Here is a 52,943-nt window from a genome sequence, read left to right as displayed (position 1 = left end):
GATATGTGTTTTTTAGGAATCCTTTTGGGACATTTTCTCTTGCGCTTTCTTAAGACATTATCACTTTTGGAGCAGAATTTGTAGTTAAAAATCTTTGGTCATGTTGACATTTCCTTGATGTTTGTTATAATATACTTAACAAGACAACCGGAAGGTGCCGTGACCACCTGCCCCGGTGAAAAATTAAAAAGCTATTAAAAAATAGTCGTTCTATTCCTCGACCAAAGGCGAACGGCTATTTTTTATGTGTATAACTCAGAATGGCTACAATGAGCAGCGCAGCGGTTAAGATAACCATGAATTCTTCGTATGTACTCATAAAAACCACCCCTTTCCGCAAGACTCGGATAACAGGCGGTGCAGCACGTTCACCAGTGTTAAAAGTACTTAAGAACTTCGGAAAATTCGTCCTTCAAAACATCATCTTTGGTTAATTCTTTGCCATCAGTATATTTAGATAATAAGACTAATTCAGAAATCCTTTTCAGTGCTTCTGCTTTTCCAAACTCGTTAAGCAAATTAAAATTGTTTACAAGTTGGATATCTTTAGAATCAAGAACTTTTTTTGCAAAACCGTCAAAACCTGCTTCGTCAAAATCAAGATCCGTAGTGTTGCCAATTTTTTTGTAATCTTCGTCAGAAAGGAAGAATGCTGACACAGGAACATTTAAAACGTCGGACAGTTTTTCAATCATCGAAATATTTGGTTCACGTTGTCCCGTTTCATATCGACTTACGGTTATAGGTGAAACGCATAAAGCGGTAGCAAGGTCATATTGCGTCATGCTATTAGCGATTCTGAAATCTTTTATTTTATTACCAATATTTTTTTTCATCTTGTCACCTCTTGCAATAAAATTAGTATACCACAAAATAACCAAAAAGGCAGTTTTTTTAAAAAAATACTTGACGAATAACCAAAATGGTAGTAATATCAAAAATAAATAACCGATACGGTTAAATAATGAAACCAAGGGAGGATAAATAAATGAAGTTAGACCACGATAAGTTAGACCTCTTGCGTGCAAGAAATGTTTTAACGATTTCACAGCTGGCAAAGGTTGCAAAAGTTTCCGCCGCAACAATTGTGCGCGGGGGAAACCCGGGAATCGTCACCGTTGGCAAAATCGCTAAAGCCCTGGGCGTAGACGTGGAAGAAATCATTGTAAAGGAGGAATAAAAAACATGCAGGAATTAAAGAAACTGCGGACAATTGAACAAGCGTATGCAATCCTAAAAGAAATGGATCCGGATACGGCTATTTCAAAATGGTTTATCAGGGAGGCTATTCTAAACGGTGAAATCCCGTTTGTACAAGTTCACAGCAAAAGACTGATAGACCTTAACGACTTAATCAACTACATTAACAAAAGTATGTGCACAATGGCAGAAAGGCAGGCGAGATAATGAAGTATTATGAATTTGTAAATTTATTTAACCGTGTATCGCATGAAGGCTGGAACCAATTTGATATTGTAATGTTTTTAGTCGGCTACAAAGATAGCGTTGACTAAAAAGATATCGATAACATTCAAAAATATACCAACTAGGATAAATCCGTAAACAGTTTACGGATTTATACAAAAAAGGATTTGAAGAGGGTGAAAAAACGTCCTCTTTTACCCCTTGATTATAGGCTTAAGTTTACGACATAGAAAAAATGGAAAGGAGGAAGTAAGGACAAAATGGCGAGAATTGAAAGGTGGAAAGAAGTTACAATAGCAGGGGAAGAAATTATAGTTAGAACTTGCCAAAAGGACAGGGAGACTAGAAGACGGGCGAAGAAAAACCGCCCATCAAAAGAATCTGTTATCAAAAGCAATAAGAGGCAGCTAACCCGAAGAATTCACGCCATAATAGAAGAAAATTTCAAAGTAGGAGATTTATACATAACATTTACATATAAGCCAGAAGAGAGACCGGAAGAACGAGAGAGCGCAAAAAGCGATGTTGAGAAGTTTATAAGGAAGCTGCGGGCGGCATATCGTGCAGACGGTCAGGAGCTAAAAGCAATATGGGCAATAGAAGACGAACGCTTGTTTCATACTCATATGGTATTAAATAAACCCGGTAAAGAAGGGGAAAAGGCACTGAACACATGGAGCATTAAAGGCAATTTTTGGCGTGATGAAATTCACATCAGAGAGCACGCAAACGAGAAAGGGGAAATCCATCAGGATTTTTATTACCTGGCGCACTATCTCGTAAAAGAGAAAACAAAGCACTATGACAAGGTGAGTGACTTCCAAGAAAAAGCATACAGCAGGACGCGAAATTTAAGAGAACCGGAGGTTAGAAAATATCCTTTAAAACATGAAGAGTTGCAAATAGCTACCCCGGAAGGATACAGGCTTATAGACGGCAGTATAGAAGAATATACTGACCCATTGAATGGAGATATCTACAGAACATACCGTTTGCGCTGCATAAACGGAAGACCCTATAAAAGATGGGCAAGGGGGAAAAAGGCGAGGAAATCGGAGATATACCACTTAGAAAAGAACTTTATAGAAGAACAAATGGAATTCTTTAGGGAACTGTAGGAGGTGAAGGAGTGAAAAAAGAATGGTTGATATTAAGATATAGAGAAGCGGCGACAGAATCCATAAAGAAACAGCTTGAAGAGGCGAGTAATAAAGCGGTAGCAACTTTAGAATGTGGGGCAGAGTTTTTGCAGTATTTCAGAGGAGTAAATAAAAGGGAAGAGGTAGAACAAGAACTATTACGCTGCAAAAGGATTATAGCGCTTGAAAGCTGGCTGACTGAAACACCTGCCGTACATGATTGTCCACATAATTTGTGGTGGTGGAAATGGAAACCGTCAAGAATAAGGTTGAACGTGATAGTAAGAGAAAACGCGGACCATGAAGAGGCATGCGAAAATTTCGGATTATTAACAGGAATGCACTATAATTTTCCAACAGTAAGAGCAATAACAAAAAACGACGTTTTGAGGGCGCAAAAGTTTTTGATGGATATTTTCCCCTACCACGTTGGAGAAACGGCATTGAAGAGGGAAACAGACGAACACAAGAAGCTTGTAAGGATTGTGAATAGTGAAGTACAAGAACAGTTATCAATATTCAAATCCGACACGCTGTCGGATTTGTGAAAAAAGAAAGGTGATTTTAGGAATGACTAGGCTAGATATATTGTGGGAGATTTATGTTAGGAACCTTGCTTCGGGGCAACTCTCTGCAGAGTGTGACGAAGCAAGAAAGAAGCTTATTAATGCGCTTGAATGCGTGCGAGATTTTAGCGATTATAACCGCATAGACGTAGCAATTGAAGAGGTGATATGTATAAGCGGGTTTGATTGTTTTGTAGAAGGATATGAGTTAGCGTTATCTTTGTGTCAGACCAAGCAAGAAAGGGGAATAGCAAAATGAGTAGCAGAGTAGAAAACGCCTTGGAAGAGTATAGAGTAAAATATTTTAACAGGATTGGCAAATTTAACTTGTCGATGGAGGACTGCCTTGAGTTGAGGAGTCGCAACGACGAATTTGATATTTTGAACGATTCTTTCGAAGTGGGATTTGTCATTGGTATAAGATACGCCAATAAAATGCGAAAAGCCCTTAAATAAGGCGGTAAAGCGCATATAAAAGGACTCTTCAAAGGCTTGCAAGGGCAAACCCAAAAACACAATTAAAGTTTACCCTTGCAGGCGGAAAAAGTCAATCAGAAAGGAGTTTCGGAAATGGAAAAAATCAAAATCAGCTATGAAAACTTTGAAAGAATCCGCCCAGTTGTGGAAGCAATCAAAGAGGCAGCACCGGGAAAGGTGAAAGAAAAGCGAATCAAAAGCAATCTTGAAAACGGGCAGAAATACGACCGAATTTATATCGAAATCACTTGAAAAGGCTGTAAAGCTGCGGTATACTATTATCAGACAAATAAAGATATAGTACCGCAACCGCTTGGTTCCTGAGCGGGTGTAAGCTGAAATCAGCGTGGGAATAGCTTGAAAGAGTTATTCCCACGTTTTTATTTGTCCTAAAATTTCTTTTTTCCAATCCACCCGCCGAGACCCTGGCGGTATATCAAGTAGGGGTCTAAAATTAGCCCACCCGGGCAGAAAACGGAGGAATTAGACTGTGAGCGAAGAAAAGACATTTACACAGGAAGAGGTAAACCAGATTGTGCAGGAAAGGTTGCAGCGAGAAAAAAACAAGCAGCCGGAACTAGAACAGAGGGAAAAAAAACTTGCAAAAAGGGAAAAGGCATTTAATGCAAAAGAGTTATTACAAAAACACAATTTGCCCGAAGAATTCCAGAGCTTTTTAGAGGCGTCCGAAGATATGAATGCGGCAGTTATGCAGATTACACAGGGTATTAACGCCTGCAAGGCAAGCACGAAGCCTGTATATGAGCCGCGAGGCGGAGAACCGCACGACAAATCGGAGGATATTCGGAGAAGTTTCGGGCTTTACGATTAGGAGTGATAAATAAATGGCTATTCAATTAGCAACAGATTTTAAACCTTATGTAGATGAGGTTATGACAAAAGCGTCAACAATTGACCTTGTTGCCGGTGCAGAATTCAATTTTACCGGTGCAAATACTATCAAGCTTTATAAAGTAGGCACTGCACCAATGCAGGACTACGGAAGAAATCAAATAAAAGAAGGCAATTGGTCACACTATGGAGCGGTAACCACGTTAGATGCAACGACCGAAGAAATGACACTGAAAAAAGACCGTTCCTTTACCTTTGAAATTGACAAATTGGACGAAGACGAAACCAAGGGAAACCTTGAGGCAGCCTCTGCACTCAATAGGCAACTACGGGAAAAGGTTTTACCGGAAATTGAAGTACATTCTTATGGTGAAATTATAAAGCGTGCAGGGCTTAGAAATAGTGAGACAGCCGAGTTGACCGAAGAAAACATTTATGCAGCCATCACAGCGGCGAGCGTTGTTCTTGATGAGGCGGAAGTACCTGAAGAGGGGAGATATATTCTTGTAACGCCTGAGGTGCTGCGCCTGATGAAACTAAACAATGCTCTTGCAGTCAATGAAGATATTGGCAAAGAGCTACGCCAAAAAGGCGCAGTTGCTGCGCTGGACGGTGCGGCAATCATCAAAGTACTTTCAAAGCGTATGCCGGAAGGTTTCAAATTCCTTTACGGTCACCCGATGGCGGCGGCTGCACCTGTAAAGCTGGCAGACTATAAAATCCACAAAGACCCACCGGGGCTTTCTGGATCACTGGTAGAGGGCAGAATAAATTATGATGCTTTCGTCCTGGATAATAAAGTAAATGCGCTTTACTTGTACAGTACAAAGGCGGCTGAATCAGGAACGCAGAAATAAAGAGCAGGTGAGCCTATGAGCGAAACCGCAAAAAGAGGACGCAAACGCATTGAAATTGACCAAGAAAATTTTGAAAGCCTTTGTGCCTTGCAATGCACACTTGCTGAAATTTCGGGGTTCTTTGGGTGTTCAGCTGATACCGTTGAAAGATGGTGTAAACGTACCTACAAAATGAATTTTGCGGACATATTCGCACAAAAGAGAGCACCGGGGCAAATATCCCTTAGACGTTCCCAATTCAAACTTGCGGAAAAGAATGCTTCAATGGGGATATGGCTAGGCAAACAGTACTTAGGACAGGCGGACAGTGTAACAGAGCGCGAACAAATCACGGAAGATGACGGTTTCTTAGACGCGCTGAAAGGTACAGCCGCAACCGAATGGGAAGACTATACGCCCCCAAAAGCCCCTTCGCGCGCTATCAGCTCTGCTGAACAGTTAAAAAAGGCAAAGGAAGAACAACAGCTGCGGCAGCAGATACGGCAAGAGATACTTCAAGAACTGCAACCGGAACCGGAACCGGACCCAGAGCAGGAGAAACTAGATGAAATTTACAACAAATACGGAGCTATAGCAAAGGCGGTGAAAAATGATGTTGGATAAAAGTTTACTTGAGCAATACCCGGATTTGGTGAAAGAAATCAAGAACCAGACCGGAAGACTTGAAAAACTGCGAGACTTGCAGGAAACAAACCACGACCCGGAAACGGCTGCCTCTATCGCAGATCTTACGGTACTGCTGATAAAGAATACTGCTAGTTCAATTGAACTAGCAAGAAAAATTGAAGCGGAAGTATCTGCGGTAGATGATGCGAAAATTCGCGAGATTTTGCGTATGCGCTACCTGGTCGGTATGACATGGCGAGAGATTGGAGAAATATTCGACATGGAACCGGATAGCGTTAGGAAAGCGGTTAGAAAATATTATAGTTAGAATCCGTTATGATTGACGGTTTCTATATACTAGAATTTCATAGTTGGAGCATGTAGCCGCTGAATTTGGCGGCTATTTGCTTATACAGCGAGGTGAAAGTTATGACGAATGAAGAACTTGCTTTGAAGGTGAAATCGGGCGATACAGCCTATTTATTGCCTTTATGGGAGGGCGTGCAAAGGCTTGTTGAGATTAAGGCGAGAAGCTACAACCAGCCGGATTATTATGACGACATGATACAGGAAGCATATTTACAGCTGCAGCCGGCGGCAGAACGCTACAAACCTTCTGCGGGGAAGTCGTTCATCGGGTACTATATCAAGTATTATGTGCCTAATGCCTTTAAAATTGCCCTGTACGGCGGGAGAAGTGAATCAAGGGTAAACAGTCCTGATAATCATTTGATTAGCTTATATAGACCCGTTGGAGACGATACCGAGGCATGTTTAATTGATGAACTTATCGACCTTGAGGGCGAAACAGCACACCGGCACATAGAAGATGCGGACTTTTGGCAAGATGTCGGTAGACTGCTACGCAAAGGCATAAAGCAGATACCAAGCGACCAGCAACGGGAAGCAGTAAACTTTCACTATTTGCATGATACAACCTTTACCAATGCCGCCCATCTGCACGGCATACACGTGAACCAGTGGCGAAGCCAATACCAAAATGGACTGCGAAAGCTCCGCAAGTTCCTCTTGGGATTGCCGAAAGAAGAGCAGGAGAAAAGCGGCTTAAACGACTATTTGGAAAGTCATAGGAACTATGCCGGAGGTATGGGAGCATGGAAGAATAGTGGTTTCACTTCCAACACGGAGGCAATCGCCCTGAAGCGTATCCAGCTTGAGGAAGAAATACGACAATTTGAAGATATTGTTACCATGCTTAAAATGTGAGATACTACATTTAAATCTATAATAGACTGTATCGTATGTTAAAATCAGTTGAAAAATAAACGTTATCAGCTGATTTTTTTAATACAAAAATTAATATAATTTTAATACAAAAGTTTTGAATGAGTGGCAAACGGTGAATAAGTATACAAAAAATGAATAAAGCGGCAGAATTTATTAAAACATCATAAACGTTGAAATATCAACGGATAAGAAAAGAACCGCAAGCTGTATGCGGTTCTCAAAATGTATTGGTACTTCCAAGGGGAGTCGAACCCCTGATTCAGCCGTGAGAGGGCTGCGTCTTGACCACTTGACCATGGAAGCATATTTAAAAATTATCAATGAGCAGTTGAAATCTCACGCTATTTATTATATACTTAAAAATGATTGTTGTCTAGTAGAATTTTTTATTTTTATAAATTTTAAATAGAAGGAGAAAGCTATAATGAGAAAATTTAAGAGTACAAGAGGGAGCAAGCAGGAACTGACAGGGGCACAGGCGATTATTCAGGGACTTTCTGAAGATAAGGGTCTTTACGTTCCGACTGAGATTCCGGCGATTCCGTTTAATATAGAAGATATGATGGGAAAAACCTATCAGGAGATTGCTCTCGCAGTAATCGGTGCTTTCTTCGATGACTATACTGAGGAAGAGATGCAGTACTGCATCAACGGCGCTTATGATGAAAAATTTGAAGCTGCGGATATTGCACCGATTGTCAGAGCAGGCGGCGCATATTTTCTGGAACTGTATCATGGAAGAACAGCAGCTTTTAAGGATATGGCTCTGTCTATTCTGCCATATTTGCTGACCACTGCCATCAAGAAAGAAAATGAAGATAAGAAGATTTGCATTCTGACTGCAACCTCTGGAGATACCGGAAAAGCTGCCTTGGAGGGTTTTGCAGATGTGCCGGGAACAGAAATCATCGTATTTTTCCCGAATCAGGGCGTCAGTCAGGTGCAGGAGCGTCAGATGATTACTCAGGAGGGTGCAAACACCCATGTCTTTGCTATCAACGGAAACTTTGATGATGCGCAGACTGGCGTAAAGAAAATATTTAATGACAACGCATTTGCCGAAAAACTGGCAGCCTCTGGGTGTAAGCTTTCTTCGGCTAATTCCATCAATATCGGCAGATTGGTGCCACAGGTTGCGTACTACGTCTACAGCTACATAAAGCTGGTGGAAAGCGGTGCGATTAAAAATGGCGAAAAGATGAACATCGTGGTGCCGACCGGAAACTTTGGGAACATTTTGGCAGGTTACTATGCAAAGCAGATGGGCATTCCTGTGGGCAAGTTTATCTGTGCTTCCAACGAAAACAAAGTTTTGACAGACTTTATCAATACAGGTATATATGATATCAAGAGAGACTTTTATCTGACTAATTCACCGTCCATGGACATTTTGATTTCCAGCAATCTGGAACGGCTGCTGTATCATTTATCCGGCGGAAATGGAGAGGAAATCAAGGCACTGATGGCGCAGTTAGACACCGAAAAGGTTTACAAAGTCAGCGATAAAATCAAAGCAGGCCTTGCTGATTTTTATGGCGGCTATGCGGATGTTGCACAAACCAACGAGACTATTAGCCAGATGTATGCGGAGCATGGCTATCTTATGGATACCCACACTGCAGTGGCGTATAAGGTTTATGAAGATTATCGCAAGGAGACAGGGGATACCACACCGACCGTCATTGCATCCACGGCTAGCGCTTATAAGTTTGCTGAAAGCGTTGCAAAATCAATCGGCCTTGGAGAGGAAGAAAATGGATTCCGCTATGTGGAAGCGTTGGCAGCAAAGACCGGCGTGCGCGTGCCGAAGGGCTTAAAAGATTTAGATAAGAAAGAAGTCAGACATACCGGCGTAATTAATATCGAAGAAATGATGAACGTGGTAGAAGAGTCTGTAAAATAATAAGTTGAATCAGTTAAACAAAAGGCTTCAGCATTTTCGCTGAAGCCTTTTTAGAAGGATTTTATTTTACTGCATTGAATCCGTCTTGGAGGTCTGCAATAATATCATCAATATGTTCTGTGCCGATGGACAGACGAATGGTGTTCGGCTTGATACCTTGCTCTGCCAATTCTTCTTCATTAAGCTGGCTGTGGGTCGTTGTAGCCGGATGAATCACCAGACTTTTAACGTCAGCTACGTTAGCAAGCAGAGAGAAAATCTGCAGATTGTCGATAAACTTGTGTGCTTCGGCAATGCCGCCTTTGATTTCAAAAGTGAAGATGGAAGCACCGCCGTTTGGGAAGAACTTCTGGTATAAGTCGTGATCCGGATGATTAGGCAGAGACGGATGGTTTACCTTTTCTACCTGAGGGTGCTTTGTAAGAAATTCCACAACTTTTTTTGTATTCTCTGCATGACGGTCAAGTCGCAAGGATAAAGTCTCTACACCCTGCAGGAGCAAAAATGCAGCAAATGGAGAGATGGTCGCTCCGGTGTCACGAAGCAGGATTGCGCGGACATAGGTGACAAAGGCCGCCGGACCTGCAGCTTCCACAAAGGAAACTCCGTGGTAGCTAGGATTTGGAGCGGCGATTGGGTCGAATTTTCCGGAGGCTGCCCAGTCAAACTTGCCGGCGTCTACAATAATGCCACCCAAAGTTGTACCATGACCGCCAAGAAATTTAGTTGCAGAATGGACGACGATGTCAGCGCCATGTTCAATGGGACGAATCAGATAAGGCGTGCCAAAAGTGTTGTCTACGATGAGAGGCAGCCCATGCTTATGAGCAAGTTGTGCTAGCGCGTCAATGTCAGGAATATCACTGTTTGGATTTCCTAAGGTTTCGATGTAAATTCCACGGGTATTTTCGTTGATAGCACCCTCGACCTCAGACAGATTGTGAATATCCACAAAGCTTGCAGTAATGCCAAAGCCAGGTAGGGTATGAGCCAGCAGGTTGTAACTGCCGCCGTAAATGGTTTTCTGTGAAACAAAGTGACCGCCATTTTGCCCTAACGCCTGCAGGGTATAGGTAATTGCAGCTGCGCCGGAAGCCAGCGCCAGTGCGGCTGTGCCGCCTTCTAAAGCGGCAACGCGCTGCTCCAGTACGTCCTGGGTGGAATTGGTAAGACGACCATAAATATTGCCTGCGTCAGCAAGTCCAAAGCGTGCTGCAGCGTGTGCAGAATCATGAAATACATAAGAAGTTGTAGCGTAAATTGGAACTGCACGAGCGTCAGTTGCTGGGTCTGGAGTTTCTTGTCCTACGTGGAGCTGGAGTGTTTCAAATTTATAGTTTGCCATGATTATTTTCCTTTCTGTTTATATGATTTTACATTTATAATATAGATTTACTGCTTAGCATCAGTGATGCGGATTAGTCACATTCGTCCGAATCGGAAATTCTCTCTGACAAGTTCCTGAAAATAGTGTTTCATTGTCTTAATTCCTTTCTTACAAAAATCAAACAGCCCGGAAGATTCGATTTGTCTTCCGGGCTGATACGTAACTGAACCTTGTGTATCGTTTAAGCGATAACGCGACGTACTTTTGAAGGAGAGACCCAACCGAATTCTGCTGCACTTAAAGACATGCACAGGGAGAACATCCACATGTACATAGTTGTCATCATATTTATCATTACAAAAGCAGAATTGTAATTTTTCATGATAGGGACTCCTTTCTTTCAATTTCCTGTCTGTGAAGTTAATATGAGTATAAATGTTTTTTCCTACTTTGTCAATGGGTAAATAGGAAAAATATGAAAATATGTGTAAACAGGGTCAATGTGGGCAGAATGCGTTTCAATGATTTTTTGGCGGGGGACAACTCTTGCAGGACACGACAGGACAGACCCTGGTGCGGTCAGCGGAAAATTCGTGGAAGCAGATATGGCTGCGCCGCTTTTTTTGTGTGTAATACACTGCCTGACAGGCAATATCAAAGATATTTGCTGTAGCACGATGAAATAAAGATAGGTAGAGAATTATGCGCAGAGTAAAGGTTTTGTTTTGCATCAAAAACCTGCTGCAAAAAAATGTTTTAAAAACATAGCAGAAACTACTTGCAATCTTCCTCAACTTGTGGTAAATTATAATGGTGCTTGGAGGATTGACCGAGTGGCTAAGGAGCCGCATTGGAAATGCGGTAAGGTGTAACAGCCCCGTGGGTTCGAGTCCCATGTCCTCCGCCAGAAATAAAAATGACACTCTGATGGGTGTCATTTTTATTTTTTGACTTAGCATCTAATGGGGCGAGAATCCACGCGTGGGTGAGAGTGTCCCATCCCCATTTTGCGCAGGACTTCGCCCGCAATGCAAAATGGGAGAGCGAAAGGAGCCTGCGATCCTCTGCTGTTCAATATTCGCAGGCTCCTGTAGGAGCTTTGTACGAAGTACAAAGCGTTGTCCTCCGCCAGAAAATCATTAAAAAACCAACGGTTTTGCCCGTTGGTTTTTTCTATACCTACATTCCACCTACATTTTTCGGAAAATAATAGGAGATGTGCAAAGAAGAACTTAGACAACCTCGACTGTCCAGTCTTCCGGAATAAGCTGCAAGATAAAGCCCTTGACTGTATCTACAGCTTTTTTCTTTGCTTCGGTAAGGAGCCCCTTGGCAGTGGCTTTTTTCTCCATCTCAGCTTTCTGGTCTTTGTTAAAGCTGTTGTAGTCGGTGACCTTTAGCGGGTTGAAAATGCTGGTGGTTTCGTCGAAAACCTCCAGACTGTCTTCCTCAATCTGATGGGACAGAATTTCAGCCTCAGGGAGAGTAATCGAAATCTTTTGCCCGGAAACTGAAATCTCAGCATTGGAAAGATTGACACCGGCTTTAATCTCTCCATCGTAGGTAATGATAAATCCTTTGGTGGTGAAAGGAAGTTTAATTCCGTAAAAATCTTTACTATTTTCAAATTCAGCCATATTGGTGTATGAGTAAGTAATCGTGGCGAGCTCACTAATTTCCGTCAGTTTATTCTCCAGCACTACTGCATCAATTTCGGAAACACCGGCAGATTTGCCAACCGAGCGTCCGAAAAAGAAACAGATGAGGCAGACTGCTGCAAGAAACAAAGCAATTACGCCGATTTGTTTAGCTTTCTTCATAATGTTCCCCTTTTCGACAAAATATATTGTTAAGCTTATTTTATCATCTGCCGGCAAAAATGCAATAGATTTACCACGGAATACAAAAATCTTCGTACTGCTTTTGTTGCAATAGATAAGACAAAGTTTTATAATAGATAATATCTAGTGATAGATTGGGTTTTAATTGAGAGTTTTACCAAAACACTGATACAGGAGGTGACCGTTTCCATGAAAGTCATCGTAATCGGTGGCGGTCCGGCTGGCTATGAGGCGGCAATGGGGCTTAGACGCCGAGGAATTGAAACAGTTTTAATAGAAAAGAACTCTATCGGAGGTACTTGTGTCAACAGCGGCTGTATTCCGACCAGAGTTTATTTGCAGGTGATAAAATCGGCAGAGACTCTAATTCGAAGCGGTTTTGCGAAAACGGAGCTAACCCCGAAGGATCTGCGTAAGTTAGCTACTGGGAAGATTCAGCAGCTTGTGTACGGCATGACATATATGCTGCAGAAGCAGAAGGTTCAGCTGTTAGAAGCGGAGGTTAGCCAGATAGAGGCCGGCAAGGTGTCACTGGCAGATGGAACCTGTCTGATGTGTGATGAAATTATTGTTGCCACTGGCTCAGAGCCAATCAGTGCAGAAAACTTTACCGCAGAGCAGCAGTTTACCGCAGAACAGCTTTTTACGCTGGAAAATCTGCCAAAACGACTTGATATAATTGGAGGCGGCGTCCTTGGGGTGGAACTTGCGGTGATTTTACAGTCCTTGGGCGTTCAGATTACTCTGCACGAGCATATGCCGCGAATTCTGCCGGGATGGGATAAGGACATCAGTGATGCCATGGCCTCCTACCTGAGAAGCCTGGGTGTACAGCTTGAGACCAACAGCGTATCCGGTGTTTTTGAGAATATGGTATTTTGCTGCGGAAGAAAGCCGAAGCTTCCGTTGATTAAAGGACAGACGGCAGGAATTCACTTGATTGGAGACTGCAAAGGCGTACATTTTACAGCGGATATGGCAGCAGAGGATGGCCGACAAGTTGGTGCGGCGGTGACCGGGGAAAGAACCGAACGCATAAAACCAAACATCGTTACTGCCCAGTGTATCTTTACGCCCCTTGAGGCAGCGGCAGCAGGCAGTATTTGCAAAGAAGGCATGGTAGAAAGTTATCTTTCGACAGATATGATGGCAGGCGGCGTGATTTTCGGCACGCAGGGCGCATTTGCAAAGGCAGTCATGGAAAAAGAAACCCACATCTTAAAAGGTTTTCATGTGGTTTCTCATTTGGCTTCAGAAATCATTCAAATCGGACAGGCAGCGATTGCTGCTGAGATGACTGCAGAGCAGTTTTTGGAGCAGGTATTTCCGCACCCTACGGAGGGAGAACTATTAAAGGAAGCCGTGCGAGGTCTGTTATGAATTTAATCATCGAAAGAAGTCATAACCCCAGTCATAATTTGGCAAGGGAAGAGATGCTTTTTAATCATGTGGAGGAAGATACCGTTTATCTTTGGCGCAACAACCCCTCAGTTATCATCGGTCGACATCAGAACACGCTGGCAGAAGTTGATGAGGCAGCTGCGGCACGTGAGCATATCGGAATAGTGCGGAGATTGACAGGAGGCGGCGCAGTCTTTCACGATTTGGGAAATATCAATTTTTCCTTCATTTTCCCAGATGGGGTCTTTGAGGAGAAGGCAGCGCAGGGATTGCAGATGATGATAAGCTATCTGCAGAGCTGCGGCGCACCATGTTTTGCAAACGGCAGAAACGACATCTGTATGACGGATTCCTCAGGAAATGTAGTGAAAATCAGCGGTACAGCCATGACACAGAGAGAAGAACGTGGGATTTTTCATGGTTGCATTCTCTTTGATTGTAATCTTGCTGCTATGGAAAAAGTCCTGACGCCAAAGAAGGAAAAATTAGTGTCGAAAGGCGTTACCTCTGTACGCAGCAGAGTTTCCAATCTGCGTGGACTGGTGCCTGCGCTTAGACATATCAGTGCAGATATTTTCTTTGAAGACTGGGGAAAGGAACTATCAAAAAGTTGTCAACTCATTGGGAAAATGAGCCCAGATGAAGAAGAGGAAATCGCGACTCTCATCGAGCGCAGATATGGAAACAGACAATGGAATTTCGGCAGGAATCCGATATGTACCATGGAGGCAAGCTGCAGATTTCCTGTAGGTACAGTGACCTTTCATGGAAATATCAAGGGTAGCGAAATCAAAAGTTGTTCTTTTAGCGGAGATTATTTGGGGCTGGAAGATTTTGGGGAAATCTCTGCGAGACTGCAGGGCGTTGAATTTTCTTACAGCGCCATAGAAAAAGCCCTGCAGGGGATAAAGCTTGAGGCATATTTTGGAACATCCAATAAAGAAGATATATTGAATTTTTTAGCAGGAAGGAGTGAGTAATCATGGCATTTATAATGAAAGATGAAGTTTTTGCAGATATGAGAGCAGTCTGTAAGAGCATGTATGAAGAGGGAAAAAATCTCAAAGCGGAAGAAGCGCTGATGAAGCTGATGAACATGGAAGGCATGCCTATGCACTGTCCGTATCACCACTTTATCATGCCGGCGGCGCTGCTGAGCATTGCGGCGATTCAGGAGGGAAAATCCTGGGAGGAACTGGATAGCTGGCTTGCTATAACAGAAGAACGGGCAAAGACCGTGCCTCCTGGATTTTGTGGAAACTGCGGCACTTGCGGCGCAGCAGTAGGCATTGGCATTTTTATCAGTGTATATACCGGAGCGTCGCCTCTTTCTGTGGAAAACTGGCAGTGGGCAAACGAGGGAACTGGTAAGAGTCTGATTGCGATTTCCAAATATCCGGGACCTAGGTGCTGCAAGAGGACTTCCTTTTTGGCGGCGCAGGAGGGTGTGCCGTATATCAACGAAAAATGTGGGTTACATATGGAGATTTCAGATGACATCAAATGCAGATACCATGGGAAAAATGCCCAGTGCCTGGAAGAGAAATGTCCGTTCTATGAAGAAGATGAGAAGGAGGCGTAAGAGATGGCAAAGGAAATTATCGTGCCGGAAAGTCTGCTGCCAAAGCCGCAGCCTTACAGGAATTGTGAGTGCATGAAGCAGCCCATTGATTTAACAGCAAAAAAAGGAACCATCACATGGCTGGTGGAAGTGGGGGAAGCTGTTAAGGAAGGGCAGACCGTCTGTGAGGGTGAAGTGGACAAGAAAATCGTAGAGATCAAGGCGCCGGTCAGCGGGATCCTCAAAGAAATTCTCATCGAAGATGAACACGTTTTTAAGGCAGGAGATGTAGTAGGATATATTGAAAACAAATAAATCTTTCAAGTAAGCAAAAAAGTTTTCTTATTTTGGCGAAATCGCCTTTTAAGAAAACTTTTTTTTCTGTCGTGGATAATTGTGCAAGTATGCAAATACGCAGCGAAGCATGATGTTTTACTCGATGGATTTTAGTGATTCAGTCATGCTGATTTTCTCCAGCTTATAGTACATGGCGAGACTGACTATTGTGGCAAAGGCAAATGTAAGAATCACGGCAAGTACGTAGCTGAGCGGTGTGATTCGCACGTCGAAGCAAATTAAATCCACTTGGATTTGGCTCATGACAAAAGCATGGAGTACTTTCCCCAGAATAAGTCCTACGAGGGCACTGATTCCTGTCAGGAAAAAGTTTTCGCGGAACACATAGGCAGAGGTTTCACCAGGATAAAAGCCCAGCACTTTGATGGTAGCGATTTCCCGAATTCGCTCTGTAATGTTAATGTTGGTTAAGTTGTAAAGCACGATAAACGCCAGTGCGCCAGCGCTGAGGATAACCAACAGAATAACGTAGTCCAGACTTTCCATCATGTTTTCTACGCGGATTCTGAAATCGTGGTTGATAGAAACTGCAGCTACATAGGAATCATTTAGGACGCTGGCGGAAGAACTGTAGATATGCGCGGTGTTATCGCCCGTATCTGCATTTGAGCCGTCTGCAGCAGAATCAGAAGCGGCATAAACCAGCGCAGCTTTTATTTCCGGAAGACCGCCCCAGTCATTTTCTACAGCTTTCGGTGAAATATAGATGTAGTTTTGCACGTAATTTTCGCAGACGGCGCTGACGGTAAGATGAACTTCCTTTCCATCTTTGTTTCGCAGAATAAAATCGCTGCCTGGCGAAAGATTATAGGTGTTAGCCAGCTTTCTGCAGATAACCGCTTCCTTTTGGCTCGGGTAGGAAATTGGATTACCGGCGTTATCATGAAGCCTTATGAAATCACCAAAGTCAGAACTGTCTGCTGCAATCAAGTTGACCGATTTTATAGCGTCCTCTGTCACTAGGTCGGCACTGCTTAGGTGGAGATAAATCAGCTTGTCTATAGAAGAAGCATTTTTTTCAGAAAAGCGCTGTTGGCGAGTTTCTGTCATTTCCTTATTAAATGTGATGCTGTAATCGTATACCTGAATTTCGTCGTACTGATAGTCAGCGAAGTTTCGCACAGAATCGCTGACGCCGAGACCTGTCAGAAGCAGGGCAGTACAGCCGCTGATACCCAGTACCATCATGAAAAAACGCTTTTTGTAGCGGAAAATATTTCTAAACGATACCTTATAGAGAAAGCTCAGCTTATTCCAGAGGAAAGGAATTCTCTCCAGAAGAATTCTCTTTCCATTTTTCGGGGCTTTGGGGCGAATCAGCTGGGCAGGCACTTCTCTGAACTCTGCATAGCAGGAGAACAGGGTAGTCCCCATGGAACACAGCAGAGAAACTGCAAGAGCAGAGGCTGCCAGCGGTTTATCGACGATATAGACAAGGTCTGCGCTGAAATCGTACATCATGCCGTAGGCGTGCCAGATGATAATCGGGAAGATGTAACAGCAGGAGAAGAAGCCGATGATACAGCCAATTAAAGCGGCGCTTCCCGAATAGAACATATATTTTCCGATGACCGCGCCGTTACTGTAGCCTAAAGCTTTCATAACGCCAATCTGGGTTCGCTGTTCATCAATCATCCTTGTCATGGTAGTCATACACACAAGGGCTGCTACCAGAAAGAAGAAAATCGGAAAGATTTTTGCGATTCCATCGATAATACCGGAGTCATTTTCGAAACAGGCGTAGCCGATGTTGGTATTTCTGTCCAGCACATATGTGTCAGGTGTTTCGATGTCTTCGATTTCTTTTTCGGCATCGGCAAGTTCTATTCGTGCATCTTTAAATTCCGCATCTGCTTTTGCAAACTTTTCATCTGCTTCCGCTTTGCCTTTATAGTAGGCGGTGAAGCCGTCTTCGATTTCTTTTTCGGACTTGGAAAGCTTCTTTCTGCCTTCGCTTATTTGCGTAAAACCTGTTTTAATTTCTTTTAGATTCTTTTGCAGTTCTTTTTCGGCAGCAGAAAGCTGCGCTTCGGTCTGTGCAGCCTGTTCCGGTGGCAGATAAGCTTTATTTGCTTCAAATTCTTCTCGTTTTTTTGCGGTTTCAGCAAGCCCTTGTTCTACCTTAGCCTGATTATCTTTGAGGCGTTTTTCCTGTTTGTTTAAGTTCTCTTTGTTTTTGGCAATTTCGGCTCTGCCGTCTGTCAACTTCTGATAGGTACTGGCAAGTTCTCGCTGGGCATCAGCTTTTTCGTTCTGATATTTCTTGTAGTTTTTGTCATATTCTTTCTGAGCTTCTGTAAGCTCTTTGCGTGCCTCTGTCACGATAGCGTCATAGCGGCGGTCTGCTTGTATGTCAACCTGTGTCTGTACGGCATCCTCCGTTCTTGAGATGAGATCTTTGTATGCACTGGTGTAAATGGGAAAGTTTTCAACAAGGGACAGGTAAATTTCAGTGTAATAGTCCGTATCAAAACCTCCGTCTCCGAGGTAGGCAAAACCGGAAACGGATCCATTTCCAAGAGCGGTGGAGCCCCTTTCAAAATTCAGGTAAATGGGGGAAACACAGGTTCCCACAACGGTATAGGTGTCATGGGTCAGCATGTCCAGTGTGTCATCTTCGTTATCCTTGGACAAATGGATTACAGAGCCTATGGGATCTTCATCGAGGAGGTTGTAGTCGATAATGCATTCATTTGCAGCTTTTGGCATGCGACCGCTTTTTAGAGTTAAGGTATTGATATTCTCAGGCAGGGAATGCAGTTTCAGCACTTGGTCGGTTTTTACATTATCAGTATGATAAAGCACGTCACAGCTGATAGAGCCCTCGGCGTTTTTTACGTCTTTAAGGGCTGCCATAGCAGTGACATCCTCTTCTTCGAAACCCAGTGAGTTCATGACCTGATAGTCGAAAAAATTGTTTGCATCAAGATAGTTTCCTGCTGTGGCAATCATGGCTTGCCGGGTGACCTTTAGTCCGGAAAAAAAGCCTACGCCCAGAGCGACGATGGCGAGAATGGCAAGATAGCGACCAAGACTTGATTTGATTTCTCTAAATGTAGATTTCTTTAGCATGGGCGACCTCTCTTACCATTCGATATCTTCAACAGGAACAATATGTTGATTCTTTTCTTCAGAAAAAACGGTGCCGTTTTTGATATGAATAATCCTGTCAGCCATGGCAGTTAGCGCGGAGTTGTGCGTGATAATAACGACGGTCATGCCATTTTTTCTGCTGGTATCCTGTAGCAGTTTTAAAATAGCTTTGCCGGTGTTATAGTCAAGAGCTCCCGTGGGCTCATCGCAGAGGAGCAGCTTTGGATTTTTTGCAAGGGCGCGAGCGATGGCGACACGCTGCTGTTCACCACCGGAAAGCTGGGCAGGGAAGTTGTTCATTCTGTGACCGAGTCCCACTTCCGCCATAACGGTGCGGGCATCCAGCGGATTTTTACAAATCTGGGTTGCCAGCGAGACATTTTCGAGGGCGGTCAGATTCTGTACCAGATTGTAGAACTGGAACACAAATCCTATGTCATGGCGGCGATAGGCAGTCAGCTGTTTCTTGTCGAACTTTGAAATATCGGTACCATCTAAGATGACGGAGCCCCCGCTCAAGGTGTCCATACCGCCTAAAATATTCAAAAGGGTGGTCTTTCCTGCACCGGAAGCGCCAACGATGACGCAGATTTCACCTTTTTCTATTTCAAAGGTAGCGTCCTTCAGTGCTTCGATGGAAACCTCTCCCATATGATATACTTTTTTTACCTGATTGAATGCTACAAATGCGCACATAAAAAAGCCCTCCCCAGCAATTAAAATACTTAAAAATATTTTAACATAATTCCCGGGAAGGGTCAAAGAAGATTGGAAGAATTTCCTAAAGTTTCAGTTTTTTTATGGTCATGTCTCCGCTGGTGGAAGAAAATTCAAAGGAAGCTTTGCCGCTGCCGATGATGAATTCGTCTTCATCCTTAAAATTGATGTCAAATTCACTGTGGAAATTGCCGCTGATGGTGTCAAAGTCACAATCCAGACTAGGCTTTTTTGGAAGATACACAACACAGTCACCGCTGATTGTGTACATTTCAAAGGAAGAAGGACAATGCGATAGCTTTAAATCCATGGAGCCGGAGGTAGAATCAAAGGTGATGTCATCAGCCAGCAGGAGATTCCCCGTTAAGTTTCCGGAAATGGTATCAATAGACAGCGCCTGCGCCGCGATATTTTCCAGATAGATGTCGGAAGATATTGCGTCAACGTCCAGTTCCTGCAAACTTTCCGCTATATTTTTGGGAACTTTTATCTCCAACGCTTTAATTGGGAGATTATCATCATTATCGGAGAAGGAAAAACCGATATAGTAGTTGGATTTGCAGTATTCGACTTGAAGAACGCCGTGCTTAATCCGGTAGCGAAGGCAGTATTCATCGTCTAACTCTTTGTTTGAGGATTCGGTTAAAATGATGTCATCGCCGTCGTAAGGGATGACGGAAATATCGCCGTCAATCCAGTCGATACTGATGGAACGAATGGAAGATGCGGAGATGTGATATGTATTGTCATTTTCAAAAGTATTATCGTAGTGAACTTTTTTATAACCTACAAAACGCCAGAGGTCGCTCTCCATAATATTTGTTAGAGAACCGCCGCAGATTAGACCGATAATGGACAGAATGAGACCGAAAGAAATCAGACCTGCAGAGGCAAGTAGGATAATTTTTGTACTGTGTTTCATCTATTACACCTCCTGTTTGATGAACAGACTCTTTATCTGCCCATAGATATAGCGTGAGAATTGAGTAAGGTAGACTGCGGCAGCCTTTGCGGCAAGAATGCCCAGAAGGCACAGACCAACAAAGATAAAGCTGAAGCCGATGGTGAGCAGCACATAACCGATACCACTGCTTGTTAGCGTAAATGCTTTAAATAGCAGTATAATCCCAGCAAATCCAATGGATATGACTACTGCGAAGATAGCAATGATGACTGCTGCGATGACGATAAAGATAGAGCCGATGACTGCAATGAACGCAAATAGCAGGGGCACCCAGAGAGGAGAACCGATGACAGCCAGGATAATGGCGGTTGTTGTCCATCCTTTCTTTGGTGTAGCTTTTGCTTTTACTAGATGAGACAGGGAAGCTTCCCTAAGAATTTGCTGTGCAAGCAGATTTACATCGCCAAAACTGGCAACTGCAGCCTCTTCACTGACACCGTCTTCGACCATATCGTCGATGAGCTCAGCATAATAATCAAGTCGTTTCTGTGTCTCCTGTGGCGGAAGTTGGGTCAGCCTGATTCGCAGCTGGTGCAGAAAGATTTCTTTATTCATGTTCTAATCCCTCCTTGATGTATCGATAAATAATTTCAATTTCTTCCCAGCCGGTAAGGAATTCTCTGATCTGGGTTTTGCCGGTTTCTGTCAGTTTGTACATTTTGCGAAGACGACTGTTGTGCTCTACGGTGTAGACCATCAGGCAGTCAGATGCTTCCAGTCTCCTCAAAATGGGATATAAAGTGGATTCTGACAGTTTGATATAGTCGGATAAATCCTTGATGATTTTGTATCCGTAGGAATCGCCTCGGCTGAGTACTGACAGTACGCAGACGTCGAGGAGTCCCTTTTTCATCTGTGGGTTAATCATGGATTATACCCCCTTTCGTGTAATACTATACAATGCGTAGTACTATCTGTCAAGAGGTATAATCGGATTTAAGAAAATTGTAAGAGATTTATGAGAAAGATATGCGATGACATTACAGTGGATTGATGATATACTGGAAGAAATTTATAAGAGAAAGGTAACTGAAAATGAAGCAAATTGAAGAACAATTATTTGCATTGCAAGATTTGAAATATAGGGATTTTCACGCAAGGCTCATGCCGGGTTATGAGAAGGAGAACATCATCGGCGTACGTACTCCGGCTCTCAGAAAGCTGGCAAAGGAACTTGCAAAGAAGATGGCAGCAGATCAGAAGATTGCCGCATTCCTGACAGAATTACCGCATAAATATTATGAAGAAAACAATCTTCACGCATTTCTCATCGAACAGATTGCAAAGGATTTTGATACAGCGCTTTCCATGACAGAGGAATTTTTGCCTTATATCGATAACTGGGCGACCTGCGACAGCTTTACGCCGAAGGCATTTAAGAAGGATTTAAACAGGCTTTATAACAAGACTTTGGAATGGATGAAAAGTGCGGATACTTATACGGTACGATATGGGATTGTAACTCAGCTGCAGCTATTTCTGGATGATGAATTCAGACCGGAAATGCTGGAAATTTTAGCACAGATACACAGAGACGACTATTATATCAACATGGCAATTGCTTGGTATTACAGCTTTGCTCTGATTAAGCAGTATGACAGCACTGTCGGGCTTTTTGAAGTACAGACGCTGGACAAATGGATTCATAACAAATCACTGCAAAAAGCGATTGAAAGCTATAGAATTGACAAGGAGACGAAAGACTACCTGCGCAGTCTGAAACGAAAATGAATGAAATAAAAGTGAAGAGACGAAGAAAACGTCACGGCTGCCTGCACTTTATTCTGTACTGCCTGATTCTGGCAGGAATCTGGTACTATGGCACTTTTACGCTTACAACGACGGAAGTGACCATCGAGAGTGAAAAAATACAAGATGAAGTGACCATCGTACAGATTACGGATTTGCATGGGTGGAAATTCGGTGAAGACAACAAGTGGCTGATAGAGGCTATTGAGGCGGCGGAGCCGAACTTTATCGTATCCACGGGAGATATGTTTTCTGCAGGCGACAGTCGGGGAGCGGAGGTGGCAGAACAGCTGCTTTCTGATCTTGCAAAGGAGTATCCAGTTTATGCAGTAAATGGAGAACATGACAATGATTCAGAGTTCGAGGAGAGACTTTCTAAGGCAGGAGTAGAGGTGATCCGATATGAAAGTCGTGATATTGAGATAGGGAAAACCAGCCTGCGCCTTTATGGAATTGATAATGTCTACTATTCCGACGCCTTCGACTTGCATAATGAATTCACACTGGATGAGAGCCGATACAATATTCTGGCGGCCCATATCAGCAATTCTAAAGCCTTTTCTGATTTTGGCGTGGATTTAGCGATGTGCGGAGATACTCACGGCGGACAGGTACGGCTGCCTTTTGTCGGCGGGCTGAACAACAGAGGAACATGGTTTCCGGAACTTGCCGGCGGCGAACCTTTTTATACCAAGGGTCTTTACGAAATGGACGCTATGAAGCTCTTTATTTGCGGAGGCCTCGGCAGCAGTCCGGTGCCGGTGCGGTTTCTTAACCGGCCGGAAATTGCGGTAATCCATTTAACGCCGGGGGACTGAGATTCATATTAAAATAACAACCCTATCCTTCCTCGGAGCAAAGCTTCAGGTGGGTACGGCAAATGAACAAAATGTATCATTGGTACCTTTAGGCGATTTTTGCAAAAAAGGTACTAAACCCTCAGAATAATTTTTCCTATTATATGGAAATCAAGGAATAAACTTTCGTATAATGGAATATTTGCATGAAAATATTCCGTTGAAAAACAGAAAGGTACAATAAATTTTGGTCCATTTGCTCAAAACCTTTTAGTTAGCATGAAATAACTCCTAATTTTTGATACCTTTTTTGCAAAAAAACGGAATAGGTACGAAAATTCAATGGAAAATAAAAACCTGCCGGGCAAATGAAAAAGCCGGACAGGTTTTTTTAATACTAATTTCCTAATGTTAATTCTTCAAGCTCTGTAGCGGTGCAGGGATTCTGCCGCCGCGGTGAATCATCTTGGCAGGGGATTGGCTACGCAGAGGCATAACCGGTCCGTAGCCCAACAGTCCGCCGAAGTCAAGTTCGTCGCCTTCAGAAAGTCCAATGGCAGGAATGACTCTGACCGCAGTTGTTTTGGAGTTGACCATACCGATGGCTGCTTCATCTGCAATGATTGCGGAAATGACTTCGCTGGCAGTGTCTCCTGGAATTACGATCATGTCAAGACCTACAGAGCAGACAGCAGTCATAGCTTCCAGTTTTTCGATGGAAAGTACGCCGTTTCTGGCAGCTGCGATCATGCCTGCGTCTTCGCTGACTGGAATGAAAGCGCCGGAAAGCCCGCCGACACTGGAAGATGCCATAACGCCGCCTTTTTTAACCGCGTCGTTGAGCATAGCAAGGGCAGCTGTTGTGCCGTGAGCGCCGCACTGCTCCAGTCCGATTTCTTCTAAAATGTGGGCAACAGAATCGCCAACAGCAGGAGTCGGCGCCAGAGAAAGGTCTACAATTCCAAATGGAACACCGAGCATTTCAGCTGCTTCCATACCGACAAGCTGACCCATACGAGTAATCTTAAATGCTGTTTTCTTGATGGCTTCGGCGATTACGTTAAGCGGTGCATCATCCGGCATCTTTGATAAGACGGAACGCACAACGCCTGGACCTGAAACACCGACGCTGAGTACGCAGTCGGCTTCTCCTACGCCGTGGAAAGCGCCTGCCATAAACGGATTATCTTCAACGGCATTGCAAAATACTACCAGCTTGGCAGCACCGATGCACTGTCTATCTTTCGTCAGTTCAGATGCCTGTCGTACTTTTTCGCCCATGAGTCTAACTGCGTCCATGTTGATTCCGGCTTTAGTAGAACCTACGTTGACGGAAGAACAAACCAGTTCGGTCTCTGCAAGAGCGCGAGGAATTGCCTCAATCAGCTCTCTGTCGCCAGCGCTGAAGCCTTTCTGTACCAGAGCGGAAAAGCCGCCGATAAAGTTCACGCCTACCTCGTGGGCAACTTTGTCCAGGGTTTTTGCGTATTTTACGGGATCGCCGCCGGAAACGCCAACCAACATGGAGATTGGAGTAACAGAAATTCGTTTGTTTACGATAGGAATACCGTATTTTTTTTCAATGGATTCGCCAGTCTTGACCAGATCTTTGGCAAGGCGGAGAATTTTGTTGTAAACCTTTTCGCAGGACTTATCGATATCGCTGTCAGCGCAGTCGATTAAGGAAATGCCCATGGTGATGGTTCTGATATCTAAGTTTTCTTCCTGAATCATGGTAATGGTTTCCATGATATCGCTCATATTCAGCATATTCTTATATCCCTCCTTCCATTAAATTCTGTGCATGGAGTTAAAGATATTCTCGTGCATGACATGAACCTGCATAGCAGGGACTGCTTCAGCGATAGACTTCTGCAGCTCATCGATTGAAAGGGAAGTTTCGGTAATGTCAATAATCATAACCATACAGAAAAAACTGTCCAGTACGGACTGGGTTACCTCGATTACGTTTGCGTTAGCATTTGCACAGGCAGTGGAAACCTTGGCGAGGATTCCTACCATGTCTTTTCCTATGACTGTAACTACAGCTTTTGATGTTTCTTTCATTTATTTATCTCCTTTAATATTAATTTCAAATTGATGGTCGCAAAGTGCGTCATTGACCTTATATAAAATTCGCAGGTTCGGGTATTTCTCTCGGAAATACGCCTTGTTGCAGCCGCAGTGTCCTACCATATTTGAGAAGTTTTTACCGTTTGCGTAAAAGTCTACCTTCACAGTCTCACTTTGCGGAAGCATTGTCTCCAATAAAAGCGCTTCCAGCGCCTCTTTTGCCAGTTCGCTTAAGACCAGCTGGCGGAAAGCGGGGTGATAAGTTTCGCTGTTGATATCGCCGTCTTCGTTTATGATATCTGTGCTTTTCAGCCCGACGCGAATGATGTTGATACCGGCGTTTGTGAGGATTTTGTACATTTCTTTGGTGCGAAGCACCGCCTCTTCCTGTGTCAGCGGTATGTATTGACCGCAAAGATACTGGTCGTAAAGGGCGGTATCCCGTATCACCACCGTCGGATAAAGCCGTGCAATGGAGGGACTGATTTTAACAGTCTCTTTTGCCGAAAAAATACAGCGGTCGAGGGAATCTCCCGGAAGCCCGATCATCAGCTGGATCCCCAGTTCAAAACCGTAGTCCTTGATCAGCTGAGCGCTTTTGTATACGATGGCGCTGTCGTGCCCTCTTCCAGAAAGTTTTAGAACTTCGTCATCAAAGGACTGAACACCCAGTTCAATGACATCTGCGCCGTAGGCTTTCAGATTGTCTAAAATATGTTCGTTGATGTAGTCCGGTCTTGTGGACAGGTGGATTTTGTGAATTCTACCCGCATCCTTGTAGCGTTTGGCGACAGCGAGATAGGCAGACTGTTCCTCTATTGGAATCCCCGTAAAACTGCCGCCGAAGAAAGCGATTTCAATCGTTTCTGTGCCAGCAGGTTCCAGTGTTGAGAGCCAGGTTTCGATAGTGCTTACAACATCTTCCTCTGTCGGCGCATGCTGCCTTGCTGTAATCTTTTTCTGATTGCAGAAAATACAGTCGTTGGGACAGCCTTTATGAGGGATGAAGATGGGGATAATGGCATGCTTTTTCACTTTCTTTCACCTCCATTACATGAAGTCCTAGCCTGGTTTCTGCCTGAAGTCGATGGCAGGTCAAACGCCAGAAAATCCAAAATCTTTGATTTTGTGATTTCTACGGTGCGCATCCTTCCGCATTTTTTGATATCTCCGGAATATACTGCAAGGTTTGCAAATTGTATTTGCTCTCTTGTTTGTTTTTGTGTATTGACAAATTCCTATTATTTAAGGTTTTTTGTCAATAAATGAAGCATATTCTTGATTGGAAACCCGATATTTTACACAAATATTGACAGGATTGACAAAAATCAAGAAATTTGTCAATTTTGTCATGGTTTTTTGTTGAAAACATTGACTAAATTGACAAAATAATGGAAATCTGTCAATTTTGTCAAAGTAATGCATTAAAATGATGAAAAAATTGATTCTTTTCTTTGCATTTGTTGACAAAAATACAAAAAACCAAGAAATTTGTCAACGTCTGAACCCAGAGCGGCGGCATAGCCAGGAACCCAGCCTTGCGTAGCGAAAGCCAGTCCGTCTCAGCGCAATCTCAGCGCAAAGCAGCCCGCATGCTCATAAAATCGACCCGATATCGGTCAGCTTAAACTGCGGAAACCATTTGCAGGCAAGTCCACGCTTTTCGATAAAATCCAAGATGGAAGAAAAATCCGGGTGCCCGAACAAATCGCCGTGGAAGATGATTTCTTTGCCGACTCTTCCACTAGCGCCTCCAATGAAGCCGGTATCGTAGCCGTCAAGGCGAACAAATCCAGGGGCAACCCGAAGTACGGAAATATCCGGATACTGGCTGCAAGCCTTGATAATTCCCTCATCGTAGGTGATAATAGAGGTTTCATCCACGATAACCGTGCTGCATTTGGTGTAGCCCTGATGAACATCGATAAGAACCATGCCCATTTCCTTGGCTGCGAGAAGCAGTTTTTCGTTGGTCAGGGAAAGGTTGTGAATAAAATATTTGCCGGTGCAGGCAGCATTAAAACTTACATCAGCAGGATAATCTTTGCCTAGGTCTTCTGCAGCAGCGAAAAAAATAGGCGAATTGGTTTCAACGCCCATTTTACACAGAAAAGTGTCGGGATGACTGGAAATTGCCTTATCGACAATGCCATCTGATGTTACAAATTCCAAACTGTAACCCAGTGTTTCTAAGTATTCTTTTAGTCTGACATTTGCGTCTTTTGAAATATATATCTTATTCATGAAACTATTCTAACATGAAAAAAGAAAGAAAAAAAGAGGAGATTGTTTTTTCTTTGCATAACCTCTTGACTTTATGCCTGAAAATGTGTTTACATGAAAGTAACGCTTTAGAGGAAAGGAGATATCAAATGGAAAAAAATAACACTTTAATGACATCGGGCACAATCTGGAAGGAAATCCTCCTTTTTTCAATTCCGCTGATTTTAGGGAATCTGTTTCAGCAGCTTTATAATATTGTGGACTCTGTAATTGTAGGCAACATCGTAGGAAGTCAGGCGCTGGCAGCAGTAGGTGCAAGCGGCGCTATCATTCAGCTTCTTATCGGATTTTGTATTGGTGCTTCGGCAGGTGCGGGAGTAATGACCTCTCAGGCTTATGGTGCGCAGAATAAAGATGGTGTGTTTAAGGCAATTCATACTACCTTGGCAATTGCCATCTGCGCAGGCATTATTTTGTCAGTCGTAGGATTTCTGACTACACCATGGATTCTTCGCTGGATGAATACGCCGGAAGAGGTGTTTGCAGATGCAAAGGCATACCTGCAGATTTTCTTTGCGGGGCATTTTTTTGCAGTCATTTATAACATGCTGGCGGGTATTTTAAATGCCGTAGGAAACTCCAGACGTGCACTGATTTACCTGATTATTGCGGCGGTATCTAATACTATTTTGGATATTATCTTTGTTGCAGTACTTAAAATGGGGGTAGTGGGGGCGGCTATTGCGACAGATATTGCGCAGGCTATTTCCTGTTTCTTTATTCTGCGGTTTTTGCGGCGCACCAATGAAATGTATAAACTGCACTTCAAAGCGATTCGCTTTTACGACAATTTACTGGCAAAGATTGTAAAAATTGGTCTGCCAACAGGTGTACAAAACATTGTAATTTCACTGTCCAATGTCATCGTACAGTCCAGTGTCAACAGTTTTGGTGCTACAGTTATGGCGTCTTATGCAGCATTTAACAGAGTAGACGGCTTTATTCTGCTGCCGGTTTTAAGTATCAGCATGGCAGCAACGACCTTCTGCGGACAGAACTTCGGTGCGCAGAAGGTTGACCGAATCAAGCATGGTATGAAAACGTCCATCGGCATGGGTACTGCTTATGCATTGGTTGCAGGTGCTGTGATGCTGGTCTTTGGTCCATACATTATTCGGATTTTCACTGGCGAGCAGGCGGTTATCGAGACAGGCATTTATATGATGAAGTATATGTATCCATTCTACTGGGTTTTAGCGATTCTGCAGATTGCCATCGGCGCAATTCGCGGTGTCGGAAGAACTTTTGAGGGTATGGTCATTTCCATCTTCTCGTTGTGCGTTTGCAGGGTAATTTGGATTAAAGCCAGTCTCAGCTTTGCGCATCAGCTGAATTTGCTGATTCTAGGATATCCAATTACATGGATGATTGGTGCTGTTATGATGCTGATTTATATTAAAAAGGGCAGATGGCTCAGATATGAAGAAATGGGTCTTGAAAACCCGCAGAAGGGATGAAATCATTATGGTAAATATAGGAAATCACTGGGACGAAATATTAGCAGGAGAATTTGAAAAAGAATATTATCAAAAGCTGCGGCAGTTTCTAATTGCGGAGTACAGGAGCAAAACTATTTATCCGGATATGCATGACATCTTCAATGCGCTAAAGTATACAGACTATGATGATGTCAAGGTGGTGATTTTGGGTCAGGACCCTTATCATGGTCCGGGGCAGGCTCACGGCATGTCCTTTTCCGTACGGCCGGGTATCAAACAGCCGCCTTCACTTGTGAACATTTTTAAGGAGTTAAAGGATGATTTGGGGCTCAATCCGCCGGATCACGGTTACCTTGTTAAATGGGCAGAGCAGGGGGTGCTTCTGCTTAATACGTGCCTTACCGTACGTGAACATCAGCCTAATTCCCATAAAGGAAAGGGCTGGGAAATATTTACCGATCAGGTTATCAGGCTTCTCAACCAGAGAGAAAAACCTATGGTGTTCATTCTCTGGGGCGGTAATGCAAAGTCAAAACAAAGCCTGATCACAAATTCGAATCATCTGATTCTGACAGGAGCTCATCCCAGTCCGCTGTCTGCATACAATGGCTTTTACGGCGGACAGTATTTCTCAAAGGCTAACGCTTTTTTGGAAGACAGCGGGCAGAGTGCTATCGACTGGGATTTGAAGGAATAAACCAGGCCATCTTTATAGTCAAAAAGGTTGCGATAAAGCAACCTTTTTCTGTTGAAAATCGTTTTTTCTAATGCACTGAAAAGAAAAAATATTAGACTTATGCATAGAAAGCAGGAGTCTGTAGTCCTTGGCGACTTTATGGACTCTTGTTTTTCATTTGTTATAGAATTTTTTATTTCACAATCTTTCTTTTTCTTTCTTTTACGGTTGAATTTTTTGTTTTTTTGGTTATAATAAAAAGAAAGAAGTTATTGTAGGAGGGAAACTGAGATGAAGCGGATTGAAAATATAGACGTGGAATGGAAAGAAGTTTTCACAGGTGATATCAAGAAAGAAGTCATTGCCTTTGCCAATGCAGAAGGAGGCAGCATTTATATTGGAATCAGAAATGACGGAAGTGTAAGAGGGGTAGATGATTCGGATGCGGTGATGTTACAGGTTTCCAGTGCTCTTTCTGATGGGATTATGCCGGATGTCATGCCTTTTGTACAAATTAGAACCGTTGAAATAGAAGGAAAAGCAGTTGTTGAGATTGAAGTGCAGGTGGGAACTAGGAGACCGTATTATTTAAAGAGCAAGGGATTGCGACCTTCGGGGGTTTATATCAGGCAGGGCAGCGCCTGTTTGCCCGTTAGTGATGAGGGTATCAGACAGCTGATACTGGACGGCAGCGGTAAATCTTATGAGGACAGCCGCAGTATGGAGCAGAATCTTACATTTTCTGTGTTAGAGGCTGAGATGCAGCAAAAAGAAATCGAGTTTGGCATATCCCAGATGAGAAATCTGCATTTGATTGGAGAGGACGGTCTTTACACCAACTTAGCGCAGCTCTTGTCGGATCAGTGTGAACACAGTATTAAAGTCGCAATTTTTCAGGGTAAGGAGAAGGAAGTTTTTCTTAGCAGGAAAGAATTTTCTGGTTCGCTTTTGAAGCAGTTGCGCAGTGTGTATGAACTGATTGATTTGAGTAATAAGACAAAGGCCACTTTTTCTGGATTAAACAGAATTGATCGGCGTGATTATCCAGAAGGTGCAGTCAGAGAGGCTTTGATCAACTGCATTGTACATCGGGATTATGCTTTCAGTGCAAGCACGCTGGTCAATATTTATGAGGATCGTGTAGAATTTATCTCTTTAGGTGGTCTGGTGCAGGGGTTATCCCTTGAAGCGATTCTTATAGGGGTTTCTCAATCAAGAAATCCTAATTTGGCTTCAATTTTTTATAGGATGGGCCTGATTGAAAGTTATGGTACAGGCATCAGCAAGATTATGCGGATGTATAGGGAAGAGCCGAAACAGCCAAAGATTGAGACAGCACAGGGCGCGTTTCGAGTAACACTTCCGAACCGCAATTCTGATGAGGATACAGTTTATGAAAAGAACCAAATCGGTGATGAAGCGCAGGAACTTGCTTTAGGGGGTATTAAGATGCCGGAAATCAGATACGTTTATGCATCTTCAGAAGGTGCGCCTATCCCTTATACCACAGAAGAGGAACGTATTTTACGCCATGTGAGAGCAAAGGGCTTTATTACCCGAAAAGAAACAGAGTCTCTTTTACAAATAAAAACTACAAAAGCTTACCAGCTATTGAGAAGACTTTGCGAGAAGGGGCTTCTGCGTGAGCATGGAAGCGGTCGAAATCGAATCTATATCGGGGTATATGGCGCTGAGCAATAAGAGAAGAATTGAAATGAGGTAGCAAGTTGAACAAGAAAATTAAAGATTTAATCATGGTTGTTGTGATTGCAGCGATAATTGCAGTCATAGATTTATTAGATGGGAGTTTGCAGTGGCGTATGGATGCAGGCGTGCTCTTCCTGATTCTACTTATCGTGTTCTGGATGAGAAGTCTGATTCGCACAAGAGGTGCACGCAAAGAGATTTATCGCAAACTGGAGTCAGATGATAAAAGGGAGATGAAATAACGTATGAAACATAGATGTGCAGTAGTGACCGGCGCGTCCAAGGGCATCGGCCTGGAAATCGCAAAGGCGTTGCTTGCAGATGGATACCAGGTCTTTGGGCTTGCAAGAAGCAGTGCAAATCTTTCTGAAATAGATTGGATTAGCTGCGATGTGACGAAAAGGGAAAGCGTGGCTGCTGCTTTTGAGAAAGTGCAGGAAAAGGCAGGTTGTATTGATCTGCTGGTTGTCAATGCAGGCATGGGGATTTCCGGTGCGGCGGAATTTACCAGCGAAAAGGATTATCGCAGACAATTTGAAGTCAATGTATTCGGTGCTATCGCCTGCGCACAGCAGGCGGCTTACCGGATGAGAGCGCAGGGTGGAGGAAAAATTATCTTTATTTCCTCTCTTGCGGCAATTTTTCCTATTCCGTTCCAGAGCTATTATGCAGCCAGCAAAGCCGGGGTGAATGCCTTTAGTGATGCACTGGGTATAGAAATGAAGCCTTTTGGTGTGGAAACTTGTACTGTCATGCTCAACGATGTGAAAACTGAGTTTACAGAAAATCGAGTAAAGACAGCAGAGGGCGATGATACTTATAAAGGAAGGATCGCAGCATCGGTTGCAAAGATGGAACAGTCTGAGCAAAACGGCATGAGCCCTGTGAAGGTGGCGGACACTGTATGCGCACTAGTTCGGCGAAAGAAACTTCCTGCGCACAAAATTGTCGGACTTTCTAATGAATTTCTGGGGCTTTTGTACAGAATTCTTCCAACTAATTCCATGCTGTGGATTCTGGCAAAGATTTACGGATAAACAGGAGATGCTTATGAGAGAAAAACTACTGAAAATGACCTTGGCTGTAGGAGTCGTGTTCATCGTGGTGACTGCAGTTTTTAGCTTTTATTTTTATGAAAACAGCCAAGATGCACAGAGTGCGCTGGCGCTTTATATGCCAAACGTAGAAGCTGTGACAGGAAAAGATGGAACACTTTCGCTTCTATCCCTTTTTCGCAGCAATCTTTTTGCTTGTGCTACCTGTGTAGGAATCGGATTCATCCCATTTATATTCCTACCTGCTTGGGCGCTGCTTTCCAATGCAATGATGATCGGCGCACTGCTGGGAATTGTGCAGTCAAGCGGTGCGGTCAGTCTGACCAAGACTATTATATTTGGACTTTTGCCTCACGGGATTTTTGAACTTCCAGCCTTTTTCCTTTCCATGGCTATGGGCATCTATCTTTGCAAAATCCTCACCATGAAAATTTTCGGAAAGGCAAGGGATGAAAAAATTCTACCTAAGCTCAATGGAATTGCTAAGGGTTTTGTGATGGTCGTAATACCGCTTTTGATTGTCGCAGCTGTACTTGAATGCTATTTGACGCCGCAGCTGATGAATCTGACAGGAATAAACTAGAGGAGAACTATAGAAAATGGAAACATTGCAGACACTGTTTAACGATATATTTTCAACGGGTGAATTGGTACGGATGATCTTTTCCGGCAAGCGCAAAAAATCACTTGCTTGTACAAAGGTCACCATCAGACCACTGAAGATTTCGGGAAAGTCGTGCTTTCAGGCAGAGCGTACCTTCGAAAAAAAGGTGACTCACGAGAATCTTTCGGAGTCGGAAGCGGCAGCTTTGGCGATGCGTCTTGTGCGAGAGGAATTTAAACAAGTAAACATTTTTACGCTTTCTGAGGATTTGCAAGTGCTGGCAGCAAAGCCGGAAAAGCCGAGAATTACCACAAAGCCTGCCACAAAAGGCATGCCAACCCTGGAACACAACAGAGAAAAGAGGCGGATTATTCCAGAAAAGACACCTTGCGACTTTTTGGTGCGCCTTGGAGTTATGGACAAAGACGGAAATGTGATACAAAAACACTACAGCAAGTATAGACAGATTAACCGGTATCTGGAAATCGTAGAGGATGTGTTTTCGTCTCTTCCAAAGGACAGGACGCTGCGAATCATTGACTTTGGCTGTGGCAAGGCTTATCTTACTTTTGCGCTTTATTACTACTTGAAAATTTTGAAAGAGCGGGATGTGGAAATTATCGGACTGGATCTGAAAGAGGATGTCATTCAGTTCTGCAGTAAAATTGCGGAAGATTTGCAATACGACGGACTGCAGTTCTTGCGGGGTGATATTGCAGACTACACCGCAGACTATGCGGATATGGTAGTGACGCTTCATGCTTGTGATACTGCTACAGATTATGCACTCATCAATGCAGTTTCTTGGAATACTAAGGTAATCTTGTCAGTGCCTTGCTGCCAGCATGAGCTGTTTTCTCAGATTAAGAGCGAAATCCATCAGCCTATGCTGAAACACGGAATTTTAAAAGACCGCCTGACAGAATACCTGACAGACGGTCTGCGCGGCCTTAAACTGGAAGCCTGCGGCTATGATGTAGCGATGATTGAATTTACCAGCCTTGCGCATACGGCAAGAAATATCATGATAAAGGCTGTAAAGAATGCAAATGCAGGAAGTAGCCGAGCAGAGAGAGCGCAGCGGCAGTATGAAGCGCTGCGTGACTTTTACCATGTAAATCCTACGATAGATCAGCTGTGAAGCATCAGGCCTCTACAAAAGGAACGCCGAGAATATCGGCGATGGAAAGTGCGAAGTTGCGTCCAATGGCGTTGATATTGTTTTTGATCCAGTTAGCGTCATCGACGTTATCATGGTAGGCGACCTCTACCAGAACGGCGGGAGCCTTTGTGCGGCGCAGTTCTGCCAGGGTGGTGGTTGGAACTGCAGTGACTAGAGACGGATTTGGATAGATCTGTTTTAGATTGTTTGCGGTAATTTCGGCAGCGCTTTTTCCGGCAGCGGAGTCTCTGTAATAATATACGTCGGGACCTTTGATAGCGCCGGCAAGATTGGGCGGTGCAGCGTTGGAGTGAATGGCAAAGTGCAGATCGTAGTTTCCGGCATTGGAATCGGCGATAGAGTTGCTCACCGTGCCGCCGGGATTGTTTCTGGAAAAAGTGATGCCGCTTGCTCTGAGATAAGGAATCATGGCATCGGTGATGAGATTGGCATAGTATTCCTCGGTACCGCCGTTTACAAAAAGGTTGTATTCCTGGGTTGAGGGGCTTAAAAAAACACTAGGCATAAGTAGTCCTCCTAAATTTAATCATACGTTATAGTATGCAAAAGAACGCTGGAAGGTGAACTGTAGTTGTATACACAAAAAATATAGATGAATATTATAAAAATTTAACAAAAAAATACAAAAACCTTGCACAAACTATTGAACAAGATGCGTTAACGTGGTAAAATTAATAAGTATTTTTTTCAAAAAAGAAGGTAATGAAATGACAGACAAACAAAAGATAATTAATATAGCAGTCATCGCTCATGTCGATGCGGGGAAATCCACCCTGGTTGATGCGTTTCTCAATCAGAGCGGAGTATTTCGAGCAAACGAGGAAGTTGCTGACTGTGTTATGGATAGTGATGACATCGAAAGGGAAAGAGGCATTACCATCTATTCCAAGAACTGTTCTGTGATGCACGGTGATGTAAAGATTAATATTGTAGATACGCCGGGGCATGCGGACTTTTCTTCAGAAGTGGAACGTATTATGAAGACGGTGGATACGGTAATTTTGTTGGTGGATTCCAGCGAGGGACCGATGCCGCAGACCAGATTTGTACTGAGCAAATCTTTGGAACAGGGGCTGAATCCGATTTTATTCATTAATAAAATAGATAAAAAAGACGCAAGAATTGATGAGGTCGTGGATGAGGTTTATGAACTTTTCATGGATCTAAATGCAAACGATACACAGCTTGATTTTCCGATTCTTTACGGGATTGCAAGACAGGGGATTGCGGTTCGTGACCCGAAGGAGGCGGAGGGGCTTTCTGTAGAACAAGGTGATGTGAAAATGAAACACACGCCGGCAGGATTTGCAGGTCTTGACATTACGCCGCTTTTTGACACGATTATCGAGCACTGCGAGCCTTATGCTGATTTGCGAGAAGAACCGCTGCAGCTGCAGGTATCCACGCTGGCTTACGATGACTATATCGGAAGATTAGGCATCGGCAGAATCACGAGAGGTGTTTTGAAGGAAGGGCAGACTGTAGCCGTTGCAAAGGAAGACGGTCAGATTGTACAGAGAAAGGTCAATCAGGTCTTTGTATACAGAGGGCTTAAGCGGATAGCAGTGCCGCAGGCTGAGTGCGGTGATATTGTCGTAGTTTCCGGTATTGCAGATATTTCTATCGGTGAGACTATCTGCGATGTGGCAAAACCTGAGCCGATGGAGATGATTCACATCGAAGAACCGACTCTTTCTATGAATTTTATGGTAAACAAGTCGCCGTTTGCCGGAAAAGTTGGCAAATTTGTCACCTCAAGACATATCAGGGAAAGACTGAACAAGGAACTGGAGGTCAATGTAGGTCTGATGGTGGAGGATACAGATTCCACTGACAGTTTCAAAGTATCCGGCAGAGGGGAACTGCACCTTTCTATTCTTATTGAAAATATGAGAAGAGAAGGATATGAACTGGCGGTTTCCAAGCCGGAAGTGATTTACAGAAAAGATGAACAGGGTAAAAAGCTGGAGCCTATTGAAGAAGTGGTGCTCAGCGTGCCTGATGAATATACTGGAACAGTAATCTCTAAACTGAATCTCCGTAAAGGGATTATGGTGCAGATGACCGGCGAAAACGGCTATTCCAAGCTGGAATATCACGTGCCGACAAGAGGACTTTTAGGCTACCGCTCTGAATTTATCAACGACACCCACGGAGAGGGGACTATGGAGCGCAGATTCCTTACCTTTGAAGCATACAAGGGAGATATTGCAGGCAGAACCAACGGCGTTGCCATTGCCATTGAAGAGGGCGTATGCACTCCTTACGCACTGGCTAGTATCAGTGAGCGTGTGCAGATGTTTGTGGATCCAGGAACCAAAGTTTACGAAGGCATGATTGTAGGCATGAATTCCAGAAGTGATGACATGGAGGTAAACCCTTGCAAAGCGAAGAAAGCCACCAATATGCGTGCAGCGGGAAATGATGATGCTGTTAAACTTTCACCGCCGAGAACTTTCACTTTGGAAGAAGCGTTGGAATTTATTGCTGACGATGAATTGGTAGAAATTACACCGGATGATATCAGGCTGCGCAAAAAGCTGCTTCGCGAGATTGAAAGAAGAAGATCAGGGAGATAATATATGTCTCAAAAAAACATAGAACTTTTAATAGATCTTGGAACAACGCTGCTCGTCGTCCTACTTGGCTGGATTGCCATTCGCATTATTCTGCGGATTGAGAAAAAGGCACTGGAGCGATCCAATCTGGATGAAGCATTGTATTTATTTATTCTAAAATCTACCCGGATTATTCTGTGGATCGTACTAATCGTATCGGTGCTGCCGATGCTGGGAATTAGTCCGGCATCACTAGTTGCAGTGCTGGGCGCAGGCGGCGCTGCCATTGCGCTGGCTCTTAAGGACAGCCTCGGCAATGTGGCAGGCGGCATCATCATATTGATGAACAAACCTTTTAACAAAGATGATACCATAGAGGTAAGCGGAACTATAGGTGTGGTTGACGCCATCGACCTTTTGACAACGAAGCTGCATACCTTTGACAATAAAGTGGTGACCATTCCCAATGGGACCATTACCACATCAATTTTAACCAATTATTCCAGAGAACAGATGCGCAGAGTGGACTGTACCTTTGGCATCAGTTATCAGGCGGATATCGGAAAAGCAAAGGAAATCCTGCTTGCTGTTGCTGAGCGTTGTCCCAAGGCGCAAAAAGAACCGGAGTTTGTTATCGGTGTATCGTCCCATGGAGACCATGCGATTTTGATGGATTTGAAAGTTTGGTGTTCCACAGAGGACTATTTTGATGTAAAATATTATTTAGAGGAAAATGTAAAAATTGCTTTTGACCAGGCGGGTATTGAGATTCCTTATCCCCAGGTTGATATTCATATCATTCAATAGTTTTTTAAATTATTTTAATTTTTTTATACATCTCTGGGGCGGAAAAATTCTGAACCTGTGAGATGAGAGAATGGGAGAGAAAAATGAAAGAAATTAAAAAATTCAAGAGAGTGCTGGTCGCCAACAGAGGCGAGATTGCAATTCGAATTTTCCGTGCTTGTAACGAGCTGGGGATTAGAACCGTTGCAGTTTACTCAGAAGAAGACAAGAATTCGCTGTTCAGAACCAAAGCAGATGAATCCTATCAGATTGGCAAAGGTAAAGCGCCAGTTGCGGCTTACCTTGCCATCGAGGAAATCATCGAGCTAGCAAAAGCCAAGGGTGTAGACGCCATTCATCCGGGCTATGGATTCCTTTCAGAGAATCAGGAGTTCGCAGCGGCATGTGAAAACGCAGGCATCGAATTTATCGGACCGACTGACAAGATGATGGGAAGTCTGGGCGACAAGATTCAGTCCAAACTGGTCGCAATGAAGGTAGGCGTTCCTACTATTCCAGGTGTAGAAAAGGCAATTCAAACTGAAAAGGAAGCTGTTGAGTTTGCACAGAAGTGCGGCTATCCGATTATGCTCAAGGCTGCTGCCGGCGGCGGCGGACGCGGTATGCGTATTGTCAGAAACGAGCAGGATCTGCTGCCGGAGTATAGAAGTGCAAAGAGCGAAGCGAAGAAAGCCTTCGGCATCGACGACATCTTTATTGAAAAATATTTAGAAAGCCCGAAGCACATCGAAGTGCAGATTTTGGGAGACAAATACGGCAATGTAGTACATCTTTGCGAAAGAGACTGCTCCATTCAGAGAAGACACCAGAAGGTTATCGAGTTTACGCCGGCGCTGTGTCTGACTGAGGAAAAGAGAAAGGCAATCTGCGAAGATGCGCTGAAAATCGCAAGAGCCGTAAACTACAGAAGTGCAGGTACAGTTGAATTTTTGCTGGATAAACATGGCAATCACTACTTTATCGAGATGAATCCGAGAATCCAGGTAGAGCATACCGTAACAGAAATGGTAACCGGTATTGATATCGTACAATCTCAGATTCTCATCGCTGAAGGATATCCGCTTGATTCCGACGAAGTCGGCATCAGAAACCAGAAAGATATTCAGATGAGAGGAAATGCGATTCAGTGCAGAATTACCACAGAAGACCCTGCCAACGGTTTTGCGCCTGATACCGGAACCATCGAACTTTACAGAAGTGCTTCCGGCTACGGCATTCGTCTGGACGGCGGCAATGGATTTACCGGTTCTGTCGTATCTCCATATTATGACAGCTTACTGGTTAAGATTACGGCATATTCCAATACCTTTGAGGGCGCGACCAGAAAGGCGATCAGAGCCCTGCGTGAAACTCAGATTAAAGGCGTTAAGACCAATATCGGTTTTTTACTTAATGTACTGAATCATCCTACCTTTAAAGCGGGCGATTGTGATACCGGCTTTATCGGGGCTAACCCTGAGCTGCTCAATATCAGAAAAGCTGATGATAAAGAACTGAAGGTTTTAAACTTCATCGGAAACAAAGTCGTCAATGAGACAAAAGGCGTCAAGCCGCAGTTTGACGTGCCGGTATTCCCGAAGATTCCGATGACCGAAATCAACACGTTGAAAGGAACTAAGCAGCTTCTCGACATGGAAGGACCGGAGGCTGTTGCAAAATGGACCAAAGAACAGAAGAAACTGCTGATTACGGATACCACGACAAGAGATGCTCAGCAGTCCCTGATGGCAACCAGGGTCAGAACTGTAGATATGGAAAAGATTGCACCGGCAATGGCGCTTTACGGCAAAGACCTGTTCTCCATCGAAATGTGGGGCGGTGCAACCTTCGATACTTCCTTCAGGTTCCTCAAGGAATCTCCATGGGAAAGACTGGAAACGCTGCGTGCCAAGATTCCTAATGTTATGTTCCAGATGCTGATCAGAGGGGCCAACGCAGTCGGCTACAAGAACTATCCGGATAATGTAATCAGAGAATTCGTCAAGCAGTCTGCGGCTGCTGGTATCGATGTGTTCCGTATCTTTGACTCTCTGAACTGGATTCAGGGTATGGAAGTAGCTCTGGATGAAACCTTGAAACAGGGCAAAATTGCAGAAGCATGCCTGTGCTACACCGGAGATATTCTGGATGATTCCAGAACCAAATACAATCTGGATTACTATATCAGAATGGCAAAGGAGCTGGAGAAGAGAGGCTCTCACATTCTGGGCATCAAGGATATGTCCGGTCTTCTCAAGCCGATGGCAGCTTATAAGCTGGTGAAAGCGCTGAAGGAAGAGGTGGATATGCCGATTCATCTGCACACCCACGATACCAGTGGAAACGGTGTGGCTACCATTCTGATGGCTGCACAGGCAGGCGTAGACGTAGTAGATGCAGCATTTAACAGTATGAGCGGTCTGACTTCTCAGCCAGCGCTGAACTCTGTGGTTGCTGCTGTTGAAAACAGTAGCAGAGATACAGGCATAGATCTTGACGGTATTCAGAAGATTTCCGAATACTGGAGGGATGTTAGACCGGTTTACAAGAACTTTGAATCCGATATGGCGACTTCCACTGCGGAAATCTACAAGTATGAAATCCCTGGCGGGCAGTACTCCAACCTGAAACCGCAGGTAGAATCCTTCGGCCTTGGACACAAGTTCCAGGAAGTAAAGGATATGTATAAAACAGTAAATCAGATGCTGGGTGATATCATCAAGGTAACACCGTCCTCCAAGGTAGTGGGCGATTTGGCAATCTTTATGGTACAGAACGACATTACACCGGAGAACATCGTTGAAAAGGGTAAGGATATCGACTTCCCGGATTCCACTGTATCTTACTTTGAAGGTATGATGGGGCAGCCAGAAGGCGGTTTCCCAGAAGATATTCAGAAAGTTGTGCTGAAAGGTAAAACACCGATTACCTGCAGACCTGGTGAACTTTTACCGCCGGAAGATTTCGGTGCAATCAAAGCGCATCTGAAAGATGAACTGGGAATAGATGCAACGCCGCAGGATATCATCAGTTATGCAATGTACTCTAAAGTATTTGAAGACTACCACAAGAGCCTGAAAAAGGATGGGAACTTTAGATACATGGGCAGCGATATCTACTTCCACGGTCTTTCCGAAGGTGAAACCTGTGAAGTCAAGCTGGAGGAAGGAAAAGTGTTGGTCATCAAGCTGCACGAAATCAGAGGCGTAGATCCGGAAGGCAACCGCGATTTGGTATTTGAAGTCAACGGCAACAGAAGAATCGTTAAGATTAAGGACGAAGATATGCAGTCTGCTGTTTCTTCCATCGCAACTGCACGTTTTGCAAACGAGGACGATCCGATGGAAATCGGCGCCAATATCCCGGGCAATATCCTGAAGATTTTGGTGAAGGAAGGCGAAGCGGTAGAAGAAAAACAGCCGATCGCAGTCATCGAAGCGATGAAGATGGAAACCAATATTCTGGCAACTGCAAAGGGCGTCGTAGACACAATCTATGTACACGAAGGCCAGCAGGTTAAAGCAGGCGAACTGGTAGCCAAACTGAAAGAAAACTAAAAACAATGGGCGGGAGTATTCCCGCCTTTTTTATATATAAGAAACCACGCATTGAATGCATGGCTAGTTTTGAACATAAAAACACCGACTGATGATAAGCCGGTGTTTTTGTATACTTATAGTTTTATTACTTGTTCCATTTCAGCGTATAGTAACCATTTCCGTGACTATACTTCTGGACCTTGATGTAGTAAGTGCCCGGCGCCAGCTTAGTGCCTTTGCCGATGGTGTATAGCTGCACTTCTTTGCCATCATCGCCGTAACAGTTGACGCTGGTAGCCGGATAGGTTTTACCGGATTGATAGAAAGCTGCTTTCAGTCCGCCTGAACTGCCGCCGCCGTTAGCCTTTACTTTAAAGGTAAATTTGACATACTGGGTTTTGGTGATTTTAAATTTGTACCAGTCTCCAGAAGTTGCACTCTGCGCTGCAGTGATGATGCCTTTCTTGGTACTGCCCTTGGAAATGGACTTTGCCTTGCTCTTGGAAGAGCCGCTGCTTTCCTTGACGCTGGTGAAAGAAACTTTGATACCGTAAGCATTGTCAGAATTCTTTACCGCAATGTAATAGGTGCCTTTCGCAACGCCGATGGTGGTCTTGTATGCCTTGCTGGAAGACAGATATTCAAAGTTGGTGAACAGACTGTTTTTCTTGGAATTCATCAGTTTAATGTTGAAACTAGAGTAGTCGGTCAGTCTTTCTGGAAAGCTAACAGTCAGATAGCCGTTGCCAGGGGCGGTTACCTTATAGTAGGAAACGCCACTGTTATCCGGACTTGCGCCGTAGAATACTTTGCCTTTGGTCAGCGTGCCGCCTGCAGGATAGAGAATAGCGCGAAATCCTACGGACTGCGGCATGCCAGCGTTGTAGCTTGCAGTTTCAAACTTCAAATAGTAAGTGCCCGCTTTTTTTACTTTTGCGTACAGGGTGTCTTCTACTTTTGAACTGCTTAGATATTTGGAGTAGCCAATTTTGTCTCCGCTGGTTGCAGCAGAAGTAGAGTGCAGGGTTACGGTAACGCCTTTTCCTACTTCAACGCCGGAAAGTGGAATTGCCAAGGTGCCGCCTTTTGTTGTTTTGACCGGAATGACAGTAACATTGTCACTGCCTGTGGTCATTCTGGCGACATATGCATTGATATCTTCTGTTGAATTTGCGCCCTGTGCTGTAATTTCTGTGGCTGGGGTACCAGCTGCGTCAGACACAGTCCCCGCAAAGATACTTTCCGCACCTGCGAAAGCAGTGGTTAGAACCAACGCAAAAGCAAGAACGAGGGATAATAATTTTCTTCTTTTCATAATTTCTGTCCTTTCATATAAATTCACATGATTTCAGGTTTCTTACTTCTAATTATACGATAGAATGGGAATTTTTTCAAGATGCATGTACTGTGTAATCACGACAAACCCATGAAACTGCAACAGGTAATCCGCGAACAAAGCCGCAAAAGTTTTCAAGGTTTTGCCTTTCCGCACCTGCGATTTCTCTTTCTGCTGCTATCAATATGTGGTATAATAACCTCACGGCGTTAGCAGAATTGAAGATTCTGACGCCTGAGAGAACATTGAATCACAAACTCTGTGCCTACGGCACAGGCGGCATACGCCGCCGCAGCACCAGGTGCTGCGCTTGTGGTATAATAATTTCAGGTAATTTGATTTTAATGAGAGGTACGGGATGAAGCTGAGATTTAAACAGAGATTTTTTTCATGGTTTGACAGTTATGATATATATGATGAATCAGAACGACCGGTGTACACGGTGCAGGGGCAGCTTGCCTGGGGACATTGCCTGAAAATTTTTGACGCGCGGGGAAGTGAAGTCGGAACAGTCAGGGAGAAAGTATTGACATGGCTGCCTAAGTTTGAAATCTACGAAGGAGAGGGATATATCGGAAGTATCAGCAAGGAGTTTTCATTTCTGAAGCCACGGTATCATATCGACTTTAACGGTTGGCATATCGAAGGAGATTTCATGGAATGGGATTACGAAGTCATCGGTGTCGATGGAAGAAAGGTAGCCGTGATTTCCAAAGAGTTATTCCACTGGACAGATACTTACGTGCTGGATATCGAAGATTCAAAGGACGCGCTGTATGTGCTGATGCTGGTGCTTGCCATTGACGCTGAGAAGTGTTCGAGGAATGATTAAACGAACCTCTTGCTGCGGGATTCAATCTTGATAAAAGTGACAAAAATCAAGAAATTTGTCACTTTTGTCACAGTTCAATTCGCTGATAATTTTTCGCACCCCTGCCGTAGGGCTGAAAAATATGCCTGTTTTCATTCGGCGTTTCTTGTGCTAAAATGGCAGAAGGCGGATTAACGAAAAACGAGTTGGAGGACATATAAAATGGAATATTTTTTTAGTCATATTGGATATATCGTTGTGGTAGCTGTGTTATTGGGGCTGATTGGCTTTGCCACCGTTGTCATGGCATCGAAAAATGAAGCAGAGAGATATATTAACGAAGAAAAGTGCAATTTCCATTGCGGAAGCTGTCCGAATACGGAACTATGTCATAAAGAGGGAAAGAAAACCGATGTATTATAGTCCGACACAGTGGGTGTTTCTATTTTTTATATATTGTTTTCTGGGCTGGATTTGGGAGACTGTGTATGTGTCTGTTCGCACAGGACATTTTGAAAATCGAGGTTTTATGCATGGACCATTCTTGCCGATTTATGGGTCGGGTGCAATTGTGATTCTCTTTGCCACTTTAGGTGTGCGCAACAGCCTGCCACTGATTTATCTGTTTGGCATGATTAGTTCGACAATCCTGGAGTACTGCACTGGTGCGGCGATGCAGAAGATTTTTGGCGTGCGCTATTGGGATTACTCACAGCACAGGCTGAATTTGAATGGGCATATCTGTCTATTTGTATCTCTGGCGTGGGGCGGATTTTCCATTCTTTTGGTCAGAGTGCTACATCCTCCCATTGAAGAACTAGTGCTGCAGATTCCAATGGGAGCAATTGATGCTGCGGCAATGGCGCTTGTCATATTGATCTCGGTGGATATGACCATTTCTGTAAACGAAGCGCTGGATTTAAAGGCTATGCTGATCAAAAAAGCAGAGAGCAACGAGGAACTGCGCAGACTGCAGAGCAGAATTGATTTTGTCTATGCCCTTGCTGAAGATGATATTCGGAAATTTAAGGAAGAGCAGGGGGCGAAAGCAGAAAAGTTCCGCAATCGCTTTGAGCGAAATTTGAGAGAATCCCGAAGAGAGTATGAGACAAAACTGGCAGCACTTCGCGATTATGCAGAAAACTATTTTACCGATAAGCAGGAAGCGCTGCAGGAGCGTGTGGACTTTTATGAAAGGCTGGAGACTCATAGACAGAAACTGGCAGAGCGTACCGATAAGGAGTACCGAAGAGCGGTGAACATTCTTCGCAGAAATCCAGGCGCTGTTTCCAAGGACTTTGAGGAAGAGCTTGACCAGATTCACAAGTTGATGAGAAAATAAGCGAAAGCTGTCTACTTACATATTATGAAAGCGGGCAGTTTTTTTATGGATGAGTGTGCACTACCGGAAAACTGTAGTGTGCATATTTTCAGAAGTTTTGCCGATTATATGCACACTGATGTGCATATTTTTGGAGAAAGTGTTTGATATATGCACAATAGCATCTAGAAAACGAAAAATATCGGCAAGGAAGTGATAAAATTCCTTTTCAAAACCATAGAATATGCATATATTAAAGTTTTTTTTAAAATATATGCAGAGGGCTGTGCATATTTTGGTTCTTTTGTGCGAATATATGCATTTTATCCGCCACTGGCAGCAGGACGAAGGGTCGGCGATCTGAGAATCGGTCCTCCGCTTTGTATAGCAAAAAAAACATAAAAACATAGTGCGAGCCTCTTGATTTAATGCTTTAATGTGGTAAAATAGTAAAGCGAAGGGCGGAACTTAAGGAAAAAGTGTGCCCTACGAAAGCTGAAAGGAGTTAAAGACAGACAATGAAAATCAGCAGAAGTTTACTGAAAAGTGATGAAAGAGCAACTTTTGAACTGAGAAACCTATACCAGAAGTACGGCTATAGACAGTTCAAGATGGGAAAATTTGAGGAATACGATCTTTACGTTAAGAATAAGGAATTCCTGCAGATTGACAGCATGATCACTTTTAACGACAACGGAAAACTGATGGCTTTAAAGCCAGACTTAACACTTTCCATTATTAAGAATTATCATCACAGCGAAGGATATATAGAGAAAGTTTACTATAGCGAGAACATTTACCGTGCGTCTAAATCCTCTCATACATATAAAGAAATTATGCAGACGGGGCTTGAATGCATGGGTGATATCGACCTTTATCATATTTGTGAGGTAACCGCTTTGGCGGCAAAGAGCCTTGCGACAATCAGCAGTAACTACGTTTTGGAAATTTCCCATATGGGCGTCATTAAGGCAGTGCTTGCGCCGCTTTGCGAGGAGCTGCAGCGGCAGGTTTTGAAGTGCATCGCGGAAAAAAATTTGCACGAAATTCGCAAGCTATGTGAAGAGAACGGAATCGAAGAAACGGTATATCAGTCCATCGAGACTTTGGTATCAACCTATGGAGGATATAAGAAGGTGTTAACGGCTCTGAAAAAAGCCAGCCTTTCCGATGAGGTAAGAGTGGCCTTGACCGAACTTGAAACCATCTGCAGCATTTTGGCGGTCAACAAGCTGGCAAAGAATATCAATATCGACTTTTCCATCGTCAACGATATGGGCTATTACAGCGGTATTTTGTACAAAGGTTTTATAAAGGGCATTCCAAACAGTATTCTCTCCGGCGGTCAGTATGATCAGCTGATGGAGCGAATGGGGAAGAAAGCCGGCGCTATTGGCTTTGCGGTATATTTGGATTCTTTGGACAGACTTGACCCTAGTGAAAAAGTCTACGACTTTGATGTGGTCTTTCTCTACGATGAGAAATCGGATTTACGCCTTTTGATGAAGGAGGCTAAGGATCTGCGTGACAAGGGCGAAAGTGTCCTTTTGGAGCGCAGTATTCCGGAGAAAATGACTTACAGGAAACTTTTGAAACTGGAAGATGGGGAGGTAAAAATCCTTGAAAGAAATGATTAATGTGGCTCTGCCCAAGGGAAGACTGGGGCAGAAGGTTTATGATATGTTTGAAAAGGCGGGCTACCCTTGTCCGTCTATTAAAGAGGATAACAGAAAGCTGATCTTTGAAAACGAAGAAGTGGGGGTTCGCTACTTCTGGGTCAAGCCGTCGGATGTGACTATTTATGTGGAGCGTGGAGCTGCAGATATCGGCGTAGCGGGAAAGGACATTTTGCTGGAATACGAGCCAGAAGTTTATGAGCTTTTGGACTTGGAGCTTGGAAAATGCAGAATGGCGGTTGCCGCAAAGAGTACTTTCCGCGACAACACCGAGCGAACCTTAAAGGTTGCAACAAAGTTTCCAAATATCGCGAGAACCTATTACGAGAGGGAAAGCAGAGACATCGATATCATCAAACTCAACGGTTCTATTGAAATTGCACCGATTCTGGGGCTTTCAGATGTCATCGTGGATATCGTGGAGACGGGAAAGACCCTGAAGGAAAATAATCTGGAAGTGGTAAAGACTATTGTGCCAATCAGCGCAAGACTTATTGCCAATAAGGCGGGCTTTAAGTTTAAGACGGCAGAGATTGAGCAGATTCGTGACAGTCTGGCTTCCCAGCTGAAGGAAAAAGAGGAAAAATAAATGAGTAAATTTTTGGTAGAAAAATACAGGAAATTAAAGCCTTATACGCCGGGAGAGCAGCCGAAAGATCAGGTGATGATTAAGCTGAATACCAACGAATCACCTTATTCGCCGGGACCTGCTACCATTGCAGCATTAAACGCAGGTGAGGCTGCAAATCTACGTCTTTATTCGGATCCGGATTCGTCGGATTTGAAGCAGGCCATCGCAAATCTTTACAGGGTGCAGAGAAACAACGTGTTTGTAACCAACGGTTCCGATGACATTTTAAACTTTGCCTTTATGGCTTTTGCGGGCGAAGGCGGCAAGGTCTACTTTCCGGAGACTTCCTATGGATTTTACGAGGTCTTTGCGGACCTTTACGAAACCGATTATGTGAAAGTGCCACTGAAACCAGATTTTTCCATCGATCCCAAGGATTATGTCTGTAAGGACGGCATGATTGTCATTGCAAATCCCAACGCACCGACGGGGCAGGCTCTTTCCCTGCAGCAGGTGGAGGAAATCGTTAGAACTAACAGAGAATCGGTGGTGCTCATCGATGAAGCCTATGTAGACTTTGGAGCAGACAGCGCGGTAGAATTGATACATAAATATGAGAATCTACTGGTGGTGCAGACTTTCTCTAAATCGAGGAGCATGGCGGGGGCGCGTCTGGGTTTTGCCATCGCGTCAGCAGCGCTGGTTGCGGATCTTGAAAAAATCAAGTTTTCTACGAATCCATACAATGTCAACAGACTGACCAGCGCTGCAGGCATTGCAGCCCTTTCCGAAAATGAATACTATATGGAAAACTGCAGGCGTATTATGGAAACCAGAGCCTATACTGCAGAAAAGCTGATTGCTATGGGTTTTGAGGTGGTGCCGTCTAAGGCCAATTTTCTCTTTGCAAAATCTCCCGATGTGGACGGTGGGGTTCTTTATGAAAAACTGCGAGAAAAAGGCATTTTGATTCGCCACTTTGACAAAGAGGCAATCAGCCAGTACAATAGAATTACCATTGGAACAAGAGAAGAGATGGATTGCTTTTTAGAAGCAGTATCAGAAATTTTGAGGTAAAAAGATGAGAACAAGTGAAATCAATCGAAATACAGCGGAAACCCAAATCAGTCTGAAGCTGAATATGGACGGCAGAGGGGAAAGCGCTGTTCATACAGGCTGTGGATTTTTAGACCATATGCTGACCCTCTTTGCAAGGCACGGCAGATTTGACCTTACAGTCAGCTGTCAGGGAGATACAGACGTGGATTACCACCACACCGTAGAAGACATTGGAATCGTACTGGGAAGCGCTTTTTCTGAGGCGCTCGCAGACATGCGGGGAATCTGCCGCTTTGGCGATATCATTCTGCCTATGGATGAGACTTTGATGATATGCGCAGTGGATATTTCCGGAAGAGATTATCTGGGCTTACAGGTAGAAATGCCATGTGAGAAAGTGGGAGATTTTGACACGGAACTGGTGAAAGAATTTTTTCTTGGTTTTGTAAGAAAGGCGCAGGTGACTTTGCACTTTAAGCAGCTTGCAGGGGAGAATACCCACCACATCATTGAAGCCATGTTCAAAGCTTTCGGCAGAGCTATGGCAAAAGCAGTAAAAATTGACGAGGAATATAAAGACGAAATTCCTTCCACGAAGGGAGTGCTGTAAATGATTGCCATCATAGATTACGGCGTAGGAAATATTTTTTCTCTGGAAAGTTCTTTCCGTTATATCGGACAGGAAGCGGTATTAACCAGCGATCCGGCGGTGATTGAAAAAGCAGATAAGCTGATACTTCCCGGTGTCGGCGCTTTTGGTGATGCGGCTTTAAAACTGCGGGAAAGCGGTATGGCTGAGGTGGTGCTTTCGGAAGTTTCCAAAGGAAAACCACTTCTTGGCATTTGTCTCGGTATGCAGCTGCTCTTTGAGAAAAGTTATGAATACGGTGAGCATGCAGGTCTGGGTTTAATCCCCGGTGAAATTGTCACCATGGAGGGTGTGGTGCCTTGCGGTTACAAGGTGCCTCATATTGGCTGGAATGGGCTTCATTTCCCCAAGGACAAAGAAAAAAGCCCGATATTCAAATATCTGGAAGAGGGCAATTTTGTGTATTTTGTCCATACCTATTATGGAAGTGAGTGCGAGGAAGCGACCATTGCAACGACAGAATACGGGGCAGAACTGACGGCGGCAGTTGCAAAGGATAACGTTTACGGCGTTCAATTTCACCCGGAAAAAAGCGGCGAAATCGGTATGAAGATTCTGCGTGCATTTTGCGAGCTATAAAAGAGAGAAAGGAAGTTTGGTTATGAAAATTTTTCCTGCCATCGATTTGCGTGATGGCAAGGTGGTACGCCTGCTAAAAGGCGACTACGACCAGATGACAGTATACGGAGACGACCCGGTAGCCTATGCCAAGGAGTTTGAGGCGAAGGGGGCAGAGTTTCTCCATGTGGTAGATTTAGACGGCGCAAAGGACGGCGATACCCCGAATTTTCAGGTGGTAAAACGCCTAGCGGCAGAAACCGGTCTGAAAGTAGAAATCGGCGGAGGAATCCGCAGCGAAGAGACCATCAAGCGGTATATTGACGCCGGTGTGTACCGGGTGATTCTCGGCACTGTTGCTGTAAAAGAGCCGGAATTTACTACAGAAATGATTAGGAAATATAAAGAAAAAATTGCGGTAGGCGTGGATATTTCGGAAAGGCATGTGGCAATTCATGGCTGGAAAGAAGTGTCTCAGATTACCGTAGATGAGATTTTTGAAAAGCTGGCAGATGACGGCGTCAGCTGCATTATCTGTACGGATATTTCAAAGGACGGCGCTATGCAGGGAACGAATCAGGCGCTTTACAAAGAGCTTTCAGAGAAGTATCCCGTCGATATTGTAGCTTCCGGCGGCGTGTCTTCTATGGCGGATGTGGCGGCGCTTCTTGATATGGGCGTTTACGGCGCTATCATCGGAAAAGCGATTTATAACGGCGCAATCGATCTGCAAAAAGCTATCGCTTTGGCGAAATCTATTGAGCAGGCAGACGTCTTTGCGGCCCTCTTTGATGAAGGAGGAGCAAAATGATTACCAAAAGAATTATTCCCTGTTTGGATGTGCGAAACGGCAGAGTGGTAAAGGGTGTGAATTTTGAAGGATTGTCAGACGTCTCTTCGCCAGTGGAGCTTGGCAAATATTACAGCGAAAACGGTGCGGATGAGTTGGTATTTTATGACATTACCGCTTCTTTTGAAGAGCGGGCGCTGTTTACGGAGATTCTGAAGGAAGTGGCTTCCAAAGTGTTCATTCCCCTGACTGTTGGCGGAGGTATCAACACCATTGCAGACTTTGACCGGGTGCTGAAATGCGGCGCGGATAAGGTTTCTGTCAACTCTGGCGCTATCAAAAATCCAGGACTTATTGCAGAGGCTGCCAAGAAATATGGTGATCAGTGCGTAGTGCTTTCTGTCGATGTGAAACGTGTTGACGGCAGTTTTCATGTTTTTGCAAAAGGCGGCAGAGAGGATACCGGGCTTGACGCATTGGAATGGATTAAGCAGGGTGAAGCCAGCGGCGCAGGTGAGATTGTAGTCAACAGTATTGACACTGACGGCGTAAAGAAAGGCTTTGATATTGAGCTTCTGCGCGCGGTAAACGATTTGGTGTCCGTGCCTGTGATTGCTTCAGGCGGTGCGGGCAGCATTTCTGATTTTATAGATTTATTCAGAGCGATTCCGGCCATTGATGCAGGATTGGCAGCATCTATTTTTCACTTTGGAGAAGTTGCGATTTCAGATTTGAAGAATCAGCTGGCAGCTGCCGGTATTCACGTGAGGAAGTAGATCGGTATGGATATTGGAATTTTCGTACCTATTCCGGATTTTTGTGAAAAAGGTACTAAGATTCGGAGTGATATTATGTTAATCGAAGTTTTTTTGAAGAAGTTATTTGGAATTTGACGGAGATTTATCACGTTTTTTTTGCTTATGATACATTTATCCATGAATAATTCTTTCATTATGTGGGGATTTATTCTTTGATTTCCATATAATGCGTACGATGATTGGGGTGTGTTAGTACCTTTTTTACAAAAACAGCAGTTAGGTACTAAAACATGGTTTATGGCTTTCATGGGCTTGACACAAAAAGTAAAATATATTAAAGAAGACAGCAGGAGAAGATTATGGTAAAAATAGAAGAATTGAAATTTGATGAAAAGGGACTGATTCCTGCCATTGTGGTGGATGCACAGTCCAAGAAGGTGCTCACTCTTGCTTATATGAACAGAGAGAGCCTTGCAATCAGCATGGAGGAAAAGAGAACCTGCTTCTGGTCTCGTTCCAGACAGGAACTGTGGAGAAAGGGCGAAACCAGCGGCAATGTGCAGCATATCGTCAGCATTACGGCTGATTGCGACCGTGACGCACTGGTTGTCATGGTCAACAAAGAGGGACCTGCCTGCCATCTGGGCGGCGATTCCTGCTTTGAATTTCCTGTAATGGGAGAGCTGGAAATAGAAGAAACCGAGGGATTCTCTGTAAAAGGTCTCTACAAGATGCTAAAGGGTCGCAAGGAGGAAATGCCGGAGGGCTCCTACACTTCCTACCTCTTTGAAAAGGGAATGGACAAGATTTTGAAGAAGGTCGGCGAGGAGTCCACCGAAGTCATCATTGCAGGAAAAGCGGATGACAAGGCGGAGACGATTTACGAAATTGCAGACCTTGCGTATCATGTGATGGTACTTATGGTAGAAATGGGAATCACTGTAGATGACGTGATGAGTGAGCTGGCTTCACGCCATATTATAGATCATAAAGTGAAACAGGAGAAAATGAAATGATTTTGTTAAACACAAAAGGCAATTTCAATTTGCATACCCATACCTGTTTTTGCGATGGAAAAGATGAACCTGAGGAGATGGTAAAAAAAGCCATCGACCTCGGGTTTTGTGCCCTTGGGTTTTCCGGTCACGAGTATTCGGTCAACGATGAGGAGTTTTGCATGAGCAGGGCAAACACCTTGCGCTACAGAGAGGAAGTCCTGCGTCTAAAGGAGGCGTACCGGGGACAGATTGACATTTATCTGGGAGTCGAGCGAGATTACCTTGGAGAAGGAGACGATTATCCGTATGATTATATCATCGGCTCTGTTCATTATGCCCTTGCAAAGGATGGTACACCGGTATGTGTGGACAAGTCCGAGCAGGATATGGTAGCTGATGTACAGAAGTACTTCGGCGGTAACTACAGAGCTTATGTAGAGAGCTATTTTCAGTCTGTAGCTGACGTTGTAGCTAAGACAGGCTGCGATATTTTAGGCCATTTTGATCTGGTGACCAAGTTTAACGAAGGCTATAAATACTTCGATGAAGAGGCGGACTGGTACAAGGCGGCAGCCCTTTCGGCGCTGGACCAGGTGCTGGCTTCTGAAAAAAAGCCGATTATCGAAATCAATACCGGTGCTATGGCGAGAGGTTATCGCAGTGTGCCGTATCCGGCAGGGTTTATTTTGCGGGAGATTGCAAAGAGCGACTGTGCTGTCATTTTGTCTAGTGACTGTCATGATAAAGAGCAGCTTGACTTTGGATTTCAAGAATTGTTAGATGGAATTAAAAGTAAACCATGATTTGATTTTTAATGTGGCCAATATTAGCTTGATATAGGCAATAGGATGAGAATAATTATAATTAATAAATCGATGAAAAATAATTAAAAGTACAATTTAAACAAAAATAAAGTTTTAATTTTACATAAAAAAATTATATATATGTTGACATACAACAAAGCATGCGCTATAATAAAGAAAATTCAGACAACTGAATTTTCCATCGATGGGTAGTAAGAAGGACTTTTGATTTTAAGGAGGAAACATTATGAAAAAGAGAACAACTTTTTTAGCACTTGTTTTGGTTATGGTGCTAGGAACATCTGTGGCTTTTGGTTGGACACACTTTTATAATTTCTCAAAGACATTGGGTCCAAACGAAACTAAAGAAACTGGAGAGTTTTATTCATCAAGCAACTTTGTTATTAACTACACGCAGTCTGTCCCAAATACAATTGCAAATAGCACACAAGTGAGAGTGATTGTAATGAAGGGCAATACCATTGTTACATCAAAAACTGTAACTGGTGATAATGTGAGTGAAAAAATAACAGTAAGTAGCGGTGCAGGTAATTATACAATAACTTTCCGGAATCTCTCCAGCTATACTGTTAATGTATCAGGAAGTGCTATGAAATAGTACAAAATCACCTATACTAATACAGAACAGGTAAAAACAGAATATTGGGTGTTTTAGGGAGATGTCGTTAAAAACGACATCTCCCTATTGTAATGCCTAGAGGATATTGCAATAACGACAAAATATTATTGTAAATTGAAGGTTTGTCAAACATATGTTACACCGTCATGCAAAAAATTAAATAAAGTATCTTTAGGAGAAAGCCACTTTA

At 43.8% G+C, this 52,943-nt stretch carries 57 protein-coding genes and 2 tRNA genes; 43 read left to right on the top strand and 16 right to left on the bottom strand.

Annotation, left to right across the window (positions count from 1 at the left end; all coding sequences use genetic code 11):
• Nucleotides 1-377: 377 nt before the first annotated feature.
• Nucleotides 378-836 (bottom strand): helix-turn-helix domain-containing protein, encoded by a 459-nt coding sequence (locus D1155_RS12415; RefSeq protein WP_160202730.1) that lies wholly within the window; start codon nucleotides 834-836, stop codon nucleotides 378-380.
• A 152-nt stretch (nucleotides 837-988) separates the two neighbouring features.
• Between D1155_RS12415 and D1155_RS12410 the strand changes: the two genes are divergently transcribed.
• The 11 genes from D1155_RS12410 to D1155_RS12360 all read left to right on the top strand — a co-directional run bounded on the left by D1155_RS12410 (nucleotide 989) and on the right by D1155_RS12360 (nucleotide 7,149).
• Entirely contained in the window at nucleotides 989-1,180 is a 192-nt protein-coding gene (locus tag D1155_RS12410) for a helix-turn-helix transcriptional regulator (RefSeq protein ID WP_160202729.1), read from the top strand.
• Between the two features lie 5 nt (nucleotides 1,181-1,185).
• Nucleotides 1,186-1,407: a DNA-binding protein gene (locus D1155_RS12405; RefSeq protein WP_160202728.1), complete on the top strand. Its 222-nt coding sequence runs from the start codon at nucleotides 1,186-1,188 to the stop codon at nucleotides 1,405-1,407.
• A gap of 278 nt (nucleotides 1,408-1,685) precedes the next feature.
• Nucleotides 1,686-2,543, top strand: a complete 858-nt coding sequence (locus D1155_RS12400; RefSeq protein WP_160202727.1) for a hypothetical protein — start codon at nucleotides 1,686-1,688, stop codon at nucleotides 2,541-2,543.
• An 11-nt stretch (nucleotides 2,544-2,554) separates the two neighbouring features.
• Nucleotides 2,555-3,112: a hypothetical protein gene (locus tag D1155_RS12395; protein ID WP_160202726.1), complete on the top strand. Its 558-nt coding sequence runs from the start codon at nucleotides 2,555-2,557 to the stop codon at nucleotides 3,110-3,112.
• Between the two features lie 273 nt (nucleotides 3,113-3,385).
• Nucleotides 3,386-3,586 carry a hypothetical protein gene (locus tag D1155_RS12390; RefSeq protein WP_160202725.1) on the top strand — a complete coding sequence of 67 codons (201 nt, stop codon included), beginning with the start codon at nucleotides 3,386-3,388 and terminating at the stop codon, nucleotides 3,584-3,586.
• Between the two features lie 114 nt (nucleotides 3,587-3,700).
• Nucleotides 3,701-3,859, top strand: coding sequence for a hypothetical protein (locus D1155_RS12385; protein WP_160202724.1), 159 nt, complete (start codon nucleotides 3,701-3,703; stop codon nucleotides 3,857-3,859).
• Nucleotides 3,860-4,097: 238 nt separating this feature from the next.
• On the top strand, nucleotides 4,098-4,439 hold the full coding sequence (locus tag D1155_RS12380; protein WP_160202723.1) for a hypothetical protein: 342 nt from the start codon (nucleotides 4,098-4,100) through the stop codon (nucleotides 4,437-4,439).
• A gap of 13 nt (nucleotides 4,440-4,452) precedes the next feature.
• The gene (locus D1155_RS12375) at nucleotides 4,453-5,316 is read left to right on the top strand and encodes a hypothetical protein (RefSeq protein ID WP_160202722.1); all 864 of its coding nucleotides are present in this window, start codon (nucleotides 4,453-4,455) and stop codon (nucleotides 5,314-5,316) included.
• 15 nt (nucleotides 5,317-5,331) lie between these two features.
• Nucleotides 5,332-5,919 (top strand): hypothetical protein, encoded by a 588-nt coding sequence (locus D1155_RS12370; protein WP_160202721.1) that lies wholly within the window; start codon nucleotides 5,332-5,334, stop codon nucleotides 5,917-5,919.
• Complete coding sequence (locus tag D1155_RS12365; RefSeq protein ID WP_160202720.1) at nucleotides 5,906-6,250, top strand: hypothetical protein; 345 nt, start codon at nucleotides 5,906-5,908, stop codon at nucleotides 6,248-6,250. Before D1155_RS12370 ends, D1155_RS12365 begins: the two co-directional genes overlap by 14 nt.
• Nucleotides 6,251-6,351: 101 nt before the next feature.
• The gene (locus D1155_RS12360) at nucleotides 6,352-7,149 is read left to right on the top strand and encodes a sigma-70 family RNA polymerase sigma factor (protein ID WP_160202719.1); all 798 of its coding nucleotides are present in this window, start codon (nucleotides 6,352-6,354) and stop codon (nucleotides 7,147-7,149) included.
• A 249-nt stretch (nucleotides 7,150-7,398) separates the two neighbouring features.
• Here D1155_RS12360 and D1155_RS12355 read toward each other — a convergent pair.
• A tRNA-Glu gene (locus D1155_RS12355) sits at nucleotides 7,399-7,473 on the bottom strand.
• Nucleotides 7,474-7,594: 121 nt separating this feature from the next.
• Here D1155_RS12355 and thrC point away from each other — a divergent pair.
• On the top strand, nucleotides 7,595-9,073 hold the full coding sequence (thrC, locus tag D1155_RS12350; RefSeq protein ID WP_160202718.1) for a threonine synthase: 1,479 nt from the start codon (nucleotides 7,595-7,597) through the stop codon (nucleotides 9,071-9,073).
• A gap of 61 nt (nucleotides 9,074-9,134) precedes the next feature.
• Here the strand turns inward: thrC and D1155_RS12345 are convergent, their stop codons facing one another.
• Together D1155_RS12345 and D1155_RS12340 are read right to left on the bottom strand one after the other, a co-directional pair.
• Complete coding sequence (locus D1155_RS12345; protein WP_160202717.1) at nucleotides 9,135-10,418, bottom strand: O-acetylhomoserine aminocarboxypropyltransferase/cysteine synthase family protein; 1,284 nt, start codon at nucleotides 10,416-10,418, stop codon at nucleotides 9,135-9,137.
• Nucleotides 10,419-10,641: 223 nt separating this feature from the next.
• Nucleotides 10,642-10,782 carry a hypothetical protein gene (locus tag D1155_RS12340; protein WP_160202716.1) on the bottom strand — a complete coding sequence of 47 codons (141 nt, stop codon included), beginning with the start codon at nucleotides 10,780-10,782 and terminating at the stop codon, nucleotides 10,642-10,644.
• Between the two features lie 139 nt (nucleotides 10,783-10,921).
• On the opposite strand from D1155_RS12340, the gene D1155_RS12335 reads away from it, so the two are divergent.
• Both D1155_RS12335 and D1155_RS12330 read left to right on the top strand, forming a co-directional pair.
• A complete protein-coding gene (locus tag D1155_RS12335; protein WP_160202715.1) occupies nucleotides 10,922-11,086 on the top strand; it encodes a hypothetical protein in 165 nt (54 codons plus the stop codon).
• A gap of 133 nt (nucleotides 11,087-11,219) precedes the next feature.
• Nucleotides 11,220-11,307 (top strand) — tRNA-Ser (locus tag D1155_RS12330).
• Nucleotides 11,308-11,632: 325 nt separating this feature from the next.
• On the opposite strand, the gene D1155_RS12325 is transcribed toward D1155_RS12330, so the two are convergent.
• Nucleotides 11,633-12,220, bottom strand: a complete 588-nt coding sequence (locus tag D1155_RS12325; RefSeq protein WP_160202714.1) for a DUF4230 domain-containing protein — start codon at nucleotides 12,218-12,220, stop codon at nucleotides 11,633-11,635.
• Nucleotides 12,221-12,430: 210 nt separating this feature from the next.
• Here D1155_RS12325 and D1155_RS12320 point away from each other — a divergent pair, with 210 nt between their 5' ends.
• The 4 genes from D1155_RS12320 to D1155_RS12305 are packed head-to-tail and all read left to right on the top strand — an operon-like array spanning nucleotide 12,431 to nucleotide 15,518.
• Nucleotides 12,431-13,621, top strand: a complete 1,191-nt coding sequence (locus D1155_RS12320; protein ID WP_160202713.1) for an FAD-dependent oxidoreductase — start codon at nucleotides 12,431-12,433, stop codon at nucleotides 13,619-13,621.
• The gene (locus D1155_RS12315; protein WP_160202712.1) at nucleotides 13,618-14,622 is read left to right on the top strand and encodes a lipoate--protein ligase; all 1,005 of its coding nucleotides are present in this window, start codon (nucleotides 13,618-13,620) and stop codon (nucleotides 14,620-14,622) included. The genes D1155_RS12320 and D1155_RS12315 overlap by 4 nt, the downstream gene beginning before the upstream one ends.
• Nucleotides 14,623-14,624: 2 nt before the next feature.
• On the top strand, nucleotides 14,625-15,224 hold the full coding sequence (locus tag D1155_RS12310; RefSeq protein ID WP_160202711.1) for a DUF5714 domain-containing protein: 600 nt from the start codon (nucleotides 14,625-14,627) through the stop codon (nucleotides 15,222-15,224).
• Nucleotides 15,225-15,227: 3 nt separating this feature from the next.
• Entirely contained in the window at nucleotides 15,228-15,518 is a 291-nt protein-coding gene (locus D1155_RS12305) for a lipoyl domain-containing protein (protein ID WP_160202710.1), read from the top strand.
• Between the two features lie 117 nt (nucleotides 15,519-15,635).
• Here D1155_RS12305 and D1155_RS12300 read toward each other — a convergent pair whose 3' ends face one another.
• The 5 genes from D1155_RS12300 to D1155_RS12280 form a co-directional block, all read right to left on the bottom strand.
• Entirely contained in the window at nucleotides 15,636-18,632 is a 2,997-nt protein-coding gene (locus D1155_RS12300; RefSeq protein ID WP_160202709.1) for an FtsX-like permease family protein, read from the bottom strand.
• Between the two features lie 12 nt (nucleotides 18,633-18,644).
• Nucleotides 18,645-19,349, bottom strand: coding sequence for an ABC transporter ATP-binding protein (locus D1155_RS12295; RefSeq protein ID WP_160202708.1), 705 nt, complete (start codon nucleotides 19,347-19,349; stop codon nucleotides 18,645-18,647).
• Nucleotides 19,350-19,434: 85 nt separating this feature from the next.
• On the bottom strand, nucleotides 19,435-20,292 hold the full coding sequence (locus D1155_RS12290; RefSeq protein WP_160202707.1) for a DUF4097 family beta strand repeat-containing protein: 858 nt from the start codon (nucleotides 20,290-20,292) through the stop codon (nucleotides 19,435-19,437).
• Nucleotides 20,293-20,295: 3 nt separating this feature from the next.
• Nucleotides 20,296-20,889 carry a DUF1700 domain-containing protein gene (locus D1155_RS12285; RefSeq protein ID WP_160202706.1) on the bottom strand — a complete coding sequence of 198 codons (594 nt, stop codon included), beginning with the start codon at nucleotides 20,887-20,889 and terminating at the stop codon, nucleotides 20,296-20,298.
• The gene (locus D1155_RS12280; RefSeq protein WP_201759594.1) at nucleotides 20,882-21,202 is read right to left on the bottom strand and encodes a PadR family transcriptional regulator; all 321 of its coding nucleotides are present in this window, start codon (nucleotides 21,200-21,202) and stop codon (nucleotides 20,882-20,884) included. Before D1155_RS12280 ends, D1155_RS12285 begins: the two co-directional genes overlap by 8 nt.
• A 167-nt stretch (nucleotides 21,203-21,369) precedes the next feature.
• On the opposite strand from D1155_RS12280, the gene D1155_RS12275 reads away from it, so the two are divergent.
• Nucleotides 21,370-22,065 (top strand): DNA alkylation repair protein, encoded by a 696-nt coding sequence (locus D1155_RS12275; protein WP_160202705.1) that lies wholly within the window; start codon nucleotides 21,370-21,372, stop codon nucleotides 22,063-22,065.
• Nucleotides 22,062-22,901, top strand: a complete 840-nt coding sequence (locus D1155_RS12270; RefSeq protein ID WP_160202704.1) for a metallophosphoesterase — start codon at nucleotides 22,062-22,064, stop codon at nucleotides 22,899-22,901. The genes D1155_RS12275 and D1155_RS12270 overlap by 4 nt, the downstream gene beginning before the upstream one ends.
• Before the next feature lie 390 nt (nucleotides 22,902-23,291).
• Here the strand turns inward: D1155_RS12270 and D1155_RS12265 are convergent, their stop codons facing one another.
• The 4 genes from D1155_RS12265 to D1155_RS12250 all read right to left on the bottom strand — a co-directional run bounded on the left by D1155_RS12265 (nucleotide 23,292) and on the right by D1155_RS12250 (nucleotide 27,197).
• Entirely contained in the window at nucleotides 23,292-24,650 is a 1,359-nt protein-coding gene (locus tag D1155_RS12265; protein ID WP_160202703.1) for a PFL family protein, read from the bottom strand.
• 21 nt (nucleotides 24,651-24,671) lie between these two features.
• Nucleotides 24,672-24,947 carry an ACT domain-containing protein gene (locus tag D1155_RS12260; protein WP_160202702.1) on the bottom strand — a complete coding sequence of 92 codons (276 nt, stop codon included), beginning with the start codon at nucleotides 24,945-24,947 and terminating at the stop codon, nucleotides 24,672-24,674.
• Entirely contained in the window at nucleotides 24,948-25,988 is a 1,041-nt protein-coding gene (locus D1155_RS16120) for a radical SAM protein (protein WP_160202701.1), read from the bottom strand.
• Between the two features lie 561 nt (nucleotides 25,989-26,549).
• Nucleotides 26,550-27,197: a DUF6873 family GME fold protein gene (locus tag D1155_RS12250; protein WP_160202700.1), complete on the bottom strand. Its 648-nt coding sequence runs from the start codon at nucleotides 27,195-27,197 to the stop codon at nucleotides 26,550-26,552.
• Nucleotides 27,198-27,325: 128 nt separating this feature from the next.
• On the opposite strand from D1155_RS12250, the gene D1155_RS12245 reads away from it, so the two are divergent.
• From D1155_RS12245 to D1155_RS12215, 7 genes are all read left to right on the top strand, one after another.
• On the top strand, nucleotides 27,326-28,693 hold the full coding sequence (locus D1155_RS12245) for an MATE family efflux transporter (protein WP_160202699.1): 1,368 nt from the start codon (nucleotides 27,326-27,328) through the stop codon (nucleotides 28,691-28,693).
• 7 nt (nucleotides 28,694-28,700) lie between these two features.
• Nucleotides 28,701-29,372, top strand: a complete 672-nt coding sequence (locus D1155_RS12240; RefSeq protein ID WP_160202698.1) for a uracil-DNA glycosylase — start codon at nucleotides 28,701-28,703, stop codon at nucleotides 29,370-29,372.
• Nucleotides 29,373-29,642: 270 nt separating this feature from the next.
• The gene (locus D1155_RS12235) at nucleotides 29,643-31,052 is read left to right on the top strand and encodes an RNA-binding domain-containing protein (RefSeq protein ID WP_160202697.1); all 1,410 of its coding nucleotides are present in this window, start codon (nucleotides 29,643-29,645) and stop codon (nucleotides 31,050-31,052) included.
• Nucleotides 31,053-31,078: 26 nt separating this feature from the next.
• Complete coding sequence (locus tag D1155_RS12230; protein ID WP_160202696.1) at nucleotides 31,079-31,300, top strand: hypothetical protein; 222 nt, start codon at nucleotides 31,079-31,081, stop codon at nucleotides 31,298-31,300.
• Between the two features lie 3 nt (nucleotides 31,301-31,303).
• Entirely contained in the window at nucleotides 31,304-32,095 is a 792-nt protein-coding gene (locus tag D1155_RS12225) for an SDR family oxidoreductase (protein ID WP_160202695.1), read from the top strand.
• A gap of 13 nt (nucleotides 32,096-32,108) precedes the next feature.
• Nucleotides 32,109-32,696: a stage II sporulation protein M gene (locus D1155_RS12220; protein ID WP_160202694.1), complete on the top strand. Its 588-nt coding sequence runs from the start codon at nucleotides 32,109-32,111 to the stop codon at nucleotides 32,694-32,696.
• A 16-nt stretch (nucleotides 32,697-32,712) separates the two neighbouring features.
• On the top strand, nucleotides 32,713-33,858 hold the full coding sequence (locus D1155_RS12215) for an SAM-dependent methyltransferase (protein WP_160202693.1): 1,146 nt from the start codon (nucleotides 32,713-32,715) through the stop codon (nucleotides 33,856-33,858).
• Between the two features lie 4 nt (nucleotides 33,859-33,862).
• Here D1155_RS12215 and D1155_RS12210 read toward each other — a convergent pair whose 3' ends face one another.
• Nucleotides 33,863-34,405, bottom strand: a complete 543-nt coding sequence (locus D1155_RS12210; RefSeq protein ID WP_160202692.1) for an N-acetylmuramoyl-L-alanine amidase — start codon at nucleotides 34,403-34,405, stop codon at nucleotides 33,863-33,865.
• A 202-nt stretch (nucleotides 34,406-34,607) separates the two neighbouring features.
• Between D1155_RS12210 and typA the strand changes: the two genes are divergently transcribed.
• The 3 genes from typA (at nucleotide 34,608) to D1155_RS12195 (ending at nucleotide 40,801) form a co-directional block, all read left to right on the top strand.
• Nucleotides 34,608-36,479: a translational GTPase TypA gene (gene typA, locus D1155_RS12205; RefSeq protein ID WP_160202691.1), complete on the top strand. Its 1,872-nt coding sequence runs from the start codon at nucleotides 34,608-34,610 to the stop codon at nucleotides 36,477-36,479.
• A gap of 3 nt (nucleotides 36,480-36,482) precedes the next feature.
• A complete protein-coding gene (locus D1155_RS12200) occupies nucleotides 36,483-37,265 on the top strand; it encodes a mechanosensitive ion channel family protein (protein WP_160202690.1) in 783 nt (260 codons plus the stop codon).
• Nucleotides 37,266-37,357: 92 nt separating this feature from the next.
• The gene (locus D1155_RS12195; protein ID WP_160202732.1) at nucleotides 37,358-40,801 is read left to right on the top strand and encodes a pyruvate carboxylase; all 3,444 of its coding nucleotides are present in this window, start codon (nucleotides 37,358-37,360) and stop codon (nucleotides 40,799-40,801) included.
• A gap of 127 nt (nucleotides 40,802-40,928) precedes the next feature.
• Here the strand turns inward: D1155_RS12195 and D1155_RS12190 are convergent, their stop codons facing one another.
• Nucleotides 40,929-42,098: a hypothetical protein gene (locus tag D1155_RS12190; protein ID WP_160202689.1), complete on the bottom strand. Its 1,170-nt coding sequence runs from the start codon at nucleotides 42,096-42,098 to the stop codon at nucleotides 40,929-40,931.
• A gap of 379 nt (nucleotides 42,099-42,477) precedes the next feature.
• On the opposite strand from D1155_RS12190, the gene D1155_RS12185 reads away from it, so the two are divergent.
• The 13 genes from D1155_RS12185 (at nucleotide 42,478) to D1155_RS12125 (ending at nucleotide 52,732) form a co-directional block, all read left to right on the top strand.
• The gene (locus D1155_RS12185; RefSeq protein ID WP_160202688.1) at nucleotides 42,478-42,951 is read left to right on the top strand and encodes an LURP-one-related family protein; all 474 of its coding nucleotides are present in this window, start codon (nucleotides 42,478-42,480) and stop codon (nucleotides 42,949-42,951) included.
• Between the two features lie 201 nt (nucleotides 42,952-43,152).
• Nucleotides 43,153-43,353: a hypothetical protein gene (locus D1155_RS12180; protein ID WP_160202687.1), complete on the top strand. Its 201-nt coding sequence runs from the start codon at nucleotides 43,153-43,155 to the stop codon at nucleotides 43,351-43,353.
• Nucleotides 43,343-44,272 carry a hypothetical protein gene (locus D1155_RS12175; protein WP_160202686.1) on the top strand — a complete coding sequence of 310 codons (930 nt, stop codon included), beginning with the start codon at nucleotides 43,343-43,345 and terminating at the stop codon, nucleotides 44,270-44,272. Before D1155_RS12180 ends, D1155_RS12175 begins: the two co-directional genes overlap by 11 nt.
• A 497-nt stretch (nucleotides 44,273-44,769) precedes the next feature.
• The gene (locus D1155_RS12170) at nucleotides 44,770-45,888 is read left to right on the top strand and encodes an ATP phosphoribosyltransferase regulatory subunit (RefSeq protein WP_160202685.1); all 1,119 of its coding nucleotides are present in this window, start codon (nucleotides 44,770-44,772) and stop codon (nucleotides 45,886-45,888) included.
• Nucleotides 45,881-46,516, top strand: a complete 636-nt coding sequence (gene hisG, locus D1155_RS12165) for an ATP phosphoribosyltransferase (RefSeq protein ID WP_160202731.1) — start codon at nucleotides 45,881-45,883, stop codon at nucleotides 46,514-46,516. Before D1155_RS12170 ends, hisG begins: the two co-directional genes overlap by 8 nt.
• Nucleotides 46,517-47,575: a histidinol-phosphate transaminase gene (gene hisC / locus D1155_RS12160; RefSeq protein WP_160202684.1), complete on the top strand. Its 1,059-nt coding sequence runs from the start codon at nucleotides 46,517-46,519 to the stop codon at nucleotides 47,573-47,575.
• Nucleotides 47,576-47,579: 4 nt separating this feature from the next.
• A complete protein-coding gene (gene hisB, locus D1155_RS12155; protein ID WP_160202683.1) occupies nucleotides 47,580-48,167 on the top strand; it encodes an imidazoleglycerol-phosphate dehydratase HisB in 588 nt (195 codons plus the stop codon).
• Nucleotides 48,168-48,785, top strand: a complete 618-nt coding sequence (gene hisH, locus D1155_RS12150; protein WP_160202682.1) for an imidazole glycerol phosphate synthase subunit HisH — start codon at nucleotides 48,168-48,170, stop codon at nucleotides 48,783-48,785.
• Between the two features lie 22 nt (nucleotides 48,786-48,807).
• On the top strand, nucleotides 48,808-49,575 hold the full coding sequence (hisA, locus tag D1155_RS12145; protein WP_160202681.1) for a 1-(5-phosphoribosyl)-5-[(5-phosphoribosylamino)methylideneamino]imidazole-4-carboxamide isomerase: 768 nt from the start codon (nucleotides 48,808-48,810) through the stop codon (nucleotides 49,573-49,575).
• Nucleotides 49,572-50,330, top strand: coding sequence for an imidazole glycerol phosphate synthase subunit HisF (gene hisF, locus D1155_RS12140; RefSeq protein ID WP_160202680.1), 759 nt, complete (start codon nucleotides 49,572-49,574; stop codon nucleotides 50,328-50,330). The genes hisA and hisF overlap by 4 nt, the downstream gene beginning before the upstream one ends.
• Nucleotides 50,331-50,671: 341 nt before the next feature.
• The gene (hisIE, locus tag D1155_RS12135; protein ID WP_160202679.1) at nucleotides 50,672-51,328 is read left to right on the top strand and encodes a bifunctional phosphoribosyl-AMP cyclohydrolase/phosphoribosyl-ATP diphosphatase HisIE; all 657 of its coding nucleotides are present in this window, start codon (nucleotides 50,672-50,674) and stop codon (nucleotides 51,326-51,328) included.
• Nucleotides 51,325-52,113 carry a histidinol-phosphatase gene (locus D1155_RS12130; protein ID WP_160202678.1) on the top strand — a complete coding sequence of 263 codons (789 nt, stop codon included), beginning with the start codon at nucleotides 51,325-51,327 and terminating at the stop codon, nucleotides 52,111-52,113. Before hisIE ends, D1155_RS12130 begins: the two co-directional genes overlap by 4 nt.
• Before the next feature lie 247 nt (nucleotides 52,114-52,360).
• The gene (locus tag D1155_RS12125; protein ID WP_160202677.1) at nucleotides 52,361-52,732 is read left to right on the top strand and encodes a hypothetical protein; all 372 of its coding nucleotides are present in this window, start codon (nucleotides 52,361-52,363) and stop codon (nucleotides 52,730-52,732) included.
• Nucleotides 52,733-52,943: the final 211 nt, after the last annotated feature.

Source organism: Anaerotruncus sp. 80, from assembly GCF_009936115.1.
GTDB lineage: Bacteria > Bacillota > Clostridia > Peptostreptococcales > Anaerovoracaceae > Senimuribacter > Senimuribacter intestinalis.
Note: the sequence above shows the minus strand (reverse complement) of the source record. Positions and strands in the feature narration are given on the sequence as shown.

Bases quoted from the DNA above. Each gene is read 5' to 3' on its own strand.
- D1155_RS12415 (WP_160202730.1), bottom strand. From the start codon at position 836: ATGAAAAAAAATATTGGTAATAAAATAAAAGATTTCAGAATCGCTAAT.
- D1155_RS12410 (WP_160202729.1), top strand. From the start codon at position 989: ATGAAGTTAGACCACGATAAGTTAGACCTCTTGCGTGCAAGAAATGTT.
- D1155_RS12405 (WP_160202728.1), top strand. From the start codon at position 1,186: ATGCAGGAATTAAAGAAACTGCGGACAATTGAACAAGCGTATGCAATC.
- D1155_RS12400 (WP_160202727.1), top strand. From the start codon at position 1,686: ATGGCGAGAATTGAAAGGTGGAAAGAAGTTACAATAGCAGGGGAAGAA.
- D1155_RS12390 (WP_160202725.1), top strand. From the start codon at position 3,386: ATGAGTAGCAGAGTAGAAAACGCCTTGGAAGAGTATAGAGTAAAATAT.
- D1155_RS12385 (WP_160202724.1), top strand. From the start codon at position 3,701: ATGGAAAAAATCAAAATCAGCTATGAAAACTTTGAAAGAATCCGCCCA.
- D1155_RS12375 (WP_160202722.1), top strand. From the start codon at position 4,453: ATGGCTATTCAATTAGCAACAGATTTTAAACCTTATGTAGATGAGGTT.
- D1155_RS12370 (WP_160202721.1), top strand. From the start codon at position 5,332: ATGAGCGAAACCGCAAAAAGAGGACGCAAACGCATTGAAATTGACCAA.
- D1155_RS12365 (WP_160202720.1), top strand. From the start codon at position 5,906: ATGATGTTGGATAAAAGTTTACTTGAGCAATACCCGGATTTGGTGAAA.
- D1155_RS12360 (WP_160202719.1), top strand. From the start codon at position 6,352: ATGACGAATGAAGAACTTGCTTTGAAGGTGAAATCGGGCGATACAGCC.
- thrC (WP_160202718.1), top strand. From the start codon at position 7,595: ATGAGAAAATTTAAGAGTACAAGAGGGAGCAAGCAGGAACTGACAGGG.
- D1155_RS12345 (WP_160202717.1), bottom strand. From the start codon at position 10,418: ATGGCAAACTATAAATTTGAAACACTCCAGCTCCACGTAGGACAAGAA.
- D1155_RS12340 (WP_160202716.1), bottom strand. From the start codon at position 10,782: ATGAAAAATTACAATTCTGCTTTTGTAATGATAAATATGATGACAACT.
- D1155_RS12335 (WP_160202715.1), top strand. From the start codon at position 10,922: ATGATTTTTTGGCGGGGGACAACTCTTGCAGGACACGACAGGACAGAC.
- D1155_RS12325 (WP_160202714.1), bottom strand. From the start codon at position 12,220: ATGAAGAAAGCTAAACAAATCGGCGTAATTGCTTTGTTTCTTGCAGCA.
- D1155_RS12320 (WP_160202713.1), top strand. From the start codon at position 12,431: ATGAAAGTCATCGTAATCGGTGGCGGTCCGGCTGGCTATGAGGCGGCA.
- D1155_RS12315 (WP_160202712.1), top strand. From the start codon at position 13,618: ATGAATTTAATCATCGAAAGAAGTCATAACCCCAGTCATAATTTGGCA.
- D1155_RS12310 (WP_160202711.1), top strand. From the start codon at position 14,625: ATGGCATTTATAATGAAAGATGAAGTTTTTGCAGATATGAGAGCAGTC.
- D1155_RS12305 (WP_160202710.1), top strand. From the start codon at position 15,228: ATGGCAAAGGAAATTATCGTGCCGGAAAGTCTGCTGCCAAAGCCGCAG.
- D1155_RS12300 (WP_160202709.1), bottom strand. From the start codon at position 18,632: ATGCTAAAGAAATCTACATTTAGAGAAATCAAATCAAGTCTTGGTCGC.
- D1155_RS12295 (WP_160202708.1), bottom strand. From the start codon at position 19,349: ATGTGCGCATTTGTAGCATTCAATCAGGTAAAAAAAGTATATCATATG.
- D1155_RS12290 (WP_160202707.1), bottom strand. From the start codon at position 20,292: ATGAAACACAGTACAAAAATTATCCTACTTGCCTCTGCAGGTCTGATT.
- D1155_RS12285 (WP_160202706.1), bottom strand. From the start codon at position 20,889: ATGAATAAAGAAATCTTTCTGCACCAGCTGCGAATCAGGCTGACCCAA.
- D1155_RS12280 (WP_201759594.1), bottom strand. From the start codon at position 21,202: ATGATTAACCCACAGATGAAAAAGGGACTCCTCGACGTCTGCGTACTG.
- D1155_RS12275 (WP_160202705.1), top strand. From the start codon at position 21,370: ATGAAGCAAATTGAAGAACAATTATTTGCATTGCAAGATTTGAAATAT.
- D1155_RS12270 (WP_160202704.1), top strand. From the start codon at position 22,062: ATGAATGAAATAAAAGTGAAGAGACGAAGAAAACGTCACGGCTGCCTG.
- D1155_RS12265 (WP_160202703.1), bottom strand. From the start codon at position 24,650: ATGCTGAATATGAGCGATATCATGGAAACCATTACCATGATTCAGGAA.
- D1155_RS12260 (WP_160202702.1), bottom strand. From the start codon at position 24,947: ATGAAAGAAACATCAAAAGCTGTAGTTACAGTCATAGGAAAAGACATG.
- D1155_RS12250 (WP_160202700.1), bottom strand. From the start codon at position 27,197: ATGAATAAGATATATATTTCAAAAGACGCAAATGTCAGACTAAAAGAA.
- D1155_RS12245 (WP_160202699.1), top strand. From the start codon at position 27,326: ATGGAAAAAAATAACACTTTAATGACATCGGGCACAATCTGGAAGGAA.
- D1155_RS12240 (WP_160202698.1), top strand. From the start codon at position 28,701: ATGGTAAATATAGGAAATCACTGGGACGAAATATTAGCAGGAGAATTT.
- D1155_RS12235 (WP_160202697.1), top strand. From the start codon at position 29,643: ATGAAGCGGATTGAAAATATAGACGTGGAATGGAAAGAAGTTTTCACA.
- D1155_RS12225 (WP_160202695.1), top strand. From the start codon at position 31,304: ATGAAACATAGATGTGCAGTAGTGACCGGCGCGTCCAAGGGCATCGGC.
- D1155_RS12220 (WP_160202694.1), top strand. From the start codon at position 32,109: ATGAGAGAAAAACTACTGAAAATGACCTTGGCTGTAGGAGTCGTGTTC.
- D1155_RS12215 (WP_160202693.1), top strand. From the start codon at position 32,713: ATGGAAACATTGCAGACACTGTTTAACGATATATTTTCAACGGGTGAA.
- D1155_RS12210 (WP_160202692.1), bottom strand. From the start codon at position 34,405: ATGCCTAGTGTTTTTTTAAGCCCCTCAACCCAGGAATACAACCTTTTT.
- typA (WP_160202691.1), top strand. From the start codon at position 34,608: ATGACAGACAAACAAAAGATAATTAATATAGCAGTCATCGCTCATGTC.
- D1155_RS12200 (WP_160202690.1), top strand. From the start codon at position 36,483: ATGTCTCAAAAAAACATAGAACTTTTAATAGATCTTGGAACAACGCTG.
- D1155_RS12190 (WP_160202689.1), bottom strand. From the start codon at position 42,098: ATGAAAAGAAGAAAATTATTATCCCTCGTTCTTGCTTTTGCGTTGGTT.
- D1155_RS12185 (WP_160202688.1), top strand. From the start codon at position 42,478: ATGAAGCTGAGATTTAAACAGAGATTTTTTTCATGGTTTGACAGTTAT.
- D1155_RS12180 (WP_160202687.1), top strand. From the start codon at position 43,153: ATGGAATATTTTTTTAGTCATATTGGATATATCGTTGTGGTAGCTGTG.
- D1155_RS12175 (WP_160202686.1), top strand. From the start codon at position 43,343: ATGTATTATAGTCCGACACAGTGGGTGTTTCTATTTTTTATATATTGT.
- D1155_RS12170 (WP_160202685.1), top strand. From the start codon at position 44,770: ATGAAAATCAGCAGAAGTTTACTGAAAAGTGATGAAAGAGCAACTTTT.
- hisG (WP_160202731.1), top strand. From the start codon at position 45,881: ATGATTAATGTGGCTCTGCCCAAGGGAAGACTGGGGCAGAAGGTTTAT.
- hisC (WP_160202684.1), top strand. From the start codon at position 46,517: ATGAGTAAATTTTTGGTAGAAAAATACAGGAAATTAAAGCCTTATACG.
- hisB (WP_160202683.1), top strand. From the start codon at position 47,580: ATGAGAACAAGTGAAATCAATCGAAATACAGCGGAAACCCAAATCAGT.
- hisH (WP_160202682.1), top strand. From the start codon at position 48,168: ATGATTGCCATCATAGATTACGGCGTAGGAAATATTTTTTCTCTGGAA.
- hisA (WP_160202681.1), top strand. From the start codon at position 48,808: ATGAAAATTTTTCCTGCCATCGATTTGCGTGATGGCAAGGTGGTACGC.
- hisF (WP_160202680.1), top strand. From the start codon at position 49,572: ATGATTACCAAAAGAATTATTCCCTGTTTGGATGTGCGAAACGGCAGA.
- hisIE (WP_160202679.1), top strand. From the start codon at position 50,672: ATGGTAAAAATAGAAGAATTGAAATTTGATGAAAAGGGACTGATTCCT.
- D1155_RS12130 (WP_160202678.1), top strand. From the start codon at position 51,325: ATGATTTTGTTAAACACAAAAGGCAATTTCAATTTGCATACCCATACC.
- D1155_RS12125 (WP_160202677.1), top strand. From the start codon at position 52,361: ATGAAAAAGAGAACAACTTTTTTAGCACTTGTTTTGGTTATGGTGCTA.